The following is a 55732-nucleotide window of genomic DNA, read 5'->3' as shown; positions in this document are numbered from 1 at the left end:
CAGCGCCGGTGGTCAGGTCCGCCTCTACAACCCGGCGACCAGGTCCACCACCGTCGCCCTCACCCTGGCGCTGGACGCCCGCTTCGAGGACGGCCTGATCGGCATCACCCTGCACCCGAGCTTCGCCAGCAACCGCTGGGTCTACCTCTTCTACTCGCCGAAGGTCACCCCACTGGTCAACCGGATCAGTCGGTTCACCTTCAACCCGTCCACGCTGCTGCTCGACCCGGGCAGCGAGGACATGCTGATCGAGTGGCCCACCGAACGCGACCTGTGCTGCCACTCCGCCGGATCGATGAGCTGGGACACCGCCGGCAACCTGTACTTCGCCGTCGGCGACAACACCAACTCCGGCGGCGACTCCGCCGGAATGGCCCCGATCGACGAGCGGACGAACCGCAACGCCCAGTACGACGCCCAGCGCACCTCCGGCAACACGAACGACCTGCGCGGCAAGATCAACCGGATCCACCCGGAGAACGACGGCAGCTACACCATCCCCGCCGGCAACCTGTTCGCCGCCGGCACCGCGCGAACGCGCCCGGAGATCTACGTGATGGGCGTGCGCAACCCGTACCGGATCTGGGTGGACCGCAAGGCGAACAACACCCTCTACTGGGGTGAGGTCGGCCCCGACGCCGGCACCGACCTCGCCAACCGCGGCCCGGCGGCCTACGACGAGTTCAACCGGGCCAACGGGCCCGGCAACTACGGCTGGCCGTACTGCGGCGGCCCCAACGTCGCCTACAACGACTGGGACTTCGCCACCGCCACACCGCGTGGTTGGTTCCCCTGCGGCGGCTCGACCGGCCCGGTGAACAACTCACCCCGCAACACCGGCATCCAGCAGCTCCCGCCGACCAGACCGGCACTCGTCTGGGAGCAGCACGGCGGCAGCGAGGACTGGCCGGCGCTGGACAACCCGGGTGGGTGCGGGTCGCCCAACCACGTCGAGGTCTACCACTACGACCCGAACCTCGTCTCGGACGTGAAGTGGCCGGCCTACTACGACAACAAGTGGCTGATCTCCGAGTACTGCCGCAACTGGATCAAGGAGGTCCAGTTCGACAACGGCAACCCGTCCACCGGCGCGCCGACGGTCATCGAACCGGTGCTCGCCGGCATGAAACTCGTCCACCCGATCGACTGGCAGTTCGGGCCGGACGGCTCGCTCTACCTGCTGGAGTACGGCAGCGGCTACTTCTCCGGCGCGGTCGACGCCGGCCTCTACAAAATCAACTACGTCCAGGGTGGCCGGTCGCCGGCGGCCAAGGCCACCGTCAACCGGGACAACGGCCTGGCACCCCTCGCGGTGACCTTCTCCAGCGCCGGCAGCTCCGACCCGGACGGCGACCCGCTGACGTACGCGTGGGACTTCACGAACGACGGCAGCACCGACTCGACCGCCGCGAACCCGTCCTTCACGTACGCCGCGAACGGCAACTACAGCGCCCGGCTCACCGTCAACGACGGCACCGGCCGCAGCGCCACCACTGTGGTGTCGGTGGTGGTCGGCAACAACCGGCCGACCGTCACGCTGACCGGACTGCCCGCGGGTGGGCTCTTCGACTGGGAGCAGGACCTGACGGTGGGCGCCACCGCCAGTGACGCGCAGGACGGCACGCCGGCCTGCTCGGCGGTGGTCGTCCGGGCAGCGCTGGGCCACCAGGAGCACGCCCACGAGGAGGGGGAGGGGACCGGCTGCGGCGCGACCTTCAACACCGGCCCGGTGCACGCCGGCCCCGACTCGGTGCTGTTCTTCGTCCTGCGGGGCAGCTACACCGACCGCGGCGCGACCGGTTCGGTCGCGCTCACCGGTGAACAGGAGATCAGCCTCTACCCGAAACAGTGGCAGGCCGAGCACTTCGTCCAGCTCAACGGCCCCAAGGTGATCGACCAGGCGGCGGCCGAGGGTGGCAAGCGGCTGGGTGACATCCAGAGCGGCGAGAGCGTCCGACACCACGCGGTCAGCCTCAAGGGAATCACCGGCGTCCGGGCCCGAGTCTCCTCCGGTGGCCCCGGCGGCACCCTCTCCTTCCGGTACGACTCACCGACCGGCACCGAGGTCGCCCGGATCGCGGTGCCGAACACCGGCGGCTGGGACAACTACACCGAGCTGAGCGCCACGGTGACCAAACCAGACGACGGCACCCACGACCTGTACCTCGTGATGACCGGCGGCAGCGGGGCGCTGCTGGACGTGGACAGCTACACCTTCACCGGGCCGGGCGTCGGCACCGGCGGGGCGCGTACCGGTGAGGTCAAGGCCCTCGGCAAGTGCGCGGACATCGCCGCCAGCCAGACCGCGAACGGCACCAAGGTGCAGACCTGGACCTGCAACGGCACCGCCGCCCAGCGCTGGACCCTGCCCGGCGACGGCACGGTGCGGGGGCTCGCCAAGTGCCTGGACGTGAAGGCGAGCGGCACCACCGACGGCACCCTCGTGCAGCTCTACGACTGCAACGGCACCGGGGCCCAGCAGTGGGCCGCCCAGTCGGACGGCAGCCTGCGCAACCCCCAGTCCGGGCGTTGCCTGGACATCCCCAACTCGGATCTCACCGACGGTCGGCAACTGCGGATCTGGACCTGCAACGGCACCGGAGCGCAACGCTGGACCCTGCCCTGACCGCCCCCTGACCGGCTCGGCACCCGTACCCGAGCGTCGATGACGCACGGGGCCGGGCGGCGGAGGCGGAGCCCGGCCGTCCACCCACGTCCCCCGGGTGGGCGGCCGGGACTCGGGGGACAATGCCGGGTATGCGGCTGGTGCTCACGGCGGACACCCACCTACCCAAGCGCGCCCGGGACCTACCCGGGCCCCTCTGGGCGGCCATCGAGGCCGCCGACGTGGTGGTGCACGCCGGCGACTGGGTGGACGAGGCCCTACTCGACGCCATGACGGCGCGATCACGCCGACTGATCGGGGTCTACGGCAACAACGACGGACCGGCGCTGCGCGCCCGGCTGCCGGAGGTGGCCCGGGTCGAACTCGACGGTCTGCGGGTCGCCGTGGTGCACGAGACCGGTCCCCGAACCGGCCGGGAGAAGCGGTGCGCGGCCACCTTTCCCGATGTCGACCTGCTGGTGTTCGGGCATTCGCACATCCCCTGGGACACCGAGGCGCCCGGTGGGCTACGCCTGCTCAACCCCGGCTCACCCACCGACCGCCGCTCCCAACCCCACGCCACCTACCTCACCGCCGAGGTCCACGAGGGCAGCCTGACCAAGGTGAAGCTGCACCCCCTACCCCGCCCCTAACCGCCCAGCCCTCCCGCCCATCGTCCCGCCGCCCCGTCGCCCCTGCTCCCGCGATCTTGCGCTTTCTGTCCCGACACTCGGGGCATGTCCGCCCAGGTCGACAACAGAAAGCGCAAGATCGGCGCGCGGGGGGCCTCGCTCGACACACGTGGCCCGGGGGTTACAGGCCCGAGGCTGCGGGGTGCGGGGTGCGGGGTGCGGGGTCGGGCTACTGGCCTCGGCCTGTTTTGGCCTGGAGTTCGTCGATGCGCTTGGACGCCTCAGCCTTGGTCAGGTCGTCCGGGAGATCGGCGTGGGCTTCCCGGGCCAGCGTGCTCAGGTAGGACTCCTGGGCGGCGGTCGGCGGCTCGTCCCCGGTGACCCACTCGTCCGGGTCCTTGATCGCGGCGTTCTGGTCGGCCTGCTGGTCGGCCTGCTCGGTGCGGCGGTCCGTCATCATCATCACCCTTTCGTTCGAACAGGTGTGCCAGTACCCCGATCGTCGGTGGTTCATGCCCGAACGCCGCCGCCTACGATCATCGGATGACGAAGGACCGGTCGAGCGTGGTGGTGGTCGGGGCGGGCATAGCCGGGGTGGCCTGTGCGATCGAGTTGACCCGGGCCGGGGTGCCGGTGCAGGTCCGGGAGCGGGGGCACGTCTGCGGTGGCCGGATGGCCAGCAAACGCTTCCAGGGCCGGCCCGCGGACATCGGGGCCGCCTACTTCACCGCCACCGACCCGGACTTCGCCGCACTGGTCGAACAGTGGCGCGCCGCCGGGCTGGTCCACGAGTGGACCGACACGTTCCAGGCGTACGACCGCAGTGGAAACCACGAGGTGTCCGGGCCGATGCGTTACGCCGCTCCCCGCGGCCTGCGCTCGTTGGTCGAGCACCTGGCCGGCGCGGTACCGCTGACCGTCGACCGGCTGGTGCTCACAGTGGAACCCGGCCCGGTCGTCGACGGGCAGTCGTGCGCGGCGGTCGCCCTGGCCATGCCGGGTCCGCAGGCCGCCCTGCTGCTCGACCCGGCCCTGACCGACGCCACCCGGGTCGTGCAGGAGCAGCGCTGGTCGCCGTCGCTGGCCGCGGTGCTGCGCTTCCCGACCCGGCGCTGGCCGGACTTCCGGGGCGCGTTCGTCAACGAGCACCCGGTGCTCAACCTCGTCTGCGACGACGGCGACCGGCGCGGTGACGGCGCGCCGGTGCTGGTCGCGCACACCGTGCCGGAGTTCGCGGCCGGGCACCTCGCTCAACCCACCGGGGCCGGCCCGGCGATCGAACAGGCCGTCCGGGACCTGCTCGGGCTGCCCGAGCAGGCCGTCGACGTGCACGTGCACCGTTGGACGTACGCGAAGCCGACCAGCGACGCGGGCGGTGCCACCCACCACCTGGACGCGGACGGGATCGGCCTGGCCGGCGACGCGTTCGGCAAGCCCCGGGTGCAGAGCGCCTGGCGCTCCGGCCGGGACCTGGGCCGTGCGCTGGCCGCCCGCCTGGCCTGAGCGGGCCGCCGCTCTCAGGCGTGCCCGGCTGCCGCGACGGGGCGAGCGTCGGCGTCTCGCTCGGCCGGGTCGGAGGTCCGTTCTCCCTCCCGGTCGAGCAGTTGCATGACCGGGGTCGCCGTGATGCCGTGCACCACGACGGAGACGAGCACCACCAGCCCGACGGTCGCCCAGAGCAGTTCGGCCTGCGGAAAGTCGGCCTTGGTGGTGGCGTACGCGAGGTAGTAGAACGAGCCGACGCCGCGGATGCCGAACAACGAGATGACCCAGTGCTCGGCCGGGCGTCCGGGAGCGCCGCGCAACGACAACCAGCCGATCAGCGGTCGGACCACGAACACCAGCACCAGCCCGACGGCGGCTGCCGGCCAGGTCAGCGGGCCCAGCAGACCACCCACGATCGCGCCGCCGAGCAGCAGCAACAGCACCAGGGTGAGCAGCCGTTCGACCTGCTCGGCGAAGTCGTGCAGCACCGAGTGGAACTCGTGGGTCCGTTCGGCGGCCCGAATGGCCCGGGCGGCCACGAACACCGCCAGGAAGCCGTACCCGCCGACCACCTCCACCAGCCCGTACGCCAGGAAGGTGGCGGCCAGCGCCAGGAAGCCCTCGGCGTGCCGGGCCAGCCGCAACTCGCTGGGGGCGCGGAAGAACAGCTTGCCGAGCAACCAGCCGATGAGCAGGCCACCGCCGACGCCGATGCTGATCTTCCAGAGCACGTCCACCGTGAACCACTCGGCCAACCAGTCGCTCGGGGCGAGGCTGGTCGAGGCGATGGCGATGGCCGCGTAGACGAACGGGAACGCCAGCCCGTCGTTCAGGCCCGCTTCGGAGGTCAACGCGAAGCGGACCTCGTCCTCGGAATCCTCCACGTCGGTCGGCTCGCCGACCTGCACGTCGGCGGCGAGCACCGGGTCGGTGGGCGCCAGCGCGGCGCCCAACAGCAGCGCGGCGGCCGGTACCAGCCCCGCCCACCACCAGCCGAGCAGGGCCACCGCCGCGATGCACAGGGGCATCGCGATCGCCAGCAGCCGCCAGGTGGACGACCACCGCCGCCAACTCAACGGCCGGTCGATCTTCAGCCCGGCGCCCATCAGCGCGACGATCACCCCGATCTCGGTGAGGTGGGTGGCCAGCTCCGGGTGGGCCAGGGGGTCCGGTGACGGCAGCCCGACCGGCAGCAGGAACACCAGCATGCCGAGGGCGAGGAAGGCGATCGGCATGGACAGCGGGCGCCGCTCCAGCACCCGCGGCAGGATGCCCGCGAGCAGGGCGCCCACGCCCACCAGTGCGAACGCCACATCTACCGGCTCCACGGCACCACCCTTCCGCCCGCACCCGCGAGGCGCGGGCAGGTGGTGACAGTCCTTGCCCCGCAAGGGCTCCGGCTATGCGCGCCAGTGCCGGTGGACCCGAATGATCCTCACCGGGGTCGGGTGAGCGGCGAGTCCGCCAACTCGGACAACAGCGCGGCCGGGTCGTCGTACACCGCCACGGCACCCGCGCCGGCGAGCTCGCCGCGGCTGGTGCCACCGCAGGTCAGACCCACACACGCAACGTTCAACTGCCCGGCCGCGACGACGTCCCACACCGAGTCGCCGACGAAGACCACCCGCTCGGCGGTCAACCCGGACTGCTTCAACGCGGCGACCAGGATGTCTGGTGCCGGCTTGCTCTGCTCGGCGTCCGCGGAGGAGGTGATCGTGTCGATCACGTCGTCGGCGCCCAGCGCCCGACGAAGCGCGCCGACCTCCGGTTCCGAGGCGGAGGTGGCCAGCACGACACGTAGACCCCGCTCGGCGCAGGCGCGCAACAGGTCGGCCGCCCGGGGGAGCGGCGTGAGTCGTTCCCAGTACTCGGCGTAGAGGGTGTCGTGCGCGTCGCGCAGCTTGGAGTCGGCGTCGCGGTCCCGCTCCGGCCCGAGGAGATGGTCCAGGAGTTTGTCCGATCCCATCCCGATCGAGCGGTGCACCACCGCCATCGGCACCGGCTGATCGGTCTGGCGTAGCGCCTCCCACCAGGTCACCGTGTGCAGGTAGGTGGTGTCGACCAGGGTGCCGTCGACATCGAAGAGGACCCCGGCGGGCCGGTTGGTAGCCACTGGCGTCCTCCTGCCATCGGGCGGCTCAGGGGTGCGCGGCCGGCGGGGTGAGGATCTCGAACCAGACCGTGGAGCCCCGGACCGACGGGTCGGTGCCCCAGGCGTCGCTGAGTTCCTCGATCAGGCCGAGGCCGCGCCCGCGACTGCTCAACGTGTCGGTACGGGCCCGGGTCACGGTCCCCCGGGTGCCGGAATCCGCCACCGAGACGAGCAGCCGCTCGGCGCTGAGGTCGATGTCCACCCGGGCGGCCGTGCCGGCGTGCAGCAACGCGTTGGTGGTCAGCTCGCTGGTGCAGAGCACCGCCGCTCCGATCACCGACTCGGGCACCTGCCACTCGGTGAGCTGGCCGGTCAGCCAGTGCCGGACCCGGCTGGGCGCGGTCGGCTCGGCGGGCACCTCCATGCTGGCCGAACGACTCGGTTTGAGCGCGTGCTCGACCGCCAGCACGGCCACGTCGTCCTCCGTGCCGCCCGGGACCGCCGCGGTGGCCACCGCGCAGAGCGCGCGGGGGTCGCCGCTGCCGGCCTTGGCAATGGCGTCGCTCAGGGTGGCCAGCCCGGCGCTCAGGCTCTGCCGGCGACGCTCCACCACCCCGTCGCTGAACAGCAGCAGGGTGTCACCGGGACGGAACGGGACGGTCGTGGTGCCCGGCCGACCGCCCAACCCCAGCGGCGGCCCGGCCGGAACGTCGACGTACTCGGCGTGGAACCGACCATCCGGGTCGCCGCGGCGGATCAACGGCGCGGGATGACCGGCGCTGGCCAGGGTCAGCTCCCGCCGATCCGCGTCGATCACCCCGAACGCCACGGTGACGAACAGCTCGTGGGTGCCGGCCTCCGCGCCGAGGCTGGTCACCAGCCGATCCAGGCCGGCCAGGACCGCGTCGGGCGTCGGGTCGGCCAGGGCCAGAGCGCGCAGCGCGGCCCGGACCTGGCCCATCCGCGCGGCGGCCTGCACGTCGTGCCCGGCGACGTCGCCCAGCACCACGCCGAGCGAGCCGTTGGGCAGCGGGAACGCGTCGTAGAAGTCGCCGCCGGCCGCGTTGCCGTCCACACCCGGGTCGTAGCGGGCCGCGATCCGCAACCGGGGAAGATCCGGCAGATGCTCCGGCAACATGCTGCGCTGCAACAGTTGGGCCGTGCCGTGCTGGGTCTCGAAACGGCGGGCCCGCTCGGCGGCCTGGCCGATCAGCTCGGCGGAGGCGGCCAGCAGCGCCCGTTCGGCGGGGGACCAGGTGTGCGGAACCTGGTAGCCGACCGACAGCCCGCCGCGGACCACCGAGGTGCCCAGCGGCAGGGCCGCCATCGCACGGACCTTCTGGTCGTGGCGGTCCACGGCGGTGTCCCGCAGCGGCTGCCCGTCCCGGGTGAACGACGGGGCGCCGGAGCGGGCCGCCTGCACCACCGGGGCCGGCCAGTCCGCCGGGGCGCGCCGCCAGAGCGGGGGCAGCCGCTCGTCGGCCTCGTCCAACAACTCGCCACGGACCCGACGCACCATGCGCCAGCCGCCGCCGCCCTCGTCGACGGCGAACGAGGCCTGGTCGGGGTCGAACGTGGTGATCGCGTACCGCAGCGCCACCCGGGCCACGTCGTCGAGGGTGAGGGTGCCGGCGAGCGCCGCGGCCACCTCGCTGAGGCTCTGCAACTGCTCGGTGACGTGAGTGGTCTCGGCCGCGACCGTCAGCACGCCGACGATCTGGCCGGCGCTGTCGCGCACCGGTGAGTAACCCCGGGTGAAGACCGCCTGCTCCACCGTCGCGGAGTGCCCACGGACCAGCGGCAGGGTGGACTCCTTCTCCAGGAAGGGTTCGCCCTGCCGGTAGCAGCGCTCGATCACCGCCCCGACGCCGGGCAGCGCCCAGATCTCCGCGAACACCTCGGCGGCCGGACGACCGAGGGCGCTCGGGTGTTTGGTGCCCAGCAGCTCGGCGTAGCCGGCGTTGTAGAGCAGGACGAGGTCGTCGCCGTACGCCAGGGCCATCGGCATCGGCGAGGCGAGGACCAGCTCCACCACCGCCTGGAGGGCGACGTCCCAGTCGTCGGCCGGGCCCAACGGGGTGTTGGCCCAGTCGTGGGCGAGCACACCGACGGCCGGGCCGGACCCGGTGGGTGCGCCCGAGCCCGGAGTTGCTGGCGTGGGGACCCGCCCGACCGTTCCTGGCATGTTCGCAGCCTAGTCGGCCGACCGGAAAAGGCATCCGACCACGGCGGCGGGCCGTCGCCGAGTCCGTCGCGGTGGCCGTTCGGGCAGTTCAGGACCCCTGTCCGGAGGTCTGTCGGGAAAAACGCCGCGCGCTGCGCGGAGTGCCGGAGCGGTTGCCGGGTATGCGCCCGGCGCAGTCCATGCGACAGGAGGGACATCATGCTGAAAACCCTCGCGGTCCGGCAGGCCGACATCGGCGATGCCATCGCCGACACCTGGAGGTCGGTGCTGCTCTTCATCCCGAAGGCAGTGGCCTTCATCGTCATCCTCGTGGTCGGCTGGCTCATCGCCAGAGCCGTCCTCAAAATCGTGGATACGGTGCTGGAACGGGTGCGCTTCGACCAGGCGGTCGAACGCGGCGGCATCAAACGGGCCCTGGAGAGAACGAAGTACGACGCCAGCGACATTCTGGCCAGACTGGCGTACTACGCCGTACTGCTGTTCACCCTGCAGTTCGCCTTCGGAGTCTGGGGGCCCAACGCGATCAGTGACCTGATCAGCGGCGTGGTGGCCTGGCTGCCGCGCGCGTTCATCGCGATCGTCATCGTGGTGGTGGCGGCCGCGATCGCCAACGCTGTCCGGGATCTGGTCACCGGGGCGTTGGGAGGACTCTCGTACGGCAAGGTGCTGGCCGACCTGACGGCGATCTTCATCATCGCGCTGGGTGTGATCGCGGCCCTGAACCAGGTGGGTATCGCCACGACGGTGACCACTCCGGTGCTGATCGCGGTGCTCGCCACGGTGGCCGGCATCCTGATCGTCGGTGTCGGTGGTGGTCTCGTGAAGCCGATGCAGAACCGCTGGGACGGCTGGTTGCGCCGGGCGGCCGAGGAGGCCCGGGCGGTGCAGCAGCAACGTCAGGCCACGTCGGCCGGGCGTAGCGACGTGGAGCGGCAGATGGCCGACCGCGGGGGTGACCGCACCCAGGCCATGCCTCGGGTGGACGAAGCCCAGCAGTACCGCTCGTAGCGGGCGGAACGGCACGACGGGTGGGAGGGTGCTCCGCGTACGACGCGGGGTGCCCTCCTCTCGTGTCAGTGCTGGTCGAGTGCGCGAGCCAACGCGCAGACCGCGACCAGTCGGGTGAGCAGCCACTCCGGCTGGCTCCAGTCCACCGCCCCGCTGGGCAGCGTCCACCCGTGCTCCAGCGCGGCGGCGCGCACACCCTCGGCGTAGCCGGCGAGCGCCGCGGAGGTCAGCGGCGTGCGGTCGCCGTCGAGGCTGTCCCGGACGGCCGCCGCGTGCTGGTCGACGAGGGCCAGCAGCCCTGGGCGCGCGGCGGCGGCGGCGAGCCCGACAGTGCCCACGGAGACGGTGAGGGCGGCCAGGGTGGACCGCGCCGAGTCGACGGCGGTACGGGAGGCGACCCGGTGGAACGGCACACGCATGGTGACCGAGGCTAACCGACCGGTGACCGCGTCGACCTCGTCCGCTCGGCGGATGTCGGCTGCGCCACTGGGATGCTCGCCGCTGACCTGGGGGATTGATCCGGCACAGACGGGGCAGCAGGAGAACACCCAGCAGTGACGGCACCCGGCACGGAGGCACGGATGGGACAGCAGGCGGACGGACCCGATGAGCGGCACCGGCGGCCGGACGGGGTCAGCGACGTGACTGTCGCCGCGCTCGGCAAGCTCAGCGAGGCGCTGGAGTGTGTGGAGCGGGCCCGAGGGCATCTCTACTCGATGCACCAGTTGATCGGTCATGCCGACCTGATGCTCGACGACGCGGTGGAGCAGTTTCACGCCGCCGGGCATCCGGGCCTCGCCGATCGGATCGCCACCGAGCTGCGCGGCCGCAACGTCATCGCGGGGCGGTGGACGTTCCAGATCGTCGAGGACTTCGACGACGGCTACCACGCGTTGTTCCGGGAGGTGGACCAGCAGGCCCGCGACGAGTTGGTGGGTGGGCGGCGCCATCTCTACGAGGCGGAGATGAAGGAACGCCGCCGTAGCCGGGGCCGGCCGGGCCACGAGGCCCGGCCGGACGGCGGAACCTAGTCGGTTGTCGCGTTGGCCGGGCGACGCCGTGCCGCGTCGTCGGCGATGATCACGGTGGCCACCATCAGCGCGACGCACAGGCTGAACAGCCACGACTCGTCGGCGACGAGCCAGGCGGACACGGGTGCCTGGAGCGCGGCCAGCAGGAAGCCGAGCCAGGCGAGTTTGCGCTGACGCGTGGAGAGGATTCCGGAGCCTTGATGCATCCCGAAATTCTTACGCGAACCGGCCGGCTTGCCGTCCTCCGATCGGTCGATTCTGGATGAGCTGTCCGTTTTCTCGACCGTACGGACACGACTTCTTCGCGCAGCGGGCGATCGGCGGTCGACGGCGCTAGGGTGCCCTGCGGCAGGATGGTGTCTCGTGTCCACCACGCCCCCGCGTCCCCGCGCCGCGCTACTCCTGCTGTCCTACCTCGCGTTCGTCAGTCTCGGCCTGCCCGACGGCCTGCTCGGCGTCGCCTGGCCCTCGATCCGAGGCGACTTCGACGTACCGACCGAGGCCGTCGGGTGGGTGCTCACCGCCGGCACCGTCGGCTATCTCACCTCCAGTGTGCTGGCCGGTTTCACCCTGGCCCGGGTCGGCGTGGGCGCGCTGCTCGCCGGTAGCACCCTGCTGGCCAGCCTGGCGTTGACCGGCTTCTCGGTGAGCCCCGTGCTGGTGGTGCTGGTGGGCTGTGCGCTGCTGCTGGGGCTCGGCTCCGGCGCTGTCGACTCCGGGCTCAACGCGTACGCCGCCGGGGCTTTCGGGCCTCGCCACATGAACTGGTTGCACGCCTTCTTCGGTCTCGGCGTGGCCATCGGTCCACTGATCATGACCGCGGTGCTGAGCGCCGGGCTCGCCTGGCGCTGGGGGTACGGCATCGTGGCCGCCGCCCAACTCGTCCTGGCCGCCGCGTTCGTGCTCACCGTGCGGGCCTGGCGGCGTGACGCCCCGGCCGCCGGGCCCGCCGCTGCGGACTCCGGTCCGGCGCCGACCGTCCAGGTCCCGGTGAGGGACACGCTGCGGCTGCCGGCGGTCTGGTCGGGGACGCTCGCCTTCGCGCTGTACGTGGCGATCGAGGTTTCCGCGGGGCTGTGGGCATTCCTGCTGCTGACCGAGGGGCGTGGGCTCAGCGCGGCGTTGGCCGGCGGCTGCGTCTCCGCGTACTGGGGCAGTCTCTTCGTGGGCCGGGTCGTGCAGGGTCTGGTGGCCGAGCGCCTGGGGTCGGGGTTGGTGTTGCGCGCCAGCCTGGCCGGGATGGCGGTCGGCGCGGCGCTGATCGCCGTTCCCGGGCCGGCCGTCCTTGCGGTGCTCGGGCTGGTCGTCGTCGGATTCGCCGCGGCCCCGGTGTTTCCGCTGCTCACCCTCACCACCGCCGACCGGGTCGGCGCGGCGCACGCGGACCGCGCCATCGGCCTGCAGATCGGCGCGTCCGGCGTCGGCGCGGCGCTCGTCCCGGCCGGGCTGGGCGTGCTGATCGGCAACACCTCGGTGGAGGTGCTGGGATCGGCCCTGCTGGTGCTCGCGTTGGCGCTGATCGTGCTCTACGAGTGGGGCGCGCGCCGACCGGCCGCGGGACGTCCCGTGCCGGCGGTGCCCGCCCAGCCCGGAGGCGAGACTCAGACGTCGGGCCCGGTCCGGCCGGTGGTGGACGGGCGGTAGGCGCGCTGCGGGTCGGTGGCCTCCCGGCTGGTGCCCTGGGCCTGCCCGTCGCGGTCCGACGCGGCCGGCCCGTGCCCGAACGCGGCCTCCTCGCCGGCGTCGTTCCCCGTCACGTCGTCGGCCTGCCCGTCGAGGCTGGAGCCCGAGACGGCGCGCTCCAACTCCTCCAACGGCAGCCGCTCCTCGTCCCGCCACACCCTGATGTTGTCGTCGGTCATACCTTCAGCCGTACCCGGGCACGATGATCGCAAACGGTACCCGCCGAGCAGGCTCGGACACGACGATGGCCGCCGGTAGCCCGGCGGCCATCTCAGGTCATGCTGCCCAGGGTCACGGCTGGGGACGGTCCACCTGCCCGCGCCAGGCGCCGGTCTCCTGACCACGCCGCTCGATGAAGGTCTTGAACCGCTCCAGGTCGCCCTTGGCCCGTCGGTCGACGATGCCGAGCTTGTCGCCGGCCTGCTCGACCACGCCGTGCGGCTCGAACTCGAGCTGCAGGGTGACCCTGGTCTTGTCCTGGTCCAATCGGTGGAAGGTCACCACGCCGGCCTGCTGCGTGCCGTCGGTCGAGCGCCAGGCGACCCGCTCGTCGGGGAGCTGTTCGGTGATCTCCGCGTCGAACTCGCGCTTCACCCCGGCGATGTCCACGGTCCAGTGGGTCATCGTGTCGGAGAGCTGCCGAACCTCCTGCACACCCTCCATGAACTGGGGGAACTCCTCGAACTGCGTCCACTGGTCGTACGCGGTGCGCACGGGTACGGACACGTCCACATGTTCGGTAACGCCACTCATCGGGGAACCTCCTTCAGTCGCCGGTGGGTTGTCGGATCGGGGGCGATCCTGGTCACCAGCGAGTTGTCTCGTTCTTGTTGCCCAGCGCCGCCCACACCTCGGAGACCGTCTGGTAGACGGTGCCCTCGGGCAGCCGTTCCAGCGCCGCCACGATGTCGTCCGGCGCCTCGTTCTCGCGGGCGCTGGCAAGGAGCACCAGACGGTCGCCCGGCAGCGCGCTCATCGAGATGAACCGGCCGAGCCGGCTGCGCTGCTCGACGTCCGTAGAGCTCATGCCCTGCGGGGTGCCGGTGCGCAGGTCGCCGGCCGGGGCGGTGGTCGTCTCCGGCTGGTCCTCGCCGGCCGGCTCCGGCACCCGCGACTCGTCGACCCGAGAGCCACCGGTCCCCGGCCCCTGTACGAGGCCGCTGACCTCCTGGCTCATCTGCTCGTCGATCCTCGGTCCGTGCTTGCTGTTGCCACGCTCCATGCCTTCTGCGCTACCCGGCACCCGGGCCGATAAACCGGCACCGGCCCTCGGTCCGGCCGGGGGCCGGACATCCGGGCCGGAAACGCCAGGCTCAGTCGTCGGCGGGCTTGCGCGGCGGCAGCACCGGGTCCTCCGGGTCCGGTTCGCCGGCCTGCAACCGCCGCCCGCGCTGGACCTCCGCGTTGATCTGCACACCGAGCATCAGTGCCGAGTTGGACAGGTAGAGCCAGACCAGGAACGCGATGGCCGCCCCGAGGCTGCCGTAGGTCGTGTTGTACGAGCTGAAGTTGGCCACGTAGAGGCCGAAGCCGAAGGAGGCCGCCGCCCAGGAGACCAGGGCCACCGCGCCGCCCGGGGTGAGCCAGCGGAACCGGGGCTGTCGCACGTTCGGCGCGATCCAGAACAGCAGGGACAGCAGCACCATCATGATCATGGCGAGGACCGGCCACTTCGCCACGCTCCACGTCGTGCGGGCCAGGCCGCCGGCGTTGATGAGGTCGCCGACCGCGTCGGTGACCGGCCCGCTGACGATCAGGCCGAGGGCGACCACCGCGAGCAGCACGAGCGTGATCGCCGCCAGGCCGATCTGCAGCGGCCGGAGCTTCCAGACCGGGCGGCCCTCGGTCACCCCGTAGACCGCGTTCGACGCCCGGGTGAACGCGCCGATGAAGCCCGACGCGGACCAGAGCGCGCCGAGCAGACCGAAGCTCAGCAGGAGCTTCGGGTTGCTCTGGTCGAGCACCACTGTCTTGATGACCCCGACCACGCCGCCGTTCTCCGTCGTCAGCACCGACCCGGCGCCGACCTGGTTGGCCAGGTCGACCACGGTGTCCAGGGTCCGCTCCCCGTCGGAGACCAGGCCGACCAGCGCCACCACCACGATGGCGGACGGAAAGAGCGCCAGGACCCCGTAGTAGGTCAGCGCGGCGGCCCAGTCGGAGCAGTTGTCGTTGACGAAGTTCTGCACGCTGCGGACCAGCACCCCGCGCCAGGTCCGCCAGCTCAGCTGCCGCATCCGTCGGGGCACCCGGGCGTGCGGAGTGCCATCGAGCGTCGTACCCGGCTCCGTGGTCGTCATGCCCGCTCCCTGCGCCCCGGCCGCCGGATGACCGGTCGTCCCGGTTCTGGCCTGGACGCGGCGGTACCCGGACGGCGAAATCGACAAACCCCCACCAGGCCCGGTGGTGCCGCCAGGGTTTGCCGCCGCGTACCAGGGGAACTCTCACAGTCACCCTGTCGACACGGAGGAGGACGAGATGCCCGGGCGCGAAGACCTGCCCAGCACGCTGCGACGCTCCCCGGAGAAGGCGCAGCGCACCTGGGAGAAGACGCACGACTCGGCGGTGGAGACCTACGGCGAGGGGGAGCGGTCGCACCGCACCGCCTTCGCCGCGGTGAAGCACCAGTTCGAAAAGGTGGGCGACCACTGGGAGCCGAAGGGCCGCAAGGGACCCAGCGACCAGCAGGCCGCCGGCGGCGGTCCGGAACGACGGGCCCCCACCGCCGGTGGCGTGGACGCCAACGCCACCAAGGACCACCTGATGTCGGTGGCCCGCAAACTCGACGTGCCCGGGCGGTCCAGCATGACCAAACCGGAGCTGGTCACGGCCATCGAGAAGGCCAACGACCGCGCCACCCGCAAGGCCCGCGGCGACTGATCGCCGCCGCACCGGAACACAACCGACGCGGTACGGGCGGACGCTCCACCCCTGCGTCCGCCCGTGCTGTTCTCACCAGTGCCCGCCCCCCGGCGCCTCAATGTGCACCGCCTTCGTCGCGGTGAACTCGTCCAGCAGCTCCGGGCCGTACCCGAAACCCTGCCCGCTGGCCCGGCGCGGATGCGCGGCACCCCCCGGCGCACCCCCGAACACCGCGTTGACCTTGACCGTGCCCACCGGCAGCTCCCGCCACGCCCGCTGCGCGTGACTCATCGACGGGGTCAACACCGTAGCGGCCAGCCCGTACGGGGAGTCCGCGGCGCAGCGCAACGCCTCGCCGAACGAGTCGACGACCACCACTGGGGCGACCGGCCCGAAGGTCTCCTCCCGGACCAACGGCATGTCGTGGCGACAGTCGGTGACGACGGTGGCCGGGTAGAACGCCCCCGGTCCGTCCGGCACCTCGCCGCCCACCCGCACCCGTGCGCCGTCCGCCAGCGCGGCGGCCACCTGACCGTGCACGTGGTCCCGGTGCCGCCGGTCGACCAGCGGACCCAGCTCGGTGCCCGGGTCCCGGCCCGGCCCGACCCGCAGCGCCGCGGCGCGTCGGACCAGCGCGGCCACGAAATCGTCGGCCACCTCCCGGTGCACGTAGAGCCGCTCCACCGCCACGCAGATCTGCCCGGCGTTGGCGAACGCGCCGAGCGCGGCCTGCTCCGCCGCCCACTCCGGGTCGACGCCAGCGTCCACGATCAACGGGTCACTGCCGCCGTTCTCCAGGAGCACCTTCGCCCCGGTACGGGCCGCCGCAGCGGCGATCGCCCGCCCGGTCGCCGTGGAACCCACGTGGGCCACCACGTCGACGTCCTGCGCCGCCAGCGCCGCACCCACCTCCGGGCCGCCGGTGAGCAACGACAACACCCCGGCCGGCAGTGCCTCGTCCAGTGCTCGGGCCAGCATCCAACCCGTCGCCGGTGTGCGTTCGCTCGGCTTGTAGAGCACCACGTTCCCGCTCACCAGGGCCGCTGCGAGCAGTCCACAGGAGACCGCCACCGGGTCGTTCCACGGGGTGATCGCCGCGACCACCCCGCGTGGCTGCGGGGTCAGGAAGTCCAGCGCGGCGTTCTCGCCGTTGAGCGTGCGCCCGCCGCGCAGCGGCGCCAGTTCCGCATACTGTCGCAGGGTGCCGATTCCCGCCTCGACGCCGCCGCGGGCGTCCGCCAACGGCTTGCCCATCTCCGCGGTGACCGCCGCCGCCAACTCCTCGACGACCGCCTCGACCGCGTCCGCGGCCCGGTGCAGCGCCGCCGCCCGTTCCGCCGGGGCGGTCGCCGCCCACTGGGCCGCCACGTTGCGGGCCGCCTGGGTCGCCTTGCCCACCTCGTCGGCGGTGGCCACCGGCACCGTGCTCACCGGCGTGTCGTCCGCCGGATCACGCACCACCAGTTCGCCGCCGTCGCCGCCCGCACCCCACACCCCGCCCACCAGCTGCGCAACCGTGTACATGCGGCGCTGGATGCCCCGGCCTCGACGAGGCAAACGCGTTTCGCCCGGTTGCGTGCCGGGTAGGCGGATCCGATGACAACCACCACCGCGCCGAGCGCGGACGCCGTCATCGTCGGGGCCGGGCACAACGGCCTGGTGGCGGCCAACCTGCTGGCCGACGCCGGCTGGGACGTGGTGGTGCTGGAGGCGACCGCGGTGCCCGGCGGCGCGGTCCGCTCCGCCGAGGTCACCGCGCCCGGTTACCTGAGCGACCTCTACAGCTCGTTCTACCCCCTCGGGTACGCCTCGCCCGTGCTGGGCGACCTGGACCTGGGCCGGCACGGGCTGTCCTGGCGGCACTCGCCGGACGTGCTGGCGCACCTGCTGCCCGACGGTCGAGCCGCGGTGATCAATCGGGATCCGGACGTCACCGCCGCGTCGCTGGAGCAGTTCGCTCCCGGGGACGGTAAGCGCTGGCTCAACGCGTACACCGACTGGCTCGACGTGGCCGAGCCGATGCTGGAGGCGATCACCTCGCCGTTCCCGCCGGTCCGCGGCGGGGTGGGCCTGCTGCGTCGGTTGCGCGTCGCCGGCGCGCTGCGACTCGCGCGCCGACTCGTCGTACCGGTCCGCAAACTTGGCAGCGAACTCTTCGACGGTCCCGGCGGGCCGGCCCTGCTGGCCGGTTGTGCCCTGCACACCGACCTGTCCCCGGAGGAGGCCGGCTCTGGGGTGTACGGCTGGCTGCTGGCCATGCTCGGCCAGCAGATTGGCTGGCCGGTGCCCGACGGCGGCGCGCAGCAGATCACCAACGCGCTGGTGGATCGGCTCCAGGCGCGCGGCGGCGCGATCCTCTACGGCGCTCCGGTCGACCGGGTGCTCACCGCCCGAGGCCGGGCGATGGGGGTCCGGACCGTCGGCGGCGCGCTCTGGAGAGCCCGCCGGGCGGTGCTCGCCGACGTGCCGGCACCGGCGCTCTACCTCGACCTGGTCGGTGCCGCGGCACTGCCGTCCCGGCTGGTGGAGGACCTGGCGCACTTCCGGTGGGACGGCTCCACGCTGAAGGTGGACTGGGCGCTCTCCGCGCCGATGCCCTGGACGAACCGGCAGTTGGCCGGTGCCGGCACCGTCCACCTCGGGGCCGACCTGAACGGGCTCACCCACTACGCCAGCGAACTGGCCCGTGGCCAGCTGCCCCGCGACCCGTTCCTGCTGGTCGGGCAGATGTCGGTGGCGGACCCGAGTCACTCACCGCCGGGCACCGAGTCGCTGTGGTCGTACACCCATCTGCCGTTCCGGCGGGACTGGCGGGCCGAGGAGGTCGCCGGGCACGTGCAGCGGATGGAGGACGTGCTGGAGGCCGCGGCCCCGGGTTTCCGCAGCCTGATCGTGGGCCGACACGTGGCCGGGCCGGCCGATCTGGAGAAGGGCAACCCGAGCCTGGTCGGTGGGACGCTCGGCGGCGGGACGGCCGCCGCGTACCAGCAGCTCTTCCTGCGCCCGATCCCGGGCCTGGGTCGGGCGGACACCCCGGTGGACCGGCTCTTCCTGGCCAGCGCTTCGGCGCACCCCGGCGGCGGTGTGCACGGCGCGCCCGGCGCGAACGCCGCCCGGGCGGCCCTGGCCCGCGACCGAGCGCTCACCGGCCGCGCGTACGCCGCAGCCATCGCCACCGCCCACAAAGCCATCTACCCCGTGTAACACCCCGCACCCCGCCGCGCCCCGGGCCGCGCCGCCCCGCGCCGTCGATCAAGGAGTTGTGGTGGGTGACAAAGTGCTCAACCGGGTGCTGAACCGGCACCACAACTCCATGATCAACCGGGCCGGGTGGGGCCGGGGCGGGCGGGGCGGGGCGGGGCGGGGCGGGGCGGGCGCTTGGGTGTGTGGTGGTTCAGCGGGTTATGTTGCGGTGTTTGCTGCGGAGGCGGAAGGGCATCAGGGCGCTCTCCACCTTGGTCGCGGTGGTCATCTTGGAGACGCCGTCGCGCCGCTCCTCGAAGCGGATCGGCACCTCCAGGATCGTGTGCCCCAGCTTGGTGGCGAGGTAGTGCATCTCCACCTGGAAGCTGTAGCCGTTGGACTGCACCCGCTCCAGGTCGATGTCGCGCAGGGCTTCGGCCCGCCAGATCTTGAACCCGGCGGTGAGGTCCCGGATGCGGACCCTCAGCAGGGTGTGCACGTAGAGGTTGGCCCAGCCGCTGAGCGCCCTGCGGTAGAGCGGCCAGTTCTCGTCCAGCTCGCCGCCGGGCACGTAGCGGGAACCGATCACCACACTGGCCTGGGTGGAGAGCAGCGCGCCGAGCATCCCTGGCAGCGCCTCGGGTGGGTGCGAGAGGTCGGCGTCCATCTGCGCGACGTACTCGGCGCCGCCCTCGATCGCCCGGGTCATCCCGTCCACGTACGCCCGGCCGAGACCCTCCTTGCCGGCGCGGTGCACGACCTCGATCCGGTCGGGGTTCTCGATGGCCAACTTGTCGGCCACCTCCCCGGTGCCGTCGGGGGAGTTGTCGTCGGCGACGAGGATGCGCAGCCCTGGCAGCGGCAGCGCGAGCAGTCGCTCGACCAGCGTCGGAAGGTTGCCCGCCTCGTTGTAGGTGGGCACGACGACGGTCAGGCGTGCGTCCCGCCACGGCGACGGCAACTGCACCGGCTTGATCATGTCGGTCATCCTCGGTTTGCGGACAAGGGTCATGGAAAGGGTATCTAGTTCCCGCATTCGGTCGGAGGGAGGCACCCCTCCCGGGTGTCGCGGGCCCTCGCCGCCCACCGCGCGCGGGCGTCGAACCCCTGGTCAGAGCTTTGTAGGGGTCAGCGCCGACGGCGAGCGACCGCGCTGAGTGCGAGCGCCGCGACGGCGAGCGCCACACCCGAGAGCGCCGGTTTGTGCGTGCCGACCCAGAGCGCCGCCGAACGGTCCCGCGCCTGTTCACGGAACACGCCCGCCGTGCCCCGGTCCGTGTCCGCATCGCCCGGGTGATCCAGATTGTCGCGCCAGGTCGCCGGATCGATCTTCTCGCCGGTCTGCTGGCTGTCGTAGCCGTCGCGGGCCAGCTTGCGGTCCAGCAGGCCGGGGAACAGGGCGTCACCCACCCGCGCCTGCCAGGTCGGGCCACCCACGTTCAGCTCCCTGGTGCCGCGGTCGGCGGCCCAGACGACGGCGCGGGCGGCCAGCTCCGGAGTGAAGATCGGCGGCACCGGCTGCGGATGCCGGGGCAGCCGGGTGCGGACCCAGGAGAACTGCGGCGTGTTGACCGCGGGTAGCTGCACCATCGACAACTTCACCCCCGGGCAGTCGTGCAGCAGCTCGGCGCGCAGCGAGTCGTTGAACCCCTGGACGGCGTGTTTGCTGGCGCAGTACGCGGACTGCAGCGGGATCCCCCGGTAGGCCAACGCCGATCCCACCTGGACGATCGTGCCCCGCCCGTGCGCCCGCATGTGCCGCAGCGCGGCGAGGGTGCCGTGCACGGTGCCCAGGTAGGTGACCTCGGTGACCCGACGGAACTCGCGCGCCGGGATCTCCCAGGCCGGCGCGAACACCGAGGCCATCGCGTTGTTGATCCACACGTCGATGCCGCCCCAGTGGTGCACCACGTCGTCGGCGGCCTGCTGCACCGCGCCCGCGTCGGCCACGTCGACCCGGTACACGCGTACGTCCGTCGCGCCGCGCAGTCGGCACTCCCGCTCGGCGGCGACCAGACCGGCCTCGCCCCGTGCCAGCAGCGCCAGCCGGGCGCCGCGAGCCGCGTACGCGTGGGCCACGGCCCGGCCGACGCCGGCGCTCGCCCCGGTCACCACCACGGTCCGTGTCACTGTCACCCCTTCTGCCGGGTGGCGATGTCGGAGAGCCGGGCCAGCGTCTCCCGGTTACGCCGGTGCAGGACGAGATCGTTGATCTTGTTGTGGACCCAGCGGAGCGGTCCGGCCGCGAAATCCTCCCCGAGACGCACCCGGGTGGCGCCGTCGCCGACCGGTTCGAGGGTGAAGGCCACGATCGCCTCGCCCGCCGGCCAGAGACCGGCCTTGAGCACGAGCCGGTGCGGCGGTTCGCAGACCAGCACCGTCGAGGCGTCCTGCAACGAGATCGGCCATGGGCCGGCCCGGTGATGCAGTTGGCTGCCCACCCGGGGCCAGGCCTCGTCCACGTCCCGCATGTGTGCGGTGCCCACCACCCAGTCGCTGTACGTCCAGCCGTCGGAGAGCACGTCGAACACCTGCTGCGGGGGCGCGTCGATCACTTTCTCCACAATTGCCACTGGGCTTTCATACCCACGCCACGCACCGGCTAACGACCGGCGGGGTTAGCTTCTCCGGGGCGGCGGGTAAGGCCTGCGCGGGGCAACGCTTTCGGCGCTGGCCCACCCCTTCGACGGCGACGTTTACTCCTCGGGGCGCAGGGAACCCGCCGGCTGTGCGACAGGACCAGGAGGATCCGTATCAGCGCAGGTCAGCCCCGGTGTACGCCGCTGCTGACCGCGCCGGCTCCGGATCTGTCGCAAGCCCCCGAGCGGTGCTCTACGACGCGGTGCTGCTGGACCGCGACGGCACCCTGATCGAGGACGTGCCGTACAACGGCGACCCGGAGAAGGTACGGCCGGTGCCCGGCGCGCGGGCGGCGCTGGACCGGCTGCGCGCGTCCGGGCTGCGGCTGGCGGTCGTCACCAACCAGTCGGGCCTGGCCCGGGGGTACTTCACCGCTGAGCAGATGTGGGCGGTGCACGCCCGCGTCGAGGAGCTGCTGGGCCGGTTCGACGCGTGGCTGGTCTGCCCACATGATGACGCCGACGGCTGTGACTGCCGCAAGCCGGCGCCGGGCCTGGTGTATGCCGCCGCCCGCGAGCTGGGCACGACGCCGTCCCGCTGCGTACTCGTGGGCGACATCGGCCGGGACGTCGCCGCCGCCCTGGCCGCCGGGGCCGCGGGTGTGCTGGTGCCGACCCCGGTGACCCGGCCGGAGGAGGTCGCCGCCGCCGGGTGGGTGGCCAACGACCTACCGGCCGCGGTGGCGGAGATCCTGCGCCGCCAACAGGCCGTGCAGCCCGCGACCCCGCCCACCGAACCGGTACGGACGGCGCTGGTGGTCCGCTCGGACTCGGCCGGTGACGTGCTGGTCACCGGCCCGGCGATCCGCGCCGTCGCGGCCGGGGCGCAGCGGGTGGTGCTGCTGTGCGGTCCGCGCGGTCGGGCCGCCGCCAACCTGTTGCCCGGCGTCGACGAGATCATCGAACATCCGCTGCCGTGGATCGATCCCACGCCGGGGCAGGTCGACCCGGCGGCCGTGCGGAGCCTGACCGCGCGGTTGGGCGCGGTCGGCGCCGACCAGGCGGTGGTGTTCACCTCGTTCCACCAGTCCGCCCTGCCACTGGCGCTGCTCTTGCGGATGGCGGGGGTCGACCGGATCGCGGCGATCAGCGACGACTATCCGGGCTCGCTGCTGGACATCCGGCACCGCGTGCCGGTGGGCGTTCCCGAACCCGAACGTGCCCTCTCCCTGGCCGCCGCCGCCGGCCATCGGCTGCCCGACGGCGACGAACCGGTCCTGCGGCTGCGTCGGGACGCCGTGCCAGCCCGCCCGGCCGACCTGGGCGATCCGGGGTACGTGGTGTTGCACCCCGGGTCGGCGGCGTCGAGCCGGGCCTGCCCGCCCGACGTGGCCACCCGGATCGCCGGGGCGCTGGCCGACGCCGGGCACCGGGTGCTGGTCACCGGCGGCCCGGACGAGCGGGCCGTCACCGCCCAGGTCGCCGCGGCCGGCGGGACCGACCTGGGCGGCCGCACCGACCTGGCCGGGCTGGCCGCGATCGTCGCGGACGCCAGCGCGGTGGTGGTCGGTAACACCGGGCCCGCGCACCTGGCGGCAGCCGCCGGTGTACCGGTGGTGAGTCTCTTCGCGCCGACCGTCCCGTTCGGCCAGTGGGGGCCCTACCGGGTGCCCACCGTCCGGCTCGGCGACGCCGCCGCGCCCTGCCGGGACACCCGGGCGGCCAGTTGCCCGGTCCCCGGGCATCCCTGCCTCAGCGGCGTCGACCCGATCGACGTGGTCGCCGCGGTCCGGACCCTCACCGCCGGCGGTGGTGGCGGCCGATGAACATCCTGCTCTGGCACGTGCACGGCTCCTGGACCACGTCGTTCGTGCACGGCAGCCACCGCTACCTGATTCCCACCACACCCGACCGTGGCCCGTACGGCCTCGGCCGGGCCCGCACCTACCCGTGGCCGGACAGCGCGGTCGAGGTCAGCCCGGAGGAGTTGCCGAGCGCGGACGTCGACCTGGTCATCCTGCAACGGCCCGAGGAGATCGACCGGGCCGAGCAGTGGCTGCGTCGCCGCCCCGGCCGCGACCTTCCCGCGATCTACGTCGAGCACAACACCCCCAAGGGCGACGTGCCGAACACCCGTCACCCGATGGCCGACCGTGACGACCTGCTCATCGCCCACGTCACCGGGTTCAACCAGATCTTCTGGGACACCGGCGCCACCCGCACCACGGTGGTCGACCACGGCATCGTCGCCCCCTCCGCGTCCTACACGGGGGAGCTGGACCGGCTCGCCGTGGTGATCAACGAACCGGTGCGGCGAGGTCGGGTCACCGGCACCGATCTGCTGCCCCAGTTCGCCGAGATCGCGCCGCTGGACGTGTTCGGCATGGGCGTCGCCGGCCTGGCCGACCACCTCGGGCTGCCCGCTGACCGGCTGACCAGCCACGACGACGTGCCCCAGGAGCGGATGCACACCGAGTTGGCCCGGCGGCGGGCGTACCTGCACCTGTGCCGGTGGACCTCCCTCGGGCTGAGCCTCATCGAGGCGATGTCGATCGGCATGCCGGTCGTCGCGCTCGCCACCACCGAGGCGGTGATGGCGGTGCCCCCGGAGGCGGGGGCGCTCGCCACCCGGACCGACACCCTGCTCGACGCCGCCCGCCGGTTCATCGCCGAACCGGACACCGCGCGGCAGGCCGGATCGGCGGCGCGAACCGCCGCGCGCGACCGGTACGGCCTCGACCGATTCCTCGCTGACTGGGACCGGCTGCTGGAGGAGGAAGTATGCGGATCGCGATGATCTCGGAGCACGCCAGCCCGCTCGCCGTCCTCGGAGGGGAGGATGCCGGCGGTCAGAACACGCACGTCGCGGAGCTGTCCGCCGCGCTCGCCGCCGCCGGGCACGAGGTGCGGGTCTACACCCGCCGCGACGCGCCCGACCTGCCGGTGACCGTCCACAGCCCGGACGGGTACGACGTGGTGCACGTGCCGGCTGGCCCGGCCGAGCCGGTGGCCAAGGACGCCTTGCTGCCGCACATGCGGGAGTTCAGCCGCTGGCTGATCGAGCGTTGGCGCGGCGGCGACTGGGTGCCCGAGGTGATCCACGCGCACTTCTGGATGAGTGGCCTGGCGGCGCTGACCGCCGGTCGGCAGAGCGGGGTGCCGGTGGTGCAGACGTACCACGCGTTGGGCACTGTGAAGCGCCGCTACCAGGGAGTGCAGGACACCAGCCCGGCCCGCCGGATCTCCTACGAGCGGGAGCTGGGCCGCTCGGTGGACCGGGTCGTCGCGCAGTGCCGTGACGAGGTGGGCGAGCTGGTCCGCATGGGCGTGCCCCGCTCCCGGATGACGGTGGTGCCCTCCGGGGTCAACCTCGCCACCTTCGCCCCGCTCGGGCCGGCCGCCGACCGGGAACCGGGACGGGCCCGCATCCTCACCGTGGGGCGGCTGGTCGAGCGCAAGGGCTTCCAGACCGTGATCCGCGCGATGGAGTTGGTGCCGGACGCCGAGTGCGTGGTCGTCGGCGGCCCACCCGAGGGGCTGTTGGAGACCGACCCGTACGCCCGCCGGTTGCGGGCACTCGCGGAGTCGTGCGGGGTGGCCGATCGGGTGCACCTGGTCGGCGCGGTGCCCCGGGAGGAGATGGGCCGCTGGTACCGCTCGGCCGACCTGCTGGTCGCGGCACCCTGGTACGAGCCGTTCGGGTTGACCCCGCTGGAGGCGATGGCCTGTGGGGTGCCGGTCGTCGGCACAGCCGTGGGCGGCATCCGGGACACCGTGGTCGACGGGACGACCGGTGACCTCGTGCCGGCCCGGGACCCGCACGCGCTGGCCACCGCGATGAAGGGGTTGCTCGACGACCGGATCCGGCGCTTCGCGTACGCGACGGCGGCGCGGGAGCGGGCCCGGGAGCGGTACTCGTGGGCGGCCACCGCCGAGCGGCTGGTCGAGGTCTACAGCGAGGTGGCCGCCGTGCGCCGGCCGACCCGGGTGGTGGCCTGATGCCGACGGGCAGCCTGCTCGACACGCATCTGACGAACCTCGCCGCGGCACTGGTGCCGTACCGACGGTGTGAGCGACAGTTGGCGCGCTGGGGCGCGGACCTGGCCCACCGGCTGGTCGCCGGAGGTCGCCTGCTGGTGGCCGGCAACGGCGGCAGTGCCGCCGAGGCCCAGCACCTCACCGCCGAGTTGGTCGGCAAGCTGCACGACGACCGTCAGCCGCTGTCCGCGATCGCGCTGCACGCCGAGACGAGTGCGCTCACCGCCATCGCCAACGACTACGGCTACACCGAGGTGTACGCCCGCCAGGTGCGCGCCCACGGCCGCCCGGGGGACATCCTGCTATTGCTGAGCACCAGCGGAACCAGCCCCAACCTGGTCGCCGCCGCGCGGGCGGCCCGCGAGGTCGGGGTGAGCACCTGGGCGCTCACCGGAGTCGCCCCCAATCCGCTCGCCGAGGCCTGCGACGACGTGTTGGCCGTCGCGTCCCCGGACACCCAGGTCGTCCAGGAGCTGCACCTGGTGACCAGTCATCTGCTCTGCGAGTACCTCGAACAGGAGTTGCCCGCCGCGCTGGCGGCAGCCGCCGGTCCGGGGGTCGTCCACCCCGTGGCCGGGGAGTCCGCCCCGGCCGGTCGGCTGCCTGCCGCGCCGGTACGCACCGTCGTCGAGGTGGTGCTCGACGGCGGGCCCGGACGGCAGGTCGACGCGTGAGTCGGACAGCGGGTCGACGCGTGAGGATGAGGAGGCAAGCGTGAGGGGACCGGTGGTGGTGCTCGGGGACACCCTGCTCGACCGGGACGTGGAAGGTGTGGTGAACCGGCTCTGCCCGGACTCCCCGGTGCCGGTGCTCGACGAGACGGTGGCCACCGACCGGCCGGGGGGTGCCGGCCTGGCGGCGGTGTTCGCCGCCGCGCAGGGTGCCGAGGTGGTGCTCGTGACGGCGCTCGCCGACGACGCCGGTGGGGCCCGACTGAGTGCGCTGCTGGCCGCCGCCGGCGTGCAGGTGTACCCACTGGCCCTCTCCGGCGCGACGCCGGAGAAGATCCGGCTGCGGGCCCGGGGGCGGGTGCTGCTGCGCCACGACCGGGGCGGCGTGTCCGGGGAGCCGGGTCAGCCCTCCGACGAGGTGCTCCGGGTGATCGCCGAGGCGTCCGCGGTGCTGGTCAGCGATTACGGCCGGGGAGTGGCGCGGGAGCCCGCGCTGCGTGCCGCGTTGGCCGCCACCCGTGCCCCGGTGGTGTGGGACCCGCATCCGCGCGGCCCGGCGGCCGTGCCCGGCGTACACCTGGCCACCCCGAACGAGTCCGAGGTGCGTGACCTGGTCCCCGCGCTACCCGGTGCCTCCCGACTGGCCACCGCGTCGCGGGGTGCCCAGGGACTACGGCGGCGTTGGCGGGCGGGCGCGGTCGCGGTGACGCTGGGCGGCGACGGCGCGTTGCTCTGCCACGCCGGTTCGACGCCGCTGGTGGTGCCGACGCCGGGTAGCGCGGAGGGGGACACCTGCGGTGCCGGCGACCGTTTCGCGGCGGCGGCCAGCGTCGCACTGGCCCAGGGCGCGCTGGTCAGCGAGGCGGTGCAGGTGGCGGTCGCCGAGGCGTCCGCGTACGTGGCCGGTGGGGGAGTGGCCACGGCGCTGCCTCCGTCGGCGCCAGCGGTGCCGACCCGGAGCGCGCCGGGGCCGCGAGCCCTCCAGCCGGGACCACAGGGTGGTGCGGTGGCCGACCGGGTGGGAGTGGCCGCTGTCGCCACACTCCTGGGTGAGGTACGCGCCGCGGGTGGCACGGTGGTGGCGACCGGCGGTTGCTTCGACCTGCTGCACGCCGGGCACGTGGCCACCCTGGAGGCGGCCCGGCAGCTCGGCGACTGCCTGATCGTCTGCCTGAACTCCGACGCCAGCGTGGCCGGGTTGAAGGGGCCGGACCGTCCGGTGCAGTCCGAAGGTGACCGCAGCCGACTGCTGGCCGCGCTGAGCTGTGTCGACGCGGTTCTCGTCTTCGACGAGCCGACCCCGCAGACGGCGCTGTCCTGGGTACGCCCCGACGTCTGGGTCAAGGGCGGCGACTACGCCACCGGTGGTGGGGACGCCGGCGCCGCACTGCCGGAGGCGGAGGTCCTCCGCCGTTGGGGTGGGAACACGGTGGTGGTGCCCTACCTGGACGGTCGTTCCACCACCGACCTGATCGTCCGCACGCTCGCGGAGCGGACCCGATGACCGCCACACGGCCCGGTGCCGGGCCCACCGTCCTGGTCACCGGGGGTGCCAGCGGCCTCGGCGCCGCGGTGGTCGCCGCGGTGGCCGCCTCCGGTGGCCGTCCGGTCGTGCTGGACCGGCAGCCGCCGGCCGACGGGGTGTCCTGGACCGAGTGCGACCTGGCCGACACGCGAGCCGCCGAGGTGGCCACCCGGCACCTCGCCGAGCAGGCCGGTGGCCTGGACGCCGTGGTGACCGCCGCCGGCACGGACGTGCCGGGTCGACTCGCCGACCTGCCGGGGGAGACCTGGGACCGGATCGTCGCCGTCGACCTGCTGGCCACCGCGGCGGTGATCCGGGCCGCGCTGCCGTTCCTGCTCACCTCCCGCGGCCGCATCGTCACCGTCGCCTCGACCCTGGGCGTCAAGGCGGTCAGCGACGCCACCGCGTACTGCGCGGCGAAGTTCGGCGTGGTGGGGTTCACCCGAGCCCTCGCCGCCGAGCTGGCCGGTCAGGTCGGCGTCACCCTGCTCATCCCGGGTGGGATGCGCACCGCGTTCTTCGACGAACGGGACCCGCAGTACAAGCCGGGCCCGGACGCGAACCTCAACGAGCCCGCCGACACCGCCGCCGCGATCATGTTCGCGCTCAATCAGCCGCCCGGCTGCGCGGTGCGCGAGATGGTGGTCTGCGCCGAGCAGGAGACGTCGTACCCGTGATCCTCGTGCTGCGCGCCCTCGGCGTCGGCGATCTGGTGACCGCGGCGCCCGCGCTGCGGGCGCTGCGGGCCGCGTACCCGTCGCGGGAGCTGGTGCTCGCCGCGCCCGGCTGGCTGGCCCCGCTGGTCGACCTGGTCGGTGGCGTGGACCGGCTGGTGGACACCGCGGGGCTGGATCGCCCTCTCCGGGTGGGGTCGGCCCCGTGGATGGCTGTCAACCTGCACGGGCGCGGCCCGCAGTCGCACCGGCTGCTCGCGGCCACCCGGCCCGGTCGGCTTCTCGCCTTCGCCAGCCCGGACGCCGGCTGCGCCGACGGCCCGCGCTGGGATGTCGACGAGCACGAGGTGGACCGGTGGTGCCGGCTGCTGTCCTGGTACGACATTCCGGCCGACCGCGCCGACCTGACCCTGCGTCGGCCCGCCGCGGCGGGGCTGCCCGGTGGTGTCACGGTGCTGCACCCGGGCAGCAAGATCCCGGCCAAGCGGTGGCCCGCCGAGCGGTTCGCCGGCCTGGCCCGGGCGCTGACCGAGCAGGGGCACCGGGTGCTGCTCACCGGCTCGGCCGACGAACGGGCGCTGGCGGCCCGGGTGGCCGAGGCGGCGGGCCTGGGCCCGGACGCCGTGCTGGCCGGCCGGACCGACCTCGGCGTGCTCGCCGCGCTGGTGGCCGACGCCCGGTTGGTGGTCAGCGGGGACACCGGCGTCGCCCACCTGGCCACCGGGTACGGCACCCCGTCGGTCGTCCTCTTCGGGCCGGTGCCACCGGCGCGGTGGGGGCCTCCACCGGATCGGCCACGGCATCGGGTGCTCTGGGCCGGCGAGCGGGATTGGCCCAGGTGGGATGGGGTAGGAAGCCACCCGACGATGGCGGCTCTGCGCCTCGACGAGGTGCTGGCCGCCGTGGCCGAGGTGGAGAGGGTGGTGCGGGTCTCCGGTGCGGTTGCGGCGTAGCGACCCGGGTCGACCGGGGTACGGACGGCGTCGGCGCGGTCGGGGCTGGCTCTTCGTCGACCCGTCCGGGGCGCCGGTGCGGGATCCGGACGTCCTGGCCCGGCTGCGGGAGTTGGTCATCCCACCGGCCTGGCGGGACGTGTGGATCGCGCCGCACCCGAACGGGCACATCCAGGCGATCGGGATCGACGCGGCCGGACGCAAGCAGTACGTCTACCACCCGCAGTGGCGGGAGAAGCAGGACGAGGCGAAGTTCGACCGCGTGCTGGAGGTGGCCCGGCGGCTGCCGACGCTGCGTGAGCGGGTGGGGCGCGACCTGGACGGGCGTGGACTGGGGCGGGACCGGGTGCTGGCCACCGTGGTCCGGCTGCTGGACATGGGGATGTTCCGGGTCGGCAGCGACCAGTACGCCGCCGGCGACGACCCGACCTACGGGGTCGCCACCCTGCGCCCCGAGCATGCCCGGTCCCGCGGTGACTGCGTGGTGCTCGTGTTTCCCGCGAAGGGGGGCATCGAGCAGGTACGCCGGATCGACGACCCGGAGCTGTGCCAGGTGTTGGCCAACCTGCGCCGTCGTCGGCGACGGGCGGAGCGGCTGTTCGGTTACTGGGACGGCAGGGAGTGGCGCGATGTGCGCAGCGACGAGGTCAACGGCTACCTGCGCGACGCCAGCGGTGGGGAGATGACGGCGAAGGACTTCCGCACCTGGCACGCCACGGTGCTCGCGGCCACCGAGTTGGCCACCGCCGGCCCGGCCCGTTCGGTGACCGCCCGGCGCAAGGCGGTAGTGGCCGTGATGCGTGCGGTGGCGGAGCTGCTGGGTAACACGCCGACGGTGGCTCGCGCGTCCTACGTGGACCCACGGGTGGTCGACCTCTACCACGACGGAGTGGTGGCGTCGGTGGATCCGCGGGCGCCGCGTGAGGAGGCGGAGCAGGTGGTCCTGAAGCTGCTGGAGGGGGCCTGACCGGCTCCGCCGGCGATTCTGGGGGGAAGCGCGACGGAGCCGGAGCCTCGGGCCTGCGCGGGATGCCACCGGGCGGCCGCCCGCCGCTCGCGCGGCGGGCGCCTCGCCACGGCCCCCGTTGGCGGCCCACCAGGTGATGGCCGGCCGCGTTGGTGTCAGTCTGCCGGCAGCGAGTTGACCGTGGACGCCCGGCGGTTGACGATCCGCGCCAAATCCGAGCCGCTGTCGCGGTGTTCCTGCGGGGTGGTGCCGTACGCGCCCCGGAAAGCTCGGCTGAAGTGGGCCTTGTCGGAGAAGCCCCACCTCGCCGCGACGGTCTGCACCGGCTGGTTGCGCAGCGCCGGGTCGATCAGGTCGCGCCAGCACCGGGCCAGCCGCAGATCCCGGATGTACGACGCCACTGTGGTGTCCTCGGCCTCGAACAACCGGTGCAGGGACCGCACCGAGATGTGGTGGGCGTCGGCGACCACCTGCGGACCGAGGGCCGCGTCGCCGAGGTGGCGGTGGATGTACGACTGCACCTGGGTGAGCAGCGCCCGGCGGCGGACCTCGGTCGGCACGGCGTCCTCGGCGACGAGGTGCCGGCCGAGCATGGTGGTGGCCAGGTCGAGCCCCACCGCGCCGAGCCGGCTGGCGTCGGCGGCATGGTACTGCTCGGGACGCCCGGTGATCTGGATCAGGAACTGCGCCAGCAACGCCCCGATTCCCTCGCTGCCGGACATCCGGCCGCCGTAGAGCGCTGCCATCCGCTGCGGCGGTAGGGGCAGCGCGGCGTGCGGGATCATCGTGGTGATCGAGGTGGCCCGCTCCCGCTCCGGCTCCGTCGCGTGGTGACCGAGGTCGTGCGGCAGGGACGCGTTGTAGAAGGTGAACTCACCGGCCAGGATCTCGCTGCGGCGACCGTCCTGGCTGGAGGTGCCGACGCCGCCGGTGGTGAGGGCGAGGATGTACAGCTCCGGGTCGGACTGACGGACCATTTTCCGGGTCCGGGCGGCGTGCAGGGAGGGGTACTCGTACTGCGCCAGCTGGATCGGTCCGAGGTCGATGAAGCTGGCGTGGGCGGCGAAGTCGTCGCTGTGGGCGGACCGGACCTGCATCGGCGTCGAGGTGCGTGCGACGAGTTCCAGCCACATCCCGAACCGATCACCGGGTGGCAGGACGGTCGTGTCGAGGGTTTCTCTCGGCAGCATCCGGGCCCCTCAGCCCGCTCGGCGCTGGATCAGGGCCTCGACGCCGTCGAGGATCCGGTCCAGGCCGAAGGCGAACTCGTCGTCGGGGTCGTCGTCCTGGTAGAGCACACCGGCGCTCAGCACCCGGTGCAGCGCGGGGAAACGGGCCGGGTCGATGAGTCGGGCCACCAGCCGACCGTACGCCGGCATCATCTCGCTGGGCTCGACGCCGGCCGCCCGGCTGCCCTCGGCGATCTGCGAGGCGAGGGTGGCCTCGTTGCGGACGTACCCGGTGATCAGCAGGAGCACCGACATCTTCTCGCCCTCGCCGAGCGTGGTGCCGTCGAGGCAGCGCAGCCCGTCCTCCAGCCAGCCGAGCTGCAGCGGGGTGACCGGTGGGCCGCTGATCGGCACCTGCAGCAGCCAGGACCGTCGCCGCAGCACCTCGTGCTCGGCCCAGGCCCACCGGGTGAGGCCGGCGCGCCAGTGGTCCTCCGGCTCGGCTGGGCCGGGGGACGGGCCGTACCCGGTGTCCACCATGAGCATGAGCAGCTCGTCCTTCGAGCCGACGTACCGGTAGAGGGCCATGGTCGCCGCGCCCAACTCCTTGGCCACCCGGCTCATCGAGACGGCCGTCAGGCCGTCGGCGTCGGCCACGCGTACGGCGGCGTCCACGATGGTGGGCACGCTCAATCCCGGCCGGGGGCCCTTGGGTGGCCGCTCCCGGAGGCCCCACGCGCTCTCGATGGCCGGCGGGAGTACGGGTCCGCCGTCGTCGTCTGTCTTCGCCGCCACATTTCCTCCTTGCCCCGCCATCCTAGTTCTGCGTATGGTCTACGCATTACAGCGTACGTCATACGCAGAAGGAGAACTGATCATGACGATCACCACCACACCGGCACCGCGGGCGGGCCGGCGGGAGTGGATCGGGCTCACCGTGCTGATGCTGCCGCTGCTCCTGGTCTCGATGGACGTGTCGGTGCTCTATTTCGCCGTCCCGTTCATCAGCGCGGAGTTGCGCCCCACCGCCACCGAGCAGCTCTGGATCTTCGACATCTACGGCTTCGTGCTGGCCGGGCTGCTCATCACCATGGGCGCTCTGGGGGACCGGATCGGCCGACGCCGACTCCTGTTGATCGGCGCCGTCGCGTTCGGCGGCGCGTCGCTGCTGGCCGCGTACGCCGACAGCACCGCGACGCTCATCGCCGCGCGTGCCGTGCTCGGCGTCGGTGGGGCCACCCTGATGCCCTCGACGCTGGCCCTGGTGCGCAACATGTTCCACGACGCCACGCAGCGCGGCACCGCCATCGCCGTCTGGACCGCCACCCTCACCGGCGGCATCGCGATCGGGCCGGTGCTCAGCGGCATCCTGCTGGAGCACTTCTGGTGGGGCTCGATCTTCCTGATCAACATCCCGGCGATGCTGCTCCTGCTCCTGCTCGTCCCGTTCCTGGTGCCCGAGTTCCGCAACCCGGCGGCCGGGCGGTTCGACCTGGTCAGCGCGGCACTGTCGCTCGGGGCGCTGCTGCCGGTGATCTACGGCATCAAGGAGATGGCCCGGGACGGCCTCAGCCCGGCGCGGATCCTCGCCATCGTCGGCGGTCTGCTGGTGGCGACGCTCTTCCTGCACCGGCAGCGGACCCGGGCGTACCCGATGGTCGACCTCGGCCTGTTCCGCCGTCGCGGCTTCGCCGGATCACTCGCTGTCAACCTGCTGGCGATGTTCGCCATCGTCGGTTTCGCCATCTTCACCACCCAGCACCTTCAACTGGTGCTCGGCCTGAGCCCGCTGCGGGCGGCACTGTGGAGCCTCGTGCCGTCCCTCGCCGTGGGCGGAGTCGCACCGGCCGCCGCCGCTCTCGCCCAGCGGGTCGAACGGGCGTACCTGATCGCCACGGGGTTCGGGATCGCCGTGGTCGGGTTCGTGGTGTTGACCCGGGTCACCCCGGAGACGCCGCTGTGGCTGCTGCTCGGCGGCGCCAGTGTCTACGCCGCCGGCCTGGTGATGGTGATGTCTCTCGTCACCGAGCTGGTCATCGGCGCGGCGCCACCCGAGCAGGCAGGTGTCGCCTCGGCGCTGACCGAGTCCAGCAGCGAGCTGGGCGGTGCGCTGGGGATGGCGATCCTGGGCAGCGTGGGTGCGGCGGTCTACCGCCGCGAGATCGTCGACGGCCTTCCGGCCGGGCTGCCCGCCGACGCCGGGGCGGCGGCCCAGGAGACCCTGGGCGGTGCGCTCGCGGTCGCCCAGGGATTGCCGGCGGAGCTGGCCGACGCGGTGCGCCACGCCGCCGGTGTGGCGTTCACCGACGGGCTGCACCTGGCCGCGTACGCCGCCATGGCGGTGATGCTGCTGGGCGCGCTCACCGCGCTCGTCACGCTGCGCGGCGTCCGGCCGGCCGACCCCGCGGCGCTGGCCGCCGAGCCGACCGGTCCGGCCGACACGTCGTTGTCGTCGGTCAGTCGACGAGCACGTGCGCGAGCCGGTCGCGGAAACGCCGCTCGGAGTCGCTGACCGACTCGCCGCCGATGCCCAGCAGCCCGCCGCTGGACGCGGCGCCCACCACCTGCTCGGCGATCTTCACGAGCCAGTGCTTGTACGCGCCGGCCTCACCCTCGTCGACCCGCGCGGCCAGCAGGGCGTTGGCCTCGCCGGCCCGAAGCAGCACGTCGTCGATGTACGCCCCGGGGTCGGCGGGCGCGATGACCGGCAGCTCCTCGCCGGTCTCCGGGTCACCGACCCGGGTGACGATCTCGCCGGCCACGGCGACCACCAGCGGGCTGGCCGACTCCCGGCCGGCGGCGATGGTCTCCAGTCCGGCCGCGTTCTCCGCCATGGTCCGGCGGGTGCCGTCGGACTCGGCGGCGCTCGCCGCGGTCAACACCGACTGTGGCAGGCCGACCAGCAGCCCCCACTCCTCGTCGGAGAAACCGAACCCGGTGTACGCCGGCTGCTCGATCACGACAACGCCCCTTCCGCCCTGCTCTTCGTGGTCAATCGGTGTTCTGCTCTGTCGATCCACCGGGCCCGCAACCGCGCCCGGGTCAGGCTAGTCCAGGGTCAGCAGGCCCTGTTCGGACACCACGCGCACCGACAACGTCTTGTACCCGACCTCCTCGAAGAGGACGGTCATCTTGTCGTCCTCGTACGAGAGCACCATGCCCTGCCCCCACTCGGGGTGACGCACCTGACTGTGCACCGGGAACGGCCCGACCGCGCCCTGGTCGGCCACGCTGGTGCCGCTGTGGCAGTTGTCGCAGTGCCCGCAGACGTCGCTCATCTGCTCGCCGAAGTAGGCCAGCAGGGTCTGCCCCCGGCAGGCCCTGGTCTCGGCGAAGGCCCGCATCATGTCGGTACGGGACCGGGTCACCGTCTGCTGGCGTTCCGCCTCGGCGAGGGCCGCCGCGGCCGCGTCCACCGCGGTGGGGGAGTAGCGCGGGGCGCCGATGCGCTGCCGGGCGCGTGGCTCGGCCGCGCCGACCTGCTCCAGCAGGGAGAGGTACTGGCCCAGCTTGCGCGGCCCCAGGCCGGTGGTCTCGCGCAGTTCGGTCTTGGTGGCTGCCTTCTTGCGCAGCAGAGCGGCCAGGTCGCGCAGCTCGTTCTCGTCGGGTAGGCCGCCGCTGAAGAACCGCTGCAGGCTCACGTCCTCGGCCCGCCACAGCAGCAGCACCCGGGCCGGTTGCCCGTCGCGCCCGGCCCGGCCGATCTCCTGGAAGTAGCTGTCCGGCGAGTCGGGCAGCGCCATGTGCACCACCCAGGCGATGTTCGGCTTGTCGATGCCCATGCCGAACGCCGAGGTCGCCACCATGATCGGGACCTGGTCGGCGAGGAACGCCTCGTGCAGCTCCGCGCGGGCGCCCATCGGCATCCCACCGTGGTAGAACTGCGCCGGGTAGCCGGCGTCGGTCAACCGGGTGGCCAGCTCCTCGGCGGCACGGCGGGTCGGCACGTAGATGATCCCCGGTCGCCCCTCGTCGCGCAGCAGCGTCATCAGGCGTCGCCAGCGGTAGTCCTCGTCCGGACAGTGGGCCACCTCGAGGAAGAGGTTGGGCCGGTCCAGCCCGGAGACCACCACGTCCGGATCGCGCAGCCGCAGCCGGGCGATGATGTCGTCGCGTACCGGCGGGGAGGCGGTGGCGGTCAGCGCCACCACCGGCGGCCGACCGATGCCCTCGATGAGGTGCCCGAGCGCCAGGTAGTCGGGGCGGAAGTCGTGCCCCCACGCCGAGATGCAGTGCGCCTCGTCGATCGCCACCAGGGCCGGCTTCAGGCTCGCGACCTCGGCCATCCGCTCGGGGTTGCTGAGTTGTTCCGGGGTGATGAAGAGGAACTCCGCCCGGCCCTCGCGGACGTCGGCGAGCGCCTCGGCCTGCTGGGTGGCGGACTCGTTCGAGCTGATCCGCACCGCCCGCAGCTCCGGGCGTTGCCGCTCGTTGAGCGAGGCGATCTGGTCCTGCTGGAGGGCGAGCAGCGGAGAGATCACCACGGTGGGGCCGGGGATCAGACTGGCCGGGATCTGGTAGATCGCCGACTTGCCGGCACCGGTGGGCAGCACCACCAGGGCGTCGCGTCGCTTCATGACCGCGCGCATGGCGGCCAACTGGTTGGGCCGGAGTGCCTTCCAACCGAACAGGCTGCGGGCGGCGCGGCGCAACGTCATCGAATGCGTGGACAGTTTCATCGAGGGCCGGAGGTACCCGAGCCCAGGACAACCGAAACGCATTCGGAAGATCATGGGCCCGGGTGCCAGGGGCTCAGCGCAGCCGGGGCAGGACCTCGCGCTGGTACAGGTCGAACAGACCCTGGTGGTGCGGGCCGGTGTTGGCCACGTAGACCTCGTCGAAGCCCGCCTTGGCGTACTTGTCGATCATCTCCAGGTGCGCGTCGGCGCTGTTGCCGCAGACGAACGCCTCCTTGAGCATCTCCGGCTCGACCAGCTCGGAGGCCTGCTCGAAGTGCCGCGGCGAGGGGAGTACCTGGGACAGCTCACCCGGCACCCCCGCGTTGGGCCAGCGCTCGTACGCGATCCGCAACCCCTCGTCCTCGCTGTCCGCGTACGCCGCCTTGAAGCCGGCCTGGCACGGCTTGTCTCCGCCGCCGTTCTCGCGGAAGCGGCGGACCATCTCGCCGTCGGGCATGGTGCTCACGTAGCCGTCGCCGATCCGGGCGGCCAGGTCGATGGCCTTCGGTCCGAAGCCGGAGACGTAGATCGGCGGCGGAGTGTCGGGCAGCGTGTAGATCCGGGCATGCTCCACCGTGTAGTGCTTTCCGTGGTGGTTGACGAAACCGCCCTTCCACAGCTTGCGTAGCACCTCGACGGCCTCCTCCAGCATCTCCAGCCGGACGTCCGCCTGCGGCCACGCGTCGCCGTAGATGTGCTCGTTGAGGGCCTCGCCGGTGCCGACGCCGAGCACGAACCGTCCACCGTGCAGCACCGCGCTGGTCGCCGCCGCCTGCGCGATCACCGCCGGGTGGATCCGTACGGTCGGGCAGGTCACCGCCGTGGTCACCGGCAGCGCCGAGACCTGGCTGAGCGCGCCGATCATCGACCAGACGAACGCGCTCTGGCCCTGTGCGTCCACCCACGGGTGGTAGTGATCCGAGATCCACAGCGCCTCGAAGCCGGCCCGTTCGGCACCGCGCGCCTGCTCCAGCAACTCGGCTGGCGTGAACTCCTCACTGGACAGAAAATATCCGATCTTCATGGCTTACCCCTTCGGCACGCGGACCTGCTGATGGGGAGAGCCGTACCCCGGCGGTGCCAGGTCACACCGGTTATCGGTGCGGGTGGGTCAGCGGCGTCCGAACATCGCCCGGATCGCGGCGAGGAGCAGCAGGGCCCCGACGACCAGGCCGAGCAGGCGTACGCCGGGGATGTCGGCCGGGCTCGTCGCGTCGGCCAGCAGGACGGGATCCATCCCCGCACTCTCCCCGGGGAGCGGGCCGCCAGGCAACTGTAAGGTTTATTGACTATTGAATCGCTCAGTGTGACCATGGCAGAACCGCCTGCCGGTGGCGGTGCGCCGAGGGCGCGCGAGAGATGGGGTACGGGGGCCGCATGAGCGAGCGCAACCAGCGGATCGACGGGGGCGCACCGTCGCCGGTGATCGACACCGATCAGTGCGAGGGCGTCGCGTGACCACCACCAACGGGCACCTCCCGGCGCTCGCCGCCGCCGTCCTGCAACCCGGCTTCGTCGGCACCACCCCACCACCCTGGGTGTGCCGCTGGCTCGGCGAGGGTCTCGGCTCGGTGGTGCTGTTCGCCCGCAACGTCGTCGACACCGAGCAGGTGGCCGCCCTCACCGCGACGCTGCGCGCGGAACGGCCCGACGTCATCGTGGCGATCGACGAGGAGGCCGGCGACGTCACCCGGCTGGAGTCGGTGCACGGCAGCTCCCGGCCCGGCAACTTCGCCCTCGGCGCGGTCGACGACCCGGAGCTGACCGAGGCCGTCGCCCGGGACCTCGGCGCCGAGCTGGCCGCAGCCGGGATCACCCTCAACTACGCGCCGGACGCCGACGTCAACTCCAACCCGGGGAACCCGGTGATCGGCGTCCGTTCCTTCGGTGACGACCCGGTGCTCGTCGCCCGGCACACCGCCGCCTGGGTCCGTGGGCTCCAGGCCGGCGGTGTCGCGGCCTGCGCCAAACACTTCCCCGGGCACGGCGACACCCGGGTCGACTCACACCACGACCTGCCCCGGATCACCGCCGACCGGGACCGGCTGGACAGCTGTGAACTGGCCCCGTTCCGCGCCGCCGTGGCCGCCGGGGTGCAGGCGGTGATGACCGGTCACCTGCTGGTGCCCGCGCTCGACCCGGACCTGCCGGCGACGCTGAGTCAGCGCATCCTGGGCGGGGTGCTCCGCGACGAGCTGGGCTTCTCCGGTGTGGTGGTCACCGACGCGATGGAGATGCGCGCGGTCGCCGACCGGTACGGCTTCGCCGGGGCCACCGTCCGCGCCCTCGCCGCCGGGGCCGACGCCATCTGCATCGGCGGTGAACGGGCCGACGAGCAGGCCGCCCGCGAGCTGCGCGACGCCATCGTGGCCGCCGTCGTCTCCGGTGAGCTGCCCGAGGAACGTCTCGCCGAGGCCGCCAAGCGCGTGGGCCAACTCGCCGCCTGGACGGTGGCCGCCCGCAGCTCCGGCTCGGCCGCGGCGCGCGCCGACGCCGGCGTCGGGCTGGTCGCCGCCCGCCGGGCCGTCCGGGTCACCGCCGCCCCGGGTACGACGGTCGCGCTGCCCCTGACCCGCGCGGCACACGTCGTCGAGTTCGAGCCGCTGCGCAACATCGCCATCGGCGCCGAGACCCCGTGGGGCATCGGTGGACCACTGACCGAGCTGCTGCCCGGCACCAGCACCGTCCGTTACGCCGAACGCGACGTTCCGGCGGACCCGGGCGCCGGGGCGGGCAGCCGCCCCCTGGTCCTGGTCGTGCGTGACCAGCACCGGCACGACTGGATGCGCGCCGCCGTGCACCGCGCGTTGGCCGCCCGGCCGGACGCCGTCGTGGTCGAGTTGGGTGTGCCCGAGCTGGTCACCGGGGCGGTGCACCTGGCCACCCACGGCGCCACCCGGGCCAGTGGACAGGCCGCCGCCGAGGTGCTCACCGGCGCCCGCTGACCGCCCGCGCTACGGGAGGTCGGCGACCAGGTCGGCGTACTCGGGGTGCTTGTCGATGAACGCGGCCATGAAGGGGCACTGCGGCACGATCTTCGTGCCGCGTGCCCGGAGCTGGTCCAGGGTGCCGCGGATCAACGTGCCGCCCACCCCCTTGCCCTGAAAGCCCCGATCCACCTCGGTGTGGGTGAAGACCAGCACCTCACCGCGCGGCAGGTACGCGGTGAAACCGGCCAGCGCGTCGTCGACAAGGATCTCGAAGCGGTGCTTCGCCGGATTGTCCTCGACCAGGGTGCTCATCCGGCCATTCTCCCCGTCGGCTCGGCCAGCGCGTCGAGTTCGCCGAGCAAACGGTCCACCTCCTCGGCGGTGTTGTAGTGGTAGATGCTGGCCCGCACCGCGCCGCCGCTGTCGCGCAGACCCATCAGCTGGAAGTACTCGTAGGCGTAGTAGTCGCCGACGGAGAGGCAGAACCCGGCGGCACCCAGCGCCTCCTGGGTGGCCGCCGGGGACATTCCGGCGACCCGGAACGAGACGGTCGGGCAGCGCCGCGCCGGCGAGCCGTACACGGTGATCGCCGGCCGCTCCGCCAGCCCGGCGAGCAGCCGGTCCAGGAGGGCCTCCTCGTGCGCCTGGGCGGCGGCCAGCCCGTCCCGCAGCCGGTCGCGCCGGTTCCCGACCGCGGCCGGGTCCAGCCCCGCCAGGTGATCCACCGCCGCGGCCACGCCGGCCAGCAGCGGGAAGCTCGGCGTGCCGTACTCGAACCGGTCCGGCACCGCGTCGGAGGACGGCACCAGCTTCGCCGGGCGCAACGCCGCCCACCGGGCCGGGTCCGCCACCATCGCCGCCAGGTGCGGTCCGGACCACTTGTACGCGCTGGTGACCAGCACGTCGGCGCCGAGCGAGGCCAGGTCGGTCGGGCCGTGCGGCACCGAGTGCACCCCGTCGACACAGACCAGCGCGCCGACCGCGTGCGCGGTCTTGGCGATCGCCGCCACGTCCGGCATGGTGCCGATGGCGTTGCTGCCGGCGGTCACCGCGACCAGCCGGGTCCGCTCACCCACCAGGTCCGCGTACTGGGCCGCGGGCAGCTCACCGGTGTGCCGGTCGACCTCGGCCCAGCGCACGGTCGCGCCGGCCGCCTCGGCGGCCTGCACCCACGGCCGCACGTTCGCGTCGTGGTCGAGCCGGGACACCACCACCTCGTCGCCCGGCCGCCAGGTCGCGCCGAGCGTGCGGGCCAGGGTGTACGTCAGCGCGGTCGCGCTCGGGCCGAGCACCACCCCGGCCGGATCCGCGCCGAGCAGATCGGCCACCGCCGAGCGGGCCTCGGCCACCAGCTCCAACGACCGGCGGCCCGCGACGTTGGCGGCGCTGCGGTTGCCGATCGCCGACCGCATGGCATCGGTGACCGCGTCGATCACACCGGCCGCGGTCTGGGTGCCACCGGCACCGTCGAGGTGGACGAAGCCCTCGGTCAGGGCGGGGTAAGCGGCCCGGGTGCGGGCGATGTCGAACGGCATGTCCCGGACCCTAGCCGGGGCGCTCCCCGCGCTCGCTGTCGCCTGGCGTCGCGAGCGTCTCGTACTCTTGGCGAGGTGACGAACAGACCCGCCACCTTGCCCATTCCCCCCGTCCGCCGCGCCGCCGGTCTCTTCGCCGGTCTGGCGCTCGGCCTCGCCGTGCTCGCCGGGTGCAGCTCCCAGGGCGCCTCCACAGACTGCGCGCTGGACGCCTGCACCGTCACCTTCGAGCGGGGTGTCGACGCGAGGACGACCATCCTGGGCGTCGAGGCCAAGTTGGTCGGCGCCGAGGGTGACCAGGTGACCGTCGAGGTCGCCGGTGAGCAGCTCACCCTCACCGCCGGCCAGCAGGCAGCCGAGGCCGGGGGCTTCGCGGTCACCCTGGACAGCGTGACCGACCAGCAGGTCAAGGTTCGCGTGTCGCGTAACCCGGGCAGCTGATCTCGCGGGCGGCGGTGGCCGACGTTTGGGAATCTTCAGAATCGGAGATTGTGACGCCATGTCACTCACCCGTAGCGCCGAAGCCACCGCCTCCCGTACGGCGGACAGCCGGTGGCTGGAACTCCTCGCCCGGGCCGGCTTCATCGGCTACGGCATCGTCCACCTCCTCTTCGCCTGGTTGGCGTTGCAGATCGCGTTCGGTACGTCGTCCGACGACGGCGACCAGTCCGGCGCGCTGCGTACCCTCTCCGCACAGCCCCTCGGCAAGTTCCTGGTCATCGCCGTCGCGGTCGGCCTGCTCGCGATGGCGATCTGGCAGGCGCTGGAGGCGGCGGTCGGGCACCGCGCCGAGCGCGGCAAGGAGCGGGTCATGGAACGGGTCGCCTCGACCGGCCGGACCATCGTCTACCTCTACTTCGCCTGGACCGCCTTCAAGGTCTTCAAGGACGCGGGGTCCAACAGCGCCGACCAGCAGGAGGCGTTGACCGGCAAGCTGATGACCTCCAGCGGTGGCCGCTGGCTGGTCGGCCTGGCCGGGTTGGTCGTCGCCGCGATCGGCATCGGCCTGGCGATCTACGGCGCCCGGAAGAAGTTCGAGAAGCACCTCAAGACCGGCGAGATGAGCCCGAAGACCCGCCAGCTCGCCCGCCGGCTGGGCATGGCCGGATACATCGCCAAGGGCGTCGCCTACGGCATCGCCGGTCTGCTGGTGATCGTGGCGGCGGTGAACTACGACCCGGAGAAGGCCCGCGGTCTGGACGCCGCGCTGCACACCCTGCGTGAGCAGTCGTACGGCATGTTCCTGCTGACCCTGGTCGCCCTCGGCATCGCCGCCTTCGGCGTCTACTGCTTCCTCCAGTCCCGGTACCGCAAGGTCTGAGCTGGTCGATTCTGAAGATGACGGGCACTCTTGGGCTTTTGCCCGGAGTGCCCGTCGTTTGATCGAAGGGAAGCACCGAAGCCGTGCAGAACTATCTCGAAACGGCCGTCGCCGCGCTCGCCGCGGCGGCGGTCGCCCTGTTCCTGGTCGAGGTCGTCCACCGGTTGACCCGGCGGTTCGGCCGCCGGTCACTGTTGTTGACCGAGTTGACCGACCACGCGCACCGCCCGTTCCAGGTCGCCGCGACGGTTTTGGCCGTGCAGTTCGCCGTCCGCTTCAGCACCGGCTACGCGGTCGGCGAGAGCTGGCGGCGGGTCCTGCTGCACCTGCTCATCCTCGGCGTCATCGCCACCCTGGCCTGGCTGGTCGCCTGCCTGCTGGTCGTCGTGGAGGACACCGCGCTGGCCCGGTTCCGGGTCGACGTACCGGACAACCGGCACGCCCGACGGGTGCGGACCCAGGTGGTGATGCTGCGCCGACTGACCATCGCGGTGATCGTCATCCTGGCCGTCGGCGTGATGCTGATGACGTTCCCCAGCGTGCGCGGCATCGGCGCCGGCGTGCTGACCTCTGCCGGTGTGGTCGGTGTGGTGGCCGCGCTCGCCGCACAGAGCCTGCTCGGCAACGTCTTCGCCGGCCTCCAGCTCGCCTTCAGCGACGCCGTCCGGCTCGACGACGTCGTCGTTGTCGAGGGGGAGTGGGGCCGCATCGAGGAGCTGACCCTCAGCTACGTCGTGGTGCAGATCTGGGACGACCGTCGGTTGATCCTGCCCACCTCGTACTTCACCAGCAAACCGTTCCAGAACTGGACCCGCACGGAGGCGGCGGTGCTCGGCACCGCCGAGTTCGACGTCGACTGGGCGGTCCCCGTGCAGACCATGCGCGAGGAGCTACGCCGCCTCGTCGAGGGCACCGAACTGTGGGACGGGCGGGTCTGCGTCCTGCAGGTCACCGACGCCACCGGCGGGACGGTCCGGTTGCGCGCGCTGGTCAGCGCCGCCGACGCGGGCAGCCTGTGGGACCTGCGTTGTCTCGTCCGGGAACACCTGGTCGCCTGGATCCGGGACAACCGCCCGACGGCGATGCCCCGGCTCCGCACCGAGCTGGGCGACTCCACCAGCAACCTCTCCTGGCAGTGGGTGCAGCCGAGGCGGCCGGCCCGCCGCCTGTCCGACACCGAGGCGCCCGACGACGCCCGTGTCTTCGGCGGCAGCGACGACGGCGACGCCCGAAGCGAAGCCTTCGTAGGCCCCGAAGAAACCCGCCCCTGACACCCCGCCCGCCCCCCCCCATCTGGCGCCCCGCCCCGCCCGGGCGGGTCTGCCCTGCCGGGCCGGGCCCGCCTGCGCCCGGCCCGCGTCCCGCGCCCGACCTCGCCCGCCCGGCCCGCGTCCCGCGCCCGGCCTCGCCCGCCCGGCCCGCGTCCTGCGTCCGGCCTTGCCCGCCCGTCCCCCTGCCCCGCCCGCAAGATCGTGCGATTTCCTGGTTGTAGTGGCCTCGATCCCCGTCCAGGCCACTACAACCAGGATCGAGCACGATCTTGCGCCGTGAACTCGACGATCATGGACTTGACGGGTCGGTATGTCTGGTTCGTCCCGGTCAACCTCATGATCACCGGCGGGCGGGCGGGAGGGGGCCTGCGGGGCGGAGGGGAGGAGGGCCGGGAGAGGGGCGTGCGGGGGTGGGGGTTGGTTTCGGAGGTTTGGTTGGGCTTGGGTGGGGGATGTGCTGCCTGACGTCTCTGGCGTGATCGTGGCGGCTGGCCGCGTATCAGCGGCGCGGCGTCCGGACAACCGGGACGGTGAGCCGCCTGCCGCGCTTTAGGATTGACGAGCGGCGACTTCGGGCATACAGCGCGGTGATGAGGAAAGGAGGACAGCATGGCTGACGTGGCGAAAGCCCGCACATCCCAGAATGGGAGCGAGCCCTCCACCGCCGAGTTGGTGCAGCGGGCCACCGAGCAGATCTCCCGCCTCGTACGGGACGAACTGACGCTGGCCCGAGCGGAGTTGACCCAGAAGGGTAAGCACGCGGGCATCGGGATCGGCCTGTTCGGCGGCGGTGGCGCGCTCGCGTTCTTCGGTCTTGGTGCGCTGGTCGCCACGGCGATCCTGTTGCTCGACCTGGTGTTGCCCGCCTGGGCCGCGGCGCTGATCGTGGCGGTGGCCTGTTTCCTGGTGGCCGGCATCCTCGCCCTGGTGGGCAAGAAGCAGGTCAGCCGTGCTGTCCCGCCGGTGCCGGCGGCCACGGTCCGTAGCCTCCGGGCAGACATGGACACCGTCACCGCCGCGGTGAAGGACAGGGGGCGGCAATGACCGGTAACGGGACCGGTGACACGGAGGCCCTCCGCGAGGAGATCCGTCGCACCCGGGTCGAGTTGGGCGAGACGATGGAGGCGTTGGCCGCCAAGGCCGACGTGAAGGCACGTCTCAAGGAGTCCGCCGAGCAGGCGAAGGAGCGGATGCGGGAACAGGCGGCGCAGACCGTCGCCCGGGTCCGCGGGCAGGCCGCGCGTGGCGCCGGAATGGCGCGGGCGCAGGCATACGAAAAGGGCGAGTTGGTACGCGCACAGGCGTACGACAAGAGCGAGTTGGTGCGCCGTAACCCGGTGCCGTGGGCGGCCATCGCGGCCGGCGCGGTGGCCACCGTGGTGGTGCTGATGATCGTGCGGGGGAGGCGTAGGTGAGCAAGAAAATCGGCAGGGTCGCGTACCGGCCGGTCGGCGTGTTGTTGGGTATCGCCGCGGGCACGGTGGCCGGGGCGATCTTCCGGCAGGTCTGGAAGGTCACCGCGGGCGACGGTGAGGCGCCCAACGCGACCGACGAGGATCGCGGCTGGGGCGAGATCCTGGCCGCCGCGGCGTTGCAGGGCGCCATCTTCGCGGTCGTTCGGGCCGCCGTCGACCGGGGCGGCGCGGTCGGCGTACGCCGGATGACCGGCAGTTGGCCGGACTGACCAGCAGCGACTTCAGCCCCCTTCCCGCATCGATGGGAAGGGGGCTTTCGCATGGCATCGCGCGCCGCCCAGCGCGCCTGAGGCATCCGTCAGGTCACATGTCGGAGAAATTCGTCGGAGAGGTCGTGACAGACTTTTTACCTCCGTGATTTGCTGGTCCCCGCTGTTGCGAGATGGCGTGGGTTGAGAGAAGTCTCCTTCGTGGGGCCGCCTCAGGCACCGCTGCTCAAAAACGGCCAATCGGCCGGACGGCGTGCACGGCCGCCAGTTTTTCGAGGGAGATACACATGGCTCAGGGAACCGTGAAGTGGTTCAACGCTGACAAGGGCTTCGGCTTCATCACCGTCGATGGTGGGGGTGCTGACGTGTTCGTCCACTTCTCGGCCATCCAGACCAGCGGCTACCGCTCGCTGGAGGAGAACCAGCGGGTGGAGTTCGAGATTGCTCAGGGTCAGAAGGGCCCGCAGGCTGAGCAGGTTCGTCCCATCTGAGTAGGACGGCCGGCCCCCGCCGGCCAGTGGGACGATCCGGCTCACGGGTCACGGTAAAGCCCCGCATCCCGGTTGGGATGCGGGGCTTTCGCCTGATCGGGCTCGCCGCCGCGGCGGGCGGTCAGCGTCGACGCGAGCGCAGACCGAGCCAGAGCACCACCAGCCCGGCCACCGTCACGATCGGGCCGATCACCGCCCAGATCTTCTCGTCGGTCATCACGCTGCCGCTGACGTAGCCGAGGCCCTGGACCGTCCACACCGCACCGATCACCACGGCCAGCAGGCCGAGGGTGAGCGGAAGCCAACCTCTCATCGCGTCCCCTCTCCGCCGCCCGGGGCGGCGCGCCGCCGTCCAGCATCGCCGGCCGGACGGCGTGACGCGAGCACCCCGGGCACGCGGGTCACCACCGGTCGTGCACCTGCGGGCGGATCAGCTCGTCGTAGGTGTCGCGGACGGCTGCCAACTGCTCGTCGGTGAGCGGGGACAGGTCCGCCGCGGCGGCGTTGCGTCGGGCCTGGTCGGCGTCGCGGGCGCCGGGGATGACCACTGTGACGCCCGCCTGGTCCAACACCCAGCGCAGGGCGAACTGCGCCATCGTGCGGTCCGCGTCGACGAGCGGGGCCAGCCGGCGTACGGCGGCCAGACCTCGATCGAAGTCGACTCCGGAGAACGTCTCGCCGACGTCGAAGGCGGCGCCGTGCCGGTTGTAGTTGCGGTGGTCGTCGGCGGGGAACTCGGTGTGCTCGTCGTAGCGGCCGGAGAGCAGGCCACTGGCGAGCGGCACGCGGGCGATGATGCCGACGCCGGCTGCCGCCGCGGCCGGCAGCACCTGCTCCAGGGGCTTGTGGCGGACCGCGTTGAGGATGATCTGGACGCTCGCCACCCCCGGTCGGGCGATCGCGGTGAGGGCCTGGTCGCAGGTCTCGACGCTGACTCCGTACCCGGCGATGGCCTTCTCGGCGACGAGGGTGTCCAGACCGTCGAAGACCTCGTCGGAGGAGAAGACCTCGGTGGGCGGGCAGTGCAACTGGACCAGGTCCAGGGTGTCCATGCCCAGGTTGGCCCGGGAACGGTCGGTCCACTGCCGGAAGTTGGCCAGGGTGTACGCCTCCGGCCGCTGCTCGACGCGGCGGCCCATCTTGGTGGCGACGGTCAGCCCGGCGTCGGGTCGGGTGCGCAGGAAGCGGCCGATGAGCTGTTCGCTGCGGCCGTCGCCGTACACGTCGGCGGTGTCGAGGAAGGTGACCCCGGCGTCCACGGCGGCGGCGAGCACCGCCATCGCGTCGTCCTCGCTGACGGTGCCCCAGTCGGCGCCGAGTTGCCACGCGCCCAGGCCGACCGCGCCAACGGTCCGGCCGAGCCGGTTGAAGCTGCGCTGTTCCATGCCCCGAGCCTAGTGATCGGGTTGCCACCCTGCCAGGCGAGCCGTACCGTCAGCAGTACGGACGTACGGTTAAGGGGGCGGTCATGTGGGACCCGGCGACCTACCTGCGCTTCGGCGACGAGCGATCGCGGCCGTTTCACGACCTCCTCGCCCGGATCCCGGCCGAGCGCCCCCGGGCGGTGGTCGACCTCGGCTGCGGCCCCGGCCAGCTCACCGCCGTTCTCGCCGAAAGGTGGCCGGCCAGCCGGGTACGCGGCCTCGACTCCTCAGCCGAGATGATCGAGCGGGCCGAGTCCCTCGGCGCGCCGGTCGACTTCGCGGTCGCCGACCTGCGCGACTGGCGTCCGACCGGCGACGACGACGTGGTGGTCAGCAACGCCGCCCTGCAGTGGGTTCCCGGTCACCAGGAGCTGCTGCGCCGATGGGCCACCGATCTGCCCGCCGGCGCGTGGCTCGCCATGCAGGTCCCCGGAAACTTCGCCGCCGACTCGCACCGCGCCCTGCGGGAGGTCGCCGACCGGCCGACCTGGCGGGCCGAGGTCGCCCCGCTACTGCGCGCGGACCCGGTCGACGACCCGGCCGACTACGCGGCGCTGCTGACCGCCGTCGGCTGCGCCGTGGACGCCTGGGAGACTACCTACGTGCACCTGCTGCCGGCTCGACCCACCGCCGAGCACCCGGTGCTGACCTGGATGGAGGGCACCGCGCTGCGCCCGGTCCGAGCCGCACTGGACGCCGCCGGCTGGTCCGCCTTCCGGGCCGAGCTGGGAGTACGGCTCACCGCGGCGTACCCGGCGCGGCAGGGTCAGGTGTACTTCCCGTTCCGCCGCGTCTTCGTCGTCGCCCGCACCGCCGCCCATGCCCAGGAGAATCCGTGACCGACCTGTCCACCTTCATCGCCGGCCTGCCCAAGGTGGAGCTGCACGTGCACCACGTCGGCTCCGCCCTGCCCCGGACCGTCGCCGAGTTGGCGACGCGCCACGAGGGGCGCACCCCCGTGCCGGCCGACCCGGACGCGCTGGCCAGCTACTTCGAGTTCCGCGACTTCGCGCACTTCGTCGAGGTCTACCTGAGCGTCGTGGATCTCATCCGCGACCCGGAGGATGTCTGGATCCTCACCCACGAGGTGGCCCGCGAGCTGGCCCGCCAACAGGTCCGGTACGCGGAGCTGACCATCACCCCGTACTCGCACGTCCGACGGGGCATCCCCGCGCCGGCGTTCTGCGAGGCCATCGAGGACGCCCGCAAGCGCGCCCTGACCGACTTCGGCATCGAGCTGCGCTGGTGCTTCGACATCCCCGGCGAGGCCGGCCTGCCGGCAGCCGAGGAGACGCTGCGGATCGCACTGGACGAGCGCCCGGACGGGCTGGTCAGTTTCGGACTGGGCGGCCCGGAGATCGGCGTACCCCGACCGCAGTTCCGGCCCTACTTCGACCAGGCCCGTGCCGCCGGGCTGCGCTCGGTGCCGCACGCAGGGGAGACCACCGGGCCGCAGACCGTCTGGGACGCGCTGAACGAGTTGGGTGCCGAGCGGATCGGGCACGGCATCTCCGCCGCGCAGGACCCGCGGTTGCTCGCGTACCTGGCCGAACGACAGATCGCGATGGAGGTCTGCCCCACGTCCAACGTGCGGACCCGGGCGGTCGCCACCCTCGACGAGCACCCGCTGCACCAGCTCGTCGACGCCGGGCTGCTGGTCACCATCAACTCCGACGACCCGCCGATGTTCGGCACCACCCTCAACGACGAGTACGCGGTAGCCGCCCGCCTGCTCGGAGTCGGTGCCGAGGGACTGGCCGGGCTGGCCCGCAACGCGGTGACCGCGTCCTTCCTGGACGCCGCCGGCCAGCAACGGATCCTCGCCGAGATCGACGCGTACCTCGCCAGCGCCGGCTGAGCCGGTCGGCCGCGCGGGTGCCGGCCGGGCGGTTGGTCGAGCGGGGCTGGTTGGTCGAGCGGGGCGCGCGGCGGGAGCGTTGGTGTGGGGGGACCTGTGACTCCCGCCGCGCGCGCGGCTCCACCGGCCGTCGGTGCGTGGTGCGCTCGGCCGGTGGAACTGGTGGGTTCGTGCCCTGAATCCTGTCAGCCCACGGCCGACCCGACGCGGTCGTTAACCGGGATCTAAGGAAGACTTGCGCCGGCGCACAGCCCCGGTCCGGGCCGGGTCAGTCGTCGGTGGGGCGCTGGCGGGGCCAGCGGCGGCCCGTGGCCTTCGTGTCCCGGGCGTCGCGGGCCATCCGACCGACCAGACCGAAGCGGCTGACCTGCCGGGGCGTCGCCTCCGGGTCGGCCAGCAGCATCACCACACTGGCTCCGCCCAGCCGGGCACGGTCGATGCTCACCGAGCCGTTGGCCTGCAACGCGACCCGCTTGGCGATGTCCAGCCCGAGCCCGGTCGAGCCCTGGTCACTGGCGCCCCGGCGCAGCGCGCGGTCCGGGTTGGCGATGCCGGGGCCGGCGTCGTCGATCCGGATCGCCACGTAACCGTCGCGCCGGGACACCGCCACCTCGAACGCGGTGCCCTGCGGGGTGTATCGGAAGACGTTGCCGATGACCGCGTCCAGCGCGGCGGCCAGTTCGGCCCGCGGCACCGGCGCCGGGATGCGCAGCTGGGCGCCGGTGACCCGGTGCGGCCGGTTCTGGTCGCCCGCCAACGCCGCCCAGAACACCATCCGGTCCCGGACCACCTCGCTGACGTCGCACATCGCCGGACCGGCCTCGAGCGCCACCGTCTTGCGGGTGGTCTTGATCAGCACGTCGATCTCACCCTCCAGGGTGACGATCGCCTGCCGGATCCGCCGGATCCCGCGCAGCCGGTCCAACTCCGCCGGGCTGAACGAACCCACGCTGGTGTCGTCGGACTCCAACGCCTCCGCGTCCAAGCGCAGCACCGTCAACGGGGTACGCAGGCGATGCGACAGGTCGGCCACCAACTCCCGCTCGTCGGTGCGGGCGGCGTCCAGGCGGTCCGCCATCCGGTTGAAGGCGTACCCGGCCTCGGCCAGCTCGCGCGGACCGGTCGGCTCGACGCGTACGCCGAGGTCGCCGTCGCCGATGGAGAGCGCGGCCTTGACCAGACCGCGGGTGGCGTCCACCGCGCGGGCAGCGACCCGGTCGACCACCAGCACCGCCGCGCCGGCCATCGCCGCGCCGACAGCGAACAGCAGCAACCAGGTGCCGCCGGCGCCCTCGCCCAGCGTCGACTCCGGAAGGAACACCTCGACCACGGCCGTCCGGTCACCGAGCACGACCGGGTCGAGCCGGGCCACACCCCCGTCGAGGTCGACGACGACCGACTTGCGCTCGGCGCGGGCCCGGTCCAGGTCGCTGCCGCTGGCCCGACCGGCGGATTCGTCCAACCCCAACCCGTGCACCACGGGCCGGGTGGGTGCGCCCTCGGCGCTGGCCACCACGGCACGCTCGACGACCGCCGGATCGGTGCTGACCGCCAGCGCGCCGGTCACCAGCGCGCTGCGCCGGGCCGCTTCGGCGATCGCCTCGTCGCGGCTCTGCTCGCGCAGGCTGAGCCCGAGCGGGATCAGGAACGCGAGCGCGACGAGACTGCACATGCCGGCCGTGAGCAGGGCCAGCGCCGTCCTCAGTCCGGTGCCACCAGCCGGAACCCGACCCCCCGCACGGTGCGCAGGTAGCGCGGCTTCGCCGCGGACTCGCCCATCTTTCTGCGGAGCCAGTACAGGTGAACGTCGATGGTCTGATCCTCGCCGACCGATGGCTGCCGCCATACCTCCTCCAAGAGTTCCCGGCGGGACACTACCCGCCCAGGTCGTGCGGCGAGATACGCCAACAGGTCGAATTCCTTACGGGTCAGCGCCAGTGGCTCCCCGTCGAGCTGGGCGCTGCGCTCGCCCACGTCCACCCGCAGCCCGCCGACGCTGTGCACCGCGGGCTGCACGGACCGACTGGCCCGCCCGGCCCGGCGCAGCACGGTGGTGATCCGGGCATCCAGGTGCGCGCCGGTGAACGGCTTGACCATGTAGTCGTCGGCGCCGGCACGCAGCAGCTTGACCACCGACTGCTCGTCGTCGCGGGCGGTGGCGATGATGATCGGAACATCGGTGATGCCGCGCAACATCCGCAGCGCGTCCGAGCCGTCAAGGTCCGGTAGGCCGAGGTCGAGCACCACCAGGTCGGGTGTCTCCGCGGCCACCCGACGCAGAGCGTCCAACGCCGTACCCACGGCGTGCACGGCATGCCCCCGGTCGGTGAGGGACCGCAGCATCGCGCCGCGTACGACGTGATCGTCTTCGACCAGGAGCACGGAGGCCACGACAAGACCGTACTTGGCCTGGCAAGTTGATCGCGTTGCGGCGTGCCTGGCGACCGGGCAAGCTGGTACGACGATGTCGTTCACCCTGTTCGCCGATGCCCGCCTGGCGCTAGCCCGGGACAGCCTCGCCGGTCTCTCCACCGGCGACGCGCTCGGCGCGCGGTACTTCCCGCCGGTGCCGGCGCCGGTGGATCTCACCGCCGACGCGCTGCCGCCGGCGCCCTGGGAATGGACCGACGACACCGAGATGGCCTGCTCGGTCTACGCCCAGTTGGCCGACTCCGCCGGCATCGACCGGGACCGGCTGGCCCTCTCCTTCTCGCAGCGATGCACCGAGCGGCGGGGCTACGGCGCGGGCGCGATGCTCATCCTGGGGTTGATCCGCTCCGGCACCCCGTGGCCGTTGGCCGCCGCCTCCGCCTTCGACGGGCAGGGCTCCTGCGGCAACGGCGCGGCGATGCGGGTCGGCCCGCTGGGCGCGTACTTCGCCGACTCGACGGCGCGCGCCGCGGCACAGGCGCGCGCGTCCGCCGAGGTGACGCACTCGCACCCGGAGGGGATCGCCGGGGCGGTCGCCGTCGCCGTCGCCGCCGCGCTGGCCGCTCGGGCCCGCCTCGACGGACACCGGCCGGCCCCGGAGCGGCTGCTGGCCGGGATCGCCGCCGCGCTCGACCCGGGCACCGAGGTGCATCGGGGCGTACACCGGGCGGTCGGGCTGCTCGGCCGTCCGGTGCCCCGGGTGGTGGCGGCGCTCGGCAACGGCGCCCGGGTCACCGCCCAGGACACCGTCGGGTTCACCCTCTGGGTGGCCGCCACCCACCTCGACGACTATCCGGCGGCCATCGAGACGTGCGTACGGGCCGGTGGTGACGTGGACACCACGGCGGCCATCGCCGGAGCGGTGGTGGCGGCCCACACCGGCGTCGGCACCCCCGGCGGGGTGCCCGCGCAGTGGCTGGCCGCCCGCGAACCGCTACCTACCTGGCTGCCCTGAGCACCTGTGGCCTGCCCTGGACGACCGGGTCCTGCCCCTGCCCGGCCTGCCCCTGCCCGGCCTGCCTCTGCGCGGTCTGCCCCTGCGCGGCCTGCCCTGGAGCCTGGGCTGCCCGCGATCAACTCGGCTTCCTGGAAGTCGGGCGGTCCGGGCGGCGGGGATGCCGCGATTTCCTGAAGGTCGAGTGGATCACCGCTGAATCGGGCGGTCCGGGCGGCGGGGACGCCACGGTTTCCGGGAACCCGAGTGGATCAAGGATCAACGCGATGCCGCCGAGACAGCCGGCGTCGGGTCGGCCGGCGTCGGGTCGGCGGGCTGCGGGTCGGCGGGCGTCGGTTCTGCGGGCGTCGGGTCGGTCGGCGTCCGGTCGGCGGTCTTCGCCGTCCCGTCCGCGTGGCCGGACGTCTCCGTGGGGGTCGTGGCGTCGCTTGCGCGGCCACCCGCCGTGGAGGGCTTCGCGGTCCTGTCCGCGCGGCCGGTTATCTCGGCCAGGGTCGCGGGCGTCGCGGCCTCGTCCGGGTCGCCGGTCACCTCGGCGAGCGCGGTGGCCTCGGCCGGGTCGCGTCGGCGCCACCGGCTGAGCAGCCAGCCGATCGCCGCGCCGCCGCCCAGGCCGGCGAGCAGGCCGGCGGCCAGCAATCCGTCGGCACTGCCTCCGTCGGCATCGTCCGATGGGGCCGGCGGTGCCGCGTCACCGTTGTCCGGAGCCCCAGGCACACCGGCAGCATCGGGCACACCGGCCGCCGGGCCGCCGTGGCCGCCGCCGTGCGCGGCCGGACCCGCCGCTCCGGGCGCCGCCGGCAGCAGGGTCAGCGCTGGGGCCCGGTGCGGACCGGTGGCGTCCGCCCACCGGACCACAGTGCCGTCGGCGTACGTCTGGACGACCTCGAAGGTGAGCCGGTCGGCCTGCGGCATCGGCCCCATGGAGAGCGCCAACCGGGCCGGCCCCGGGTCGCTGGCACCGACCCGGACCCAGGTCACCGCGGTCGTCACAGTGCTCACCCCGGAGGAGTGGATGCCGGGCAGCGGCTTGTCCAGGGTGCGGGAGCTGAGCCGGGGCGCCCAGCCGTCCACCGACATGGGGTAGACCTCGGCGATCGGCGCGTCGGCCGGCAGCCGTACCTCGATCTGCTTGGTCTTCGTGCCGGCCCGCTCCTCCGGGACGCTGAACTCCAGCCGCACCGCCTCGCCCTGCCGGGCCTCGCTCGGGGTGGTCGTCACGTCCGCCGCGTACGCCGTGCCAGGCCAGAGCAGCAGCCCGGCGGCGGTCACCGCGGTCGCCGCCGCGATCCTCCGCCGACGGCCACCGCCGTACGTGCTCGCCATGTCGTGCCCCCATCCGTGTCGGCGTGGTCGGTACCGGTTTCCGGCCACACCTTCTAGTTCGGCTGCGAGGCGCGAAAGGTTCAACGTCGGCGGTAAGGAGGTGCCGTTCCCGGTCGGGGGCGGGGGGACCGATAGCATCGGCAGGAGCCGAGGATCGGCACCGTTTCGTACCGCTTGGAGGAGTCACCGTGTCCGCACCCCGTACCCCCGCCGTGGCCGACCCCGTCGTCGTCGCCGCCGGGACCACGGCGGCCGACGCGGTGGCCGCAGCCGGACTGCCCGCGAACGGTCCCAAGGCCATCGTCGTGGTTCGCGACCCGCAGGGCCAACTGCGTGACCTGGACTGGACGCCGGCCGAGGAGACCGTCGTCGAGCCGGTCACCCTGGATTCGCCCGACGGGCTCAACGTGCTGCGCCACTCCACCGCGCACGTCCTCGCCCAGGCCGTGCAGGACATCTTCCCCGAGGCCAAGCTGGGCATCGGCCCGCCCATCGAGAACGGCTTCTACTACGACTTCGACGTCGAGAAGCCGTTCCAGCCCGATGACCTCAGCAAGCTCGAGAAGCGGATGCAGGAGATCATCAAGTCCGGGCAGCGGTTCCGTCGCCGCCGCTTCGGCAGCCTGGACGAGGCGCGCTCCGAGCTGGCCGACGAGCCGTTCAAGCTGGAGTTGATCGAGGTCAAGGGCGAGGGCCTGGACACCGACGAGGTGATGGAGGTGGGCGGCGGCGAGCTGACCATCTACGACAACCTCGACGCCAAGGAGGACAAGGTCTGCTGGTCGGACCTGTGCCGAGGCCCGCACCTGCCGACCACCCGAGTGATCGGCGCGTTCAAGCTGATGCGCTCCGCCGCCGCGTACTGGCGGGGGTCGGAGAAGAACCCCCAACTACAGCGGGTGTACGGCACCGCGTGGCCGACCCGCGACGAGCTCAAGGCGTACCTGAAGCTGTTGGAGGAGGCCGCCCGGCGCGACCACCGCAAGCTCGGCGCGGACCTCGACCTGTTCAGCTTCCCCGACGAGATCGGCTCCGGCCTGGCGGTCTTCCACCCCAAGGGCGGCATCATCCGTCGCGAGATGGAGCACTACTCGCGGCGGCGGCACGAGGAGGCGGGGTACGAGTTCGTCAACACCCCGCACATCACCAAGGCGCAGCTGTTCCAGACCTCCGGTCACCTGCCGTACTACGCGGACACCATGTTCCCGCCCATGCAGTTGGAGGGCGCGGACTACTACCTCAAGGCGATGAACTGCCCGATGCACAACCTGATCTTCAGGTCGCGCGGGCGGTCGTACCGGGAGCTGCCGCTGCGGATGTTCGAGTTCGGCACCGTCTACCGGTACGAGAAGTCCGGTGTCGTGCACGGTCTCACCCGGGTCCGCGGCCTGACCCAGGACGACTCGCACATCTACTGCACCCGTGAGCAGATGGCCGGCGAGCTGTCCACGCTGCTCAGCTTCGTGCTCGACCTGCTGCGCGACTACGGCCTGGACGACTTCTACCTGGAGCTGTCGACCCGGGACGACTCACCCAAGTTCATCGGCGCGGACGAGGACTGGGAGGAGGCCACCGAGGCGCTGCGCACCGCCGCCGCGACCTCCGGCCTGGACCTGGTTCCCGACCCGGGTGGCGCGGCGTTCTACGGGCCGAAGATCTCCGTGCAGGCCCGCGACGCCATCGGCCGGACCTGGCAGATGTCCACCATCCAGGTCGACTTCAACCAGCCGGAGCGGTTCGCGTTGGAGTACCAGGCCGCCGACGGCAGCCGCCAACGTCCTGTGATGATCCACCGTGCGCTGTTCGGGTCGATCGAGCGGTTCTTCGGAGTGCTCACCGAGCACTACGCGGGCGCCTTCCCGGCCTGGCTCGCGCCGGTGCAGGTGGTGGGCATCCCGATCCGCGAGGATCACACCGACTACCTGCACGGCTTCGTCGCGGCGCTGCGTGCCGAGGGCATCCGGGCCCAGGTGGACGCCGGTGACGACCGGATGCAGAAGAAGATCCGGACGGCGCAGCAGCAGAAGATCCCGTTCATGGTGATCGCCGGTGACGACGACGTGGCCGCCGGCACGGTCTCCTTCCGCTACCGCGACGGCTCCCAGCGCAACGGGGTGCCGGTCGCCGAAGCGGTGACCCACGTGCTGGACGTGGTCAGCTCACGGACCAACATCGGCCCGTCCGCCGCCGCCGCCGAGTAACGGAACCACCGCTCGCTCGCTCGCCCGCCCGGCCGCGCCCGCCCTGCCTGCCCGACCCGCCCGGCCCCGCCCCGCCCTGCCTGCCCGACCCGCCCGGCCCCGCCCCGCCCTCGTGGCCTGGTCTTCGTGGGGCGGTCCTCGTGGGGCGGTCCGCTCGCCGCATGATCGTGCTCGATCCATGAAGTAGTGGCCCACGGCGCGGTCGTCACCTACGCGCAGGTGGGCATGGCCCCGCAGGTGCACCGACGGCGCACCATGACCCGGCGCACCCTGGTCATCCTCGAC

At 72.7% G+C, this 55732-nt stretch carries 56 protein-coding genes (1 of these 56 cut by a window edge); 29 read left to right on the top strand and 27 right to left on the bottom strand.

What is annotated here, in order from left to right:
* Both AB0877_RS27375 and AB0877_RS27370 read left to right on the top strand, forming a co-directional pair.
* Window positions 1-2626 carry the 3' portion of a ricin-type beta-trefoil lectin domain protein gene (locus AB0877_RS27375; protein WP_366612445.1) on the top strand. It extends 251 nt beyond the left edge of the window, so only the last 2626 of its 2877 coding nucleotides appear in the window; its start codon lies off the left edge, out of view; the stop codon is at window positions 2624-2626.
* 131 nt (window positions 2627-2757) lie between these two features.
* On the top strand, window positions 2758-3258 hold the full coding sequence (locus AB0877_RS27370) for a metallophosphoesterase (RefSeq protein WP_366612444.1): 501 nt from the start codon (window positions 2758-2760) through the stop codon (window positions 3256-3258).
* 208 nt (window positions 3259-3466) lie between these two features.
* Here the strand turns inward: AB0877_RS27370 and AB0877_RS27365 are convergent, their stop codons facing one another.
* Complete coding sequence (locus AB0877_RS27365) at window positions 3467-3697, bottom strand: DUF3072 domain-containing protein (RefSeq protein ID WP_355007327.1); 231 nt, start codon at window positions 3695-3697, stop codon at window positions 3467-3469.
* Between the two features lie 104 nt (window positions 3698-3801).
* On the opposite strand from AB0877_RS27365, the gene AB0877_RS27360 reads away from it, so the two are divergent.
* On the top strand, window positions 3802-4740 hold the full coding sequence (locus tag AB0877_RS27360; RefSeq protein WP_366612510.1) for an FAD-dependent oxidoreductase: 939 nt from the start codon (window positions 3802-3804) through the stop codon (window positions 4738-4740).
* A gap of 14 nt (window positions 4741-4754) precedes the next feature.
* Here the strand turns inward: AB0877_RS27360 and AB0877_RS27355 are convergent, their stop codons facing one another.
* The 3 genes from AB0877_RS27355 to AB0877_RS27345 form a co-directional block, all read right to left on the bottom strand.
* Window positions 4755-6050: a cation:proton antiporter gene (locus AB0877_RS27355; RefSeq protein WP_366612443.1), complete on the bottom strand. Its 1296-nt coding sequence runs from the start codon at window positions 6048-6050 to the stop codon at window positions 4755-4757.
* 107 nt (window positions 6051-6157) lie between these two features.
* Window positions 6158-6835: an HAD family hydrolase gene (locus AB0877_RS27350; protein ID WP_366612442.1), complete on the bottom strand. Its 678-nt coding sequence runs from the start codon at window positions 6833-6835 to the stop codon at window positions 6158-6160.
* Window positions 6836-6860: 25 nt separating this feature from the next.
* A complete protein-coding gene (locus AB0877_RS27345; RefSeq protein ID WP_366612441.1) occupies window positions 6861-8999 on the bottom strand; it encodes a SpoIIE family protein phosphatase in 2139 nt (712 codons plus the stop codon).
* Window positions 9000-9197: 198 nt separating this feature from the next.
* Here AB0877_RS27345 and AB0877_RS27340 point away from each other — a divergent pair, with 198 nt between their 5' ends.
* Entirely contained in the window at window positions 9198-10007 is an 810-nt protein-coding gene (locus tag AB0877_RS27340) for a hypothetical protein (RefSeq protein WP_285794186.1), read from the top strand.
* A gap of 65 nt (window positions 10008-10072) precedes the next feature.
* Here AB0877_RS27340 and AB0877_RS27335 read toward each other — a convergent pair whose 3' ends face one another.
* On the bottom strand, window positions 10073-10426 hold the full coding sequence (locus AB0877_RS27335; protein ID WP_366612440.1) for a DUF6401 family natural product biosynthesis protein: 354 nt from the start codon (window positions 10424-10426) through the stop codon (window positions 10073-10075).
* Between the two features lie 162 nt (window positions 10427-10588).
* On the opposite strand from AB0877_RS27335, the gene AB0877_RS27330 reads away from it, so the two are divergent.
* The gene (locus tag AB0877_RS27330) at window positions 10589-11038 is read left to right on the top strand and encodes a hypothetical protein (RefSeq protein ID WP_366612439.1); all 450 of its coding nucleotides are present in this window, start codon (window positions 10589-10591) and stop codon (window positions 11036-11038) included.
* On the opposite strand, the gene AB0877_RS27325 is transcribed toward AB0877_RS27330, so the two are convergent.
* Window positions 11035-11244 (bottom strand): hypothetical protein, encoded by a 210-nt coding sequence (locus AB0877_RS27325; protein WP_366612438.1) that lies wholly within the window; start codon window positions 11242-11244, stop codon window positions 11035-11037. The two genes, AB0877_RS27330 and AB0877_RS27325, sit on opposite strands and share 4 nt — an antisense overlap.
* Window positions 11245-11401: 157 nt before the next feature.
* On the opposite strand from AB0877_RS27325, the gene AB0877_RS27320 reads away from it, so the two are divergent.
* Window positions 11402-12682, top strand: a complete 1281-nt coding sequence (locus tag AB0877_RS27320; RefSeq protein WP_366612437.1) for an MFS transporter — start codon at window positions 11402-11404, stop codon at window positions 12680-12682.
* Here the strand turns inward: AB0877_RS27320 and AB0877_RS27315 are convergent.
* From AB0877_RS27315 to AB0877_RS27300, 4 genes are all read right to left on the bottom strand, one after another.
* Complete coding sequence (locus AB0877_RS27315; RefSeq protein WP_366612436.1) at window positions 12640-12900, bottom strand: hypothetical protein; 261 nt, start codon at window positions 12898-12900, stop codon at window positions 12640-12642. The two genes, AB0877_RS27320 and AB0877_RS27315, sit on opposite strands and share 43 nt — an antisense overlap.
* A gap of 112 nt (window positions 12901-13012) precedes the next feature.
* Window positions 13013-13474: an SRPBCC family protein gene (locus tag AB0877_RS27310; RefSeq protein WP_366612435.1), complete on the bottom strand. Its 462-nt coding sequence runs from the start codon at window positions 13472-13474 to the stop codon at window positions 13013-13015.
* 52 nt (window positions 13475-13526) lie between these two features.
* Window positions 13527-13943 (bottom strand): DUF2795 domain-containing protein, encoded by a 417-nt coding sequence (locus AB0877_RS27305; RefSeq protein ID WP_366612434.1) that lies wholly within the window; start codon window positions 13941-13943, stop codon window positions 13527-13529.
* 91 nt (window positions 13944-14034) lie between these two features.
* Window positions 14035-15021 (bottom strand): YihY/virulence factor BrkB family protein, encoded by a 987-nt coding sequence (locus tag AB0877_RS27300; RefSeq protein WP_366612433.1) that lies wholly within the window; start codon window positions 15019-15021, stop codon window positions 14035-14037.
* Between the two features lie 178 nt (window positions 15022-15199).
* Between AB0877_RS27300 and AB0877_RS27295 the strand changes: the two genes are divergently transcribed.
* A complete protein-coding gene (locus AB0877_RS27295) occupies window positions 15200-15601 on the top strand; it encodes a ChaB family protein (RefSeq protein WP_210785235.1) in 402 nt (133 codons plus the stop codon).
* Window positions 15602-15673: 72 nt separating this feature from the next.
* Here AB0877_RS27295 and AB0877_RS27290 read toward each other — a convergent pair whose 3' ends face one another.
* Window positions 15674-17107 carry an aldehyde dehydrogenase family protein gene (locus AB0877_RS27290; protein WP_366612432.1) on the bottom strand — a complete coding sequence of 478 codons (1434 nt, stop codon included), beginning with the start codon at window positions 17105-17107 and terminating at the stop codon, window positions 15674-15676.
* Between the two features lie 72 nt (window positions 17108-17179).
* Between AB0877_RS27290 and AB0877_RS27285 the strand changes: the two genes are divergently transcribed.
* A complete protein-coding gene (locus AB0877_RS27285; protein ID WP_366612431.1) occupies window positions 17180-18787 on the top strand; it encodes an NAD(P)/FAD-dependent oxidoreductase in 1608 nt (535 codons plus the stop codon).
* Between the two features lie 190 nt (window positions 18788-18977).
* Here the strand turns inward: AB0877_RS27285 and AB0877_RS27280 are convergent, their stop codons facing one another.
* From AB0877_RS27280 to AB0877_RS27270, 3 genes are all read right to left on the bottom strand, one after another.
* Window positions 18978-19745: a polyprenol monophosphomannose synthase gene (locus AB0877_RS27280; RefSeq protein WP_355007225.1), complete on the bottom strand. Its 768-nt coding sequence runs from the start codon at window positions 19743-19745 to the stop codon at window positions 18978-18980.
* Between the two features lie 149 nt (window positions 19746-19894).
* The gene (locus tag AB0877_RS27275) at window positions 19895-20896 is read right to left on the bottom strand and encodes an SDR family oxidoreductase (protein ID WP_366612430.1); all 1002 of its coding nucleotides are present in this window, start codon (window positions 20894-20896) and stop codon (window positions 19895-19897) included.
* A 2-nt stretch (window positions 20897-20898) separates the two neighbouring features.
* Window positions 20899-21339: an SRPBCC family protein gene (locus AB0877_RS27270; RefSeq protein WP_366612429.1), complete on the bottom strand. Its 441-nt coding sequence runs from the start codon at window positions 21337-21339 to the stop codon at window positions 20899-20901.
* 269 nt (window positions 21340-21608) lie between these two features.
* On the opposite strand from AB0877_RS27270, the gene AB0877_RS27265 reads away from it, so the two are divergent.
* Genes AB0877_RS27265 through AB0877_RS27230 form a run of 8 tightly spaced genes read left to right on the top strand, consistent with a single transcriptional unit; the run spans window position 21609 to window position 30173 of the window.
* The gene (locus AB0877_RS27265; RefSeq protein WP_366612509.1) at window positions 21609-23171 is read left to right on the top strand and encodes an HAD-IIIA family hydrolase; all 1563 of its coding nucleotides are present in this window, start codon (window positions 21609-21611) and stop codon (window positions 23169-23171) included.
* Complete coding sequence (locus tag AB0877_RS27260; protein WP_366612428.1) at window positions 23168-24142, top strand: glycosyltransferase; 975 nt, start codon at window positions 23168-23170, stop codon at window positions 24140-24142. Before AB0877_RS27265 ends, AB0877_RS27260 begins: the two co-directional genes overlap by 4 nt.
* A complete protein-coding gene (locus AB0877_RS27255; protein WP_366612427.1) occupies window positions 24127-25344 on the top strand; it encodes a glycosyltransferase in 1218 nt (405 codons plus the stop codon). The genes AB0877_RS27260 and AB0877_RS27255 overlap by 16 nt, the downstream gene beginning before the upstream one ends.
* Window positions 25341-26057, top strand: a complete 717-nt coding sequence (locus AB0877_RS27250) for an SIS domain-containing protein (protein ID WP_366612508.1) — start codon at window positions 25341-25343, stop codon at window positions 26055-26057. Before AB0877_RS27255 ends, AB0877_RS27250 begins: the two co-directional genes overlap by 4 nt.
* 40 nt (window positions 26058-26097) lie before the next feature.
* Window positions 26098-27558, top strand: coding sequence for a PfkB family carbohydrate kinase (locus AB0877_RS27245; RefSeq protein ID WP_366612426.1), 1461 nt, complete (start codon window positions 26098-26100; stop codon window positions 27556-27558).
* Entirely contained in the window at window positions 27555-28256 is a 702-nt protein-coding gene (locus tag AB0877_RS27240) for an SDR family oxidoreductase (protein WP_355007232.1), read from the top strand. The genes AB0877_RS27245 and AB0877_RS27240 overlap by 4 nt, the downstream gene beginning before the upstream one ends.
* Window positions 28253-29206, top strand: a complete 954-nt coding sequence (locus tag AB0877_RS27235; RefSeq protein WP_366612425.1) for a glycosyltransferase family 9 protein — start codon at window positions 28253-28255, stop codon at window positions 29204-29206. Before AB0877_RS27240 ends, AB0877_RS27235 begins: the two co-directional genes overlap by 4 nt.
* On the top strand, window positions 29190-30173 hold the full coding sequence (locus tag AB0877_RS27230; RefSeq protein WP_366612424.1) for a DNA topoisomerase IB: 984 nt from the start codon (window positions 29190-29192) through the stop codon (window positions 30171-30173). Before AB0877_RS27235 ends, AB0877_RS27230 begins: the two co-directional genes overlap by 17 nt.
* 155 nt (window positions 30174-30328) lie before the next feature.
* Here AB0877_RS27230 and AB0877_RS27225 read toward each other — a convergent pair whose 3' ends face one another.
* A complete protein-coding gene (locus tag AB0877_RS27225) occupies window positions 30329-31363 on the bottom strand; it encodes a helix-turn-helix domain-containing protein (protein ID WP_366612423.1) in 1035 nt (344 codons plus the stop codon).
* 9 nt (window positions 31364-31372) lie between these two features.
* The gene (locus tag AB0877_RS27220) at window positions 31373-32137 is read right to left on the bottom strand and encodes a TetR/AcrR family transcriptional regulator (protein WP_366612422.1); all 765 of its coding nucleotides are present in this window, start codon (window positions 32135-32137) and stop codon (window positions 31373-31375) included.
* 82 nt (window positions 32138-32219) lie between these two features.
* On the opposite strand from AB0877_RS27220, the gene AB0877_RS27215 reads away from it, so the two are divergent.
* Window positions 32220-33854: an MFS transporter gene (locus tag AB0877_RS27215; protein ID WP_366612421.1), complete on the top strand. Its 1635-nt coding sequence runs from the start codon at window positions 32220-32222 to the stop codon at window positions 33852-33854.
* Here the strand turns inward: AB0877_RS27215 and AB0877_RS27210 are convergent.
* The 4 genes from AB0877_RS27210 to AB0877_RS27195 all read right to left on the bottom strand — a co-directional run bounded on the left by AB0877_RS27210 (window position 33799) and on the right by AB0877_RS27195 (window position 37258).
* Window positions 33799-34302, bottom strand: a complete 504-nt coding sequence (locus AB0877_RS27210) for a hypothetical protein (RefSeq protein WP_366612420.1) — start codon at window positions 34300-34302, stop codon at window positions 33799-33801. The two genes, AB0877_RS27215 and AB0877_RS27210, sit on opposite strands and share 56 nt — an antisense overlap.
* Window positions 34303-34389: 87 nt before the next feature.
* On the bottom strand, window positions 34390-36021 hold the full coding sequence (locus AB0877_RS27205; protein WP_366612419.1) for a RecQ family ATP-dependent DNA helicase: 1632 nt from the start codon (window positions 36019-36021) through the stop codon (window positions 34390-34392).
* Between the two features lie 73 nt (window positions 36022-36094).
* Entirely contained in the window at window positions 36095-37045 is a 951-nt protein-coding gene (locus tag AB0877_RS27200) for a TIGR03557 family F420-dependent LLM class oxidoreductase (protein WP_366612418.1), read from the bottom strand.
* Window positions 37046-37132: 87 nt separating this feature from the next.
* Entirely contained in the window at window positions 37133-37258 is a 126-nt protein-coding gene (locus AB0877_RS27195) for a hypothetical protein (RefSeq protein WP_255750123.1), read from the bottom strand.
* Window positions 37259-37475: 217 nt separating this feature from the next.
* On the opposite strand from AB0877_RS27195, the gene AB0877_RS27190 reads away from it, so the two are divergent.
* The gene (locus AB0877_RS27190; protein WP_366612417.1) at window positions 37476-38966 is read left to right on the top strand and encodes a glycoside hydrolase family 3 protein; all 1491 of its coding nucleotides are present in this window, start codon (window positions 37476-37478) and stop codon (window positions 38964-38966) included.
* Window positions 38967-38975: 9 nt separating this feature from the next.
* Here the strand turns inward: AB0877_RS27190 and AB0877_RS27185 are convergent, their stop codons facing one another.
* Together AB0877_RS27185 and AB0877_RS27180 are read right to left on the bottom strand one after the other, a co-directional pair.
* Window positions 38976-39263 (bottom strand): GNAT family N-acetyltransferase, encoded by a 288-nt coding sequence (locus AB0877_RS27185; protein WP_366612416.1) that lies wholly within the window; start codon window positions 39261-39263, stop codon window positions 38976-38978.
* Window positions 39260-40486, bottom strand: coding sequence for a cysteine desulfurase-like protein (locus AB0877_RS27180; RefSeq protein WP_366612415.1), 1227 nt, complete (start codon window positions 40484-40486; stop codon window positions 39260-39262). Before AB0877_RS27180 ends, AB0877_RS27185 begins: the two co-directional genes overlap by 4 nt.
* Window positions 40487-40561: 75 nt before the next feature.
* Here AB0877_RS27180 and AB0877_RS27175 point away from each other — a divergent pair, with 75 nt between their 5' ends.
* The 7 genes from AB0877_RS27175 to AB0877_RS27145 all read left to right on the top strand — a co-directional run bounded on the left by AB0877_RS27175 (window position 40562) and on the right by AB0877_RS27145 (window position 45253).
* Window positions 40562-40927, top strand: a complete 366-nt coding sequence (locus tag AB0877_RS27175) for a hypothetical protein (RefSeq protein ID WP_366612414.1) — start codon at window positions 40562-40564, stop codon at window positions 40925-40927.
* Between the two features lie 58 nt (window positions 40928-40985).
* The gene (locus AB0877_RS27170; RefSeq protein WP_366612413.1) at window positions 40986-41807 is read left to right on the top strand and encodes a DUF1206 domain-containing protein; all 822 of its coding nucleotides are present in this window, start codon (window positions 40986-40988) and stop codon (window positions 41805-41807) included.
* 83 nt (window positions 41808-41890) lie between these two features.
* Window positions 41891-43078 carry a mechanosensitive ion channel family protein gene (locus AB0877_RS27165; protein WP_366612412.1) on the top strand — a complete coding sequence of 396 codons (1188 nt, stop codon included), beginning with the start codon at window positions 41891-41893 and terminating at the stop codon, window positions 43076-43078.
* A 609-nt stretch (window positions 43079-43687) separates the two neighbouring features.
* A complete protein-coding gene (locus AB0877_RS27160; protein WP_030338239.1) occupies window positions 43688-44122 on the top strand; it encodes a phage holin family protein in 435 nt (144 codons plus the stop codon).
* Window positions 44119-44493, top strand: a complete 375-nt coding sequence (locus tag AB0877_RS27155) for a DUF3618 domain-containing protein (RefSeq protein WP_355007247.1) — start codon at window positions 44119-44121, stop codon at window positions 44491-44493. Before AB0877_RS27160 ends, AB0877_RS27155 begins: the two co-directional genes overlap by 4 nt.
* Window positions 44490-44762, top strand: coding sequence for a DUF4235 domain-containing protein (locus AB0877_RS27150; protein ID WP_357202603.1), 273 nt, complete (start codon window positions 44490-44492; stop codon window positions 44760-44762). The genes AB0877_RS27155 and AB0877_RS27150 overlap by 4 nt, the downstream gene beginning before the upstream one ends.
* Window positions 44763-45049: 287 nt before the next feature.
* Window positions 45050-45253 carry a cold-shock protein gene (locus tag AB0877_RS27145; protein ID WP_030338233.1) on the top strand — a complete coding sequence of 68 codons (204 nt, stop codon included), beginning with the start codon at window positions 45050-45052 and terminating at the stop codon, window positions 45251-45253.
* Between the two features lie 121 nt (window positions 45254-45374).
* Here AB0877_RS27145 and AB0877_RS27140 read toward each other — a convergent pair whose 3' ends face one another.
* Window positions 45375-45566 (bottom strand): hypothetical protein, encoded by a 192-nt coding sequence (locus AB0877_RS27140; RefSeq protein ID WP_357235836.1) that lies wholly within the window; start codon window positions 45564-45566, stop codon window positions 45375-45377.
* An 88-nt stretch (window positions 45567-45654) separates the two neighbouring features.
* Window positions 45655-46638, bottom strand: a complete 984-nt coding sequence (locus AB0877_RS27135; protein WP_366612409.1) for an aldo/keto reductase — start codon at window positions 46636-46638, stop codon at window positions 45655-45657.
* An 83-nt stretch (window positions 46639-46721) separates the two neighbouring features.
* On the opposite strand from AB0877_RS27135, the gene AB0877_RS27130 reads away from it, so the two are divergent.
* Window positions 46722-47516, top strand: a complete 795-nt coding sequence (locus AB0877_RS27130) for a trans-aconitate 2-methyltransferase (protein WP_366612407.1) — start codon at window positions 46722-46724, stop codon at window positions 47514-47516.
* Complete coding sequence (locus AB0877_RS27125) at window positions 47513-48535, top strand: adenosine deaminase (RefSeq protein WP_366612405.1); 1023 nt, start codon at window positions 47513-47515, stop codon at window positions 48533-48535. Before AB0877_RS27130 ends, AB0877_RS27125 begins: the two co-directional genes overlap by 4 nt.
* Before the next feature lie 268 nt (window positions 48536-48803).
* On the opposite strand, the gene AB0877_RS27120 is transcribed toward AB0877_RS27125, so the two are convergent.
* Window positions 48804-50207 (bottom strand): HAMP domain-containing sensor histidine kinase, encoded by a 1404-nt coding sequence (locus tag AB0877_RS27120; protein ID WP_366612403.1) that lies wholly within the window; start codon window positions 50205-50207, stop codon window positions 48804-48806.
* Between the two features lie 29 nt (window positions 50208-50236).
* Window positions 50237-50926 (bottom strand): response regulator transcription factor, encoded by a 690-nt coding sequence (locus tag AB0877_RS27115; RefSeq protein WP_091401712.1) that lies wholly within the window; start codon window positions 50924-50926, stop codon window positions 50237-50239.
* Window positions 50927-50999: 73 nt separating this feature from the next.
* Here AB0877_RS27115 and AB0877_RS27110 point away from each other — a divergent pair, with 73 nt between their 5' ends.
* Entirely contained in the window at window positions 51000-51920 is a 921-nt protein-coding gene (locus AB0877_RS27110; RefSeq protein ID WP_366612401.1) for an ADP-ribosylglycohydrolase family protein, read from the top strand.
* Window positions 51921-52178: 258 nt separating this feature from the next.
* Here the strand turns inward: AB0877_RS27110 and AB0877_RS27105 are convergent, their stop codons facing one another.
* Window positions 52179-53246: a DUF1775 domain-containing protein gene (locus AB0877_RS27105; RefSeq protein WP_366612399.1), complete on the bottom strand. Its 1068-nt coding sequence runs from the start codon at window positions 53244-53246 to the stop codon at window positions 52179-52181.
* 188 nt (window positions 53247-53434) lie between these two features.
* On the opposite strand from AB0877_RS27105, the gene thrS reads away from it, so the two are divergent.
* The gene (gene thrS / locus AB0877_RS27100; protein WP_366612397.1) at window positions 53435-55447 is read left to right on the top strand and encodes a threonine--tRNA ligase; all 2013 of its coding nucleotides are present in this window, start codon (window positions 53435-53437) and stop codon (window positions 55445-55447) included.
* The last annotated feature ends 285 nt before the right edge of the window (window positions 55448-55732 follow it).

It is taken from the genome of Micromonospora sp. NPDC047644, from assembly GCF_040704315.1.
Lineage (GTDB): Bacteria > Actinomycetota > Actinomycetes > Mycobacteriales > Micromonosporaceae > Micromonospora.
Note: the sequence above shows the minus strand (reverse complement) of the source record. Positions and strands in the feature narration are given on the sequence as shown.

What these genes read in the sequence shown, in the direction of transcription:
- AB0877_RS27225 (WP_366612423.1), bottom strand. Translation starts at nt 31,363, where the DNA reads ATGCTGCCGAGAGAAACCCTCGACACGACCGTCCTGCCACCCGGTGAT.
- AB0877_RS27180 (WP_366612415.1), bottom strand. Translation starts at nt 40,486, where the DNA reads ATGCCGTTCGACATCGCCCGCACCCGGGCCGCTTACCCCGCCCTGACC.
- AB0877_RS27300 (WP_366612433.1), bottom strand. Translation starts at nt 15,021, where the DNA reads ATGACGACCACGGAGCCGGGTACGACGCTCGATGGCACTCCGCACGCC.
- AB0877_RS27105 (WP_366612399.1), bottom strand. Translation starts at nt 53,246, where the DNA reads ATGGCGAGCACGTACGGCGGTGGCCGTCGGCGGAGGATCGCGGCGGCG.
- AB0877_RS27195 (WP_255750123.1), bottom strand. Translation starts at nt 37,258, where the DNA reads ATGGATCCCGTCCTGCTGGCCGACGCGACGAGCCCGGCCGACATCCCC.
- AB0877_RS27240 (WP_355007232.1), top strand. Translation starts at nt 27,555, where the DNA reads ATGACCGCCACACGGCCCGGTGCCGGGCCCACCGTCCTGGTCACCGGG.
- AB0877_RS27335 (WP_366612440.1), bottom strand. Translation starts at nt 10,426, where the DNA reads ATGCGTGTGCCGTTCCACCGGGTCGCCTCCCGTACCGCCGTCGACTCG.
- AB0877_RS27200 (WP_366612418.1), bottom strand. Translation starts at nt 37,045, where the DNA reads ATGAAGATCGGATATTTTCTGTCCAGTGAGGAGTTCACGCCAGCCGAG.
- AB0877_RS27155 (WP_355007247.1), top strand. Translation starts at nt 44,119, where the DNA reads ATGACCGGTAACGGGACCGGTGACACGGAGGCCCTCCGCGAGGAGATC.
- AB0877_RS27110 (WP_366612401.1), top strand. Translation starts at nt 51,000, where the DNA reads ATGTCGTTCACCCTGTTCGCCGATGCCCGCCTGGCGCTAGCCCGGGAC.
- AB0877_RS27340 (WP_285794186.1), top strand. Translation starts at nt 9,198, where the DNA reads ATGCTGAAAACCCTCGCGGTCCGGCAGGCCGACATCGGCGATGCCATC.
- AB0877_RS27160 (WP_030338239.1), top strand. Translation starts at nt 43,688, where the DNA reads ATGGCTGACGTGGCGAAAGCCCGCACATCCCAGAATGGGAGCGAGCCC.
- AB0877_RS27330 (WP_366612439.1), top strand. Translation starts at nt 10,589, where the DNA reads ATGGGACAGCAGGCGGACGGACCCGATGAGCGGCACCGGCGGCCGGAC.
- AB0877_RS27130 (WP_366612407.1), top strand. Translation starts at nt 46,722, where the DNA reads ATGTGGGACCCGGCGACCTACCTGCGCTTCGGCGACGAGCGATCGCGG.
- AB0877_RS27170 (WP_366612413.1), top strand. Translation starts at nt 40,986, where the DNA reads ATGTCACTCACCCGTAGCGCCGAAGCCACCGCCTCCCGTACGGCGGAC.
- AB0877_RS27310 (WP_366612435.1), bottom strand. Translation starts at nt 13,474, where the DNA reads ATGAGTGGCGTTACCGAACATGTGGACGTGTCCGTACCCGTGCGCACC.
- AB0877_RS27145 (WP_030338233.1), top strand. Translation starts at nt 45,050, where the DNA reads ATGGCTCAGGGAACCGTGAAGTGGTTCAACGCTGACAAGGGCTTCGGC.
- AB0877_RS27280 (WP_355007225.1), bottom strand. Translation starts at nt 19,745, where the DNA reads ATGATCAAGCCGGTGCAGTTGCCGTCGCCGTGGCGGGACGCACGCCTG.
- AB0877_RS27205 (WP_366612419.1), bottom strand. Translation starts at nt 36,021, where the DNA reads ATGAAACTGTCCACGCATTCGATGACGTTGCGCCGCGCCGCCCGCAGC.
- AB0877_RS27370 (WP_366612444.1), top strand. Translation starts at nt 2,758, where the DNA reads ATGCGGCTGGTGCTCACGGCGGACACCCACCTACCCAAGCGCGCCCGG.
- AB0877_RS27365 (WP_355007327.1), bottom strand. Translation starts at nt 3,697, where the DNA reads ATGATGACGGACCGCCGCACCGAGCAGGCCGACCAGCAGGCCGACCAG.
- AB0877_RS27140 (WP_357235836.1), bottom strand. Translation starts at nt 45,566, where the DNA reads ATGAGAGGTTGGCTTCCGCTCACCCTCGGCCTGCTGGCCGTGGTGATC.
- AB0877_RS27255 (WP_366612427.1), top strand. Translation starts at nt 24,127, where the DNA reads ATGCGGATCGCGATGATCTCGGAGCACGCCAGCCCGCTCGCCGTCCTC.
- AB0877_RS27120 (WP_366612403.1), bottom strand. Translation starts at nt 50,207, where the DNA reads ATGTGCAGTCTCGTCGCGCTCGCGTTCCTGATCCCGCTCGGGCTCAGC.
- AB0877_RS27345 (WP_366612441.1), bottom strand. Translation starts at nt 8,999, where the DNA reads ATGCCAGGAACGGTCGGGCGGGTCCCCACGCCAGCAACTCCGGGCTCG.
- AB0877_RS27185 (WP_366612416.1), bottom strand. Translation starts at nt 39,263, where the DNA reads ATGAGCACCCTGGTCGAGGACAATCCGGCGAAGCACCGCTTCGAGATC.
- AB0877_RS27290 (WP_366612432.1), bottom strand. Translation starts at nt 17,107, where the DNA reads ATGTACACGGTTGCGCAGCTGGTGGGCGGGGTGTGGGGTGCGGGCGGC.
- AB0877_RS27260 (WP_366612428.1), top strand. Translation starts at nt 23,168, where the DNA reads ATGAACATCCTGCTCTGGCACGTGCACGGCTCCTGGACCACGTCGTTC.
- AB0877_RS27315 (WP_366612436.1), bottom strand. Translation starts at nt 12,900, where the DNA reads ATGACCGACGACAACATCAGGGTGTGGCGGGACGAGGAGCGGCTGCCG.
- AB0877_RS27215 (WP_366612421.1), top strand. Translation starts at nt 32,220, where the DNA reads ATGACGATCACCACCACACCGGCACCGCGGGCGGGCCGGCGGGAGTGG.
- AB0877_RS27305 (WP_366612434.1), bottom strand. Translation starts at nt 13,943, where the DNA reads ATGGAGCGTGGCAACAGCAAGCACGGACCGAGGATCGACGAGCAGATG.
- AB0877_RS27295 (WP_210785235.1), top strand. Translation starts at nt 15,200, where the DNA reads ATGCCCGGGCGCGAAGACCTGCCCAGCACGCTGCGACGCTCCCCGGAG.
- AB0877_RS27135 (WP_366612409.1), bottom strand. Translation starts at nt 46,638, where the DNA reads ATGGAACAGCGCAGCTTCAACCGGCTCGGCCGGACCGTTGGCGCGGTC.
- AB0877_RS27285 (WP_366612431.1), top strand. Translation starts at nt 17,180, where the DNA reads ATGACAACCACCACCGCGCCGAGCGCGGACGCCGTCATCGTCGGGGCC.
- AB0877_RS27325 (WP_366612438.1), bottom strand. Translation starts at nt 11,244, where the DNA reads ATGCATCAAGGCTCCGGAATCCTCTCCACGCGTCAGCGCAAACTCGCC.